Annotated in this window: 52 protein-coding genes (1 of these 52 running past the window's edge); 33 read left to right on the top strand and 19 right to left on the bottom strand. The window is 68.8% G+C overall.

Annotation, left to right across the window (positions count from 1 at the left end):
- Nucleotide 1 precedes the first annotated feature (1 nt).
- From ACXJ3V_RS17455 to panB, 8 genes are all read left to right on the top strand, one after another.
- On the top strand, nucleotides 2-1684 hold the full coding sequence (locus ACXJ3V_RS17455; RefSeq protein ID WP_457101611.1) for a phenylacetate--CoA ligase family protein: 1683 nt from the start codon (nucleotides 2-4) through the stop codon (nucleotides 1682-1684).
- Nucleotides 1684-2463, top strand: a complete 780-nt coding sequence (locus tag ACXJ3V_RS17460) for a hypothetical protein (RefSeq protein ID WP_457101612.1) — start codon at nucleotides 1684-1686, stop codon at nucleotides 2461-2463. The genes ACXJ3V_RS17455 and ACXJ3V_RS17460 overlap by 1 nt, the downstream gene beginning before the upstream one ends.
- Entirely contained in the window at nucleotides 2460-3548 is a 1089-nt protein-coding gene (locus ACXJ3V_RS17465; RefSeq protein WP_457101613.1) for a hypothetical protein, read from the top strand. Before ACXJ3V_RS17460 ends, ACXJ3V_RS17465 begins: the two co-directional genes overlap by 4 nt.
- Entirely contained in the window at nucleotides 3545-4621 is a 1077-nt protein-coding gene (locus ACXJ3V_RS17470) for a hypothetical protein (RefSeq protein ID WP_457101614.1), read from the top strand. Before ACXJ3V_RS17465 ends, ACXJ3V_RS17470 begins: the two co-directional genes overlap by 4 nt.
- Nucleotides 4618-5637: an alpha/beta hydrolase gene (locus tag ACXJ3V_RS17475; RefSeq protein ID WP_457101615.1), complete on the top strand. Its 1020-nt coding sequence runs from the start codon at nucleotides 4618-4620 to the stop codon at nucleotides 5635-5637. The genes ACXJ3V_RS17470 and ACXJ3V_RS17475 overlap by 4 nt, the downstream gene beginning before the upstream one ends.
- Before the next feature lie 113 nt (nucleotides 5638-5750).
- The gene (locus ACXJ3V_RS17480) at nucleotides 5751-6515 is read left to right on the top strand and encodes a DUF2520 domain-containing protein (RefSeq protein WP_457101616.1); all 765 of its coding nucleotides are present in this window, start codon (nucleotides 5751-5753) and stop codon (nucleotides 6513-6515) included.
- On the top strand, nucleotides 6512-7363 hold the full coding sequence (gene panC / locus ACXJ3V_RS17485; RefSeq protein ID WP_457101617.1) for a pantoate--beta-alanine ligase: 852 nt from the start codon (nucleotides 6512-6514) through the stop codon (nucleotides 7361-7363). The genes ACXJ3V_RS17480 and panC overlap by 4 nt, the downstream gene beginning before the upstream one ends.
- Nucleotides 7360-8259, top strand: a complete 900-nt coding sequence (panB, locus tag ACXJ3V_RS17490) for a 3-methyl-2-oxobutanoate hydroxymethyltransferase (protein WP_457101618.1) — start codon at nucleotides 7360-7362, stop codon at nucleotides 8257-8259. The genes panC and panB overlap by 4 nt, the downstream gene beginning before the upstream one ends.
- A 39-nt stretch (nucleotides 8260-8298) precedes the next feature.
- Here the strand turns inward: panB and ACXJ3V_RS17495 are convergent, their stop codons facing one another.
- Entirely contained in the window at nucleotides 8299-9123 is an 825-nt protein-coding gene (locus ACXJ3V_RS17495) for a Cof-type HAD-IIB family hydrolase (RefSeq protein ID WP_457101619.1), read from the bottom strand.
- A gap of 79 nt (nucleotides 9124-9202) precedes the next feature.
- On the bottom strand, nucleotides 9203-10201 hold the full coding sequence (locus tag ACXJ3V_RS17500) for a LacI family DNA-binding transcriptional regulator (RefSeq protein WP_457101620.1): 999 nt from the start codon (nucleotides 10199-10201) through the stop codon (nucleotides 9203-9205).
- A 132-nt stretch (nucleotides 10202-10333) separates the two neighbouring features.
- On the opposite strand from ACXJ3V_RS17500, the gene ACXJ3V_RS17505 reads away from it, so the two are divergent.
- The 4 genes from ACXJ3V_RS17505 (at nucleotide 10334) to ppk2 (ending at nucleotide 18959) form a co-directional block, all read left to right on the top strand.
- Entirely contained in the window at nucleotides 10334-11677 is a 1344-nt protein-coding gene (locus ACXJ3V_RS17505; protein WP_457101621.1) for an MFS transporter, read from the top strand.
- A gap of 29 nt (nucleotides 11678-11706) precedes the next feature.
- On the top strand, nucleotides 11707-16785 hold the full coding sequence (locus ACXJ3V_RS17510; RefSeq protein ID WP_457101622.1) for a family 78 glycoside hydrolase catalytic domain: 5079 nt from the start codon (nucleotides 11707-11709) through the stop codon (nucleotides 16783-16785).
- A 97-nt stretch (nucleotides 16786-16882) separates the two neighbouring features.
- Complete coding sequence (locus tag ACXJ3V_RS17515) at nucleotides 16883-17974, top strand: CorA family divalent cation transporter (protein ID WP_457101623.1); 1092 nt, start codon at nucleotides 16883-16885, stop codon at nucleotides 17972-17974.
- Nucleotides 17975-18053: 79 nt separating this feature from the next.
- Entirely contained in the window at nucleotides 18054-18959 is a 906-nt protein-coding gene (gene ppk2 / locus ACXJ3V_RS17520) for a polyphosphate kinase 2 (protein WP_457101624.1), read from the top strand.
- A gap of 45 nt (nucleotides 18960-19004) precedes the next feature.
- On the opposite strand, the gene ACXJ3V_RS17525 is transcribed toward ppk2, so the two are convergent.
- Nucleotides 19005-19238 (bottom strand): three-helix bundle dimerization domain-containing protein, encoded by a 234-nt coding sequence (locus ACXJ3V_RS17525; protein WP_457101625.1) that lies wholly within the window; start codon nucleotides 19236-19238, stop codon nucleotides 19005-19007.
- A gap of 202 nt (nucleotides 19239-19440) precedes the next feature.
- Here ACXJ3V_RS17525 and ACXJ3V_RS17530 point away from each other — a divergent pair, with 202 nt between their 5' ends.
- The 7 genes from ACXJ3V_RS17530 (at nucleotide 19441) to ACXJ3V_RS17560 (ending at nucleotide 26672) form a co-directional block, all read left to right on the top strand.
- Nucleotides 19441-20367, top strand: a complete 927-nt coding sequence (locus tag ACXJ3V_RS17530; RefSeq protein WP_457101626.1) for a DUF4862 family protein — start codon at nucleotides 19441-19443, stop codon at nucleotides 20365-20367.
- A gap of 11 nt (nucleotides 20368-20378) precedes the next feature.
- Nucleotides 20379-21398, top strand: a complete 1020-nt coding sequence (locus ACXJ3V_RS17535; RefSeq protein ID WP_457101627.1) for a LacI family DNA-binding transcriptional regulator — start codon at nucleotides 20379-20381, stop codon at nucleotides 21396-21398.
- Between the two features lie 228 nt (nucleotides 21399-21626).
- On the top strand, nucleotides 21627-22931 hold the full coding sequence (locus ACXJ3V_RS17540) for an ABC transporter substrate-binding protein (protein WP_457101628.1): 1305 nt from the start codon (nucleotides 21627-21629) through the stop codon (nucleotides 22929-22931).
- Nucleotides 22932-23038: 107 nt separating this feature from the next.
- Entirely contained in the window at nucleotides 23039-23962 is a 924-nt protein-coding gene (locus ACXJ3V_RS17545) for a carbohydrate ABC transporter permease (RefSeq protein WP_457101629.1), read from the top strand.
- On the top strand, nucleotides 23959-24816 hold the full coding sequence (locus tag ACXJ3V_RS17550; protein WP_457101630.1) for a carbohydrate ABC transporter permease: 858 nt from the start codon (nucleotides 23959-23961) through the stop codon (nucleotides 24814-24816). Before ACXJ3V_RS17545 ends, ACXJ3V_RS17550 begins: the two co-directional genes overlap by 4 nt.
- Nucleotides 24813-25745, top strand: coding sequence for a dihydrodipicolinate synthase family protein (locus tag ACXJ3V_RS17555; RefSeq protein ID WP_457101631.1), 933 nt, complete (start codon nucleotides 24813-24815; stop codon nucleotides 25743-25745). Before ACXJ3V_RS17550 ends, ACXJ3V_RS17555 begins: the two co-directional genes overlap by 4 nt.
- An 18-nt stretch (nucleotides 25746-25763) precedes the next feature.
- Nucleotides 25764-26672 carry a dihydrodipicolinate synthase family protein gene (locus ACXJ3V_RS17560; RefSeq protein ID WP_457101632.1) on the top strand — a complete coding sequence of 303 codons (909 nt, stop codon included), beginning with the start codon at nucleotides 25764-25766 and terminating at the stop codon, nucleotides 26670-26672.
- A 40-nt stretch (nucleotides 26673-26712) separates the two neighbouring features.
- Here ACXJ3V_RS17560 and ACXJ3V_RS17565 read toward each other — a convergent pair whose 3' ends face one another.
- Nucleotides 26713-27606: a VOC family protein gene (locus ACXJ3V_RS17565; RefSeq protein ID WP_457101633.1), complete on the bottom strand. Its 894-nt coding sequence runs from the start codon at nucleotides 27604-27606 to the stop codon at nucleotides 26713-26715.
- A 176-nt stretch (nucleotides 27607-27782) separates the two neighbouring features.
- Here ACXJ3V_RS17565 and ACXJ3V_RS17570 point away from each other — a divergent pair, with 176 nt between their 5' ends.
- The 5 genes from ACXJ3V_RS17570 to ACXJ3V_RS17590 are packed head-to-tail and all read left to right on the top strand — an operon-like array spanning nucleotide 27783 to nucleotide 34030.
- Nucleotides 27783-29945, top strand: coding sequence for an alpha-galactosidase (locus tag ACXJ3V_RS17570; protein ID WP_457101634.1), 2163 nt, complete (start codon nucleotides 27783-27785; stop codon nucleotides 29943-29945).
- 23 nt (nucleotides 29946-29968) lie between these two features.
- Nucleotides 29969-31288: an ABC transporter substrate-binding protein gene (locus tag ACXJ3V_RS17575; RefSeq protein ID WP_457101635.1), complete on the top strand. Its 1320-nt coding sequence runs from the start codon at nucleotides 29969-29971 to the stop codon at nucleotides 31286-31288.
- Between the two features lie 41 nt (nucleotides 31289-31329).
- Nucleotides 31330-32142 carry a carbohydrate ABC transporter permease gene (locus tag ACXJ3V_RS17580; RefSeq protein WP_457101636.1) on the top strand — a complete coding sequence of 271 codons (813 nt, stop codon included), beginning with the start codon at nucleotides 31330-31332 and terminating at the stop codon, nucleotides 32140-32142.
- Nucleotides 32139-32990 carry a carbohydrate ABC transporter permease gene (locus tag ACXJ3V_RS17585; protein WP_457101637.1) on the top strand — a complete coding sequence of 284 codons (852 nt, stop codon included), beginning with the start codon at nucleotides 32139-32141 and terminating at the stop codon, nucleotides 32988-32990. Before ACXJ3V_RS17580 ends, ACXJ3V_RS17585 begins: the two co-directional genes overlap by 4 nt.
- Before the next feature lie 32 nt (nucleotides 32991-33022).
- A complete protein-coding gene (locus ACXJ3V_RS17590) occupies nucleotides 33023-34030 on the top strand; it encodes a LacI family DNA-binding transcriptional regulator (protein WP_457101638.1) in 1008 nt (335 codons plus the stop codon).
- 28 nt (nucleotides 34031-34058) lie between these two features.
- On the opposite strand, the gene ACXJ3V_RS17595 is transcribed toward ACXJ3V_RS17590, so the two are convergent.
- Nucleotides 34059-34859: an SDR family NAD(P)-dependent oxidoreductase gene (locus ACXJ3V_RS17595; RefSeq protein ID WP_457101639.1), complete on the bottom strand. Its 801-nt coding sequence runs from the start codon at nucleotides 34857-34859 to the stop codon at nucleotides 34059-34061.
- 98 nt (nucleotides 34860-34957) lie between these two features.
- Here ACXJ3V_RS17595 and ACXJ3V_RS17600 point away from each other — a divergent pair, with 98 nt between their 5' ends.
- Nucleotides 34958-35545: a TetR/AcrR family transcriptional regulator gene (locus ACXJ3V_RS17600; protein ID WP_457101640.1), complete on the top strand. Its 588-nt coding sequence runs from the start codon at nucleotides 34958-34960 to the stop codon at nucleotides 35543-35545.
- Here ACXJ3V_RS17600 and ACXJ3V_RS17605 read toward each other — a convergent pair.
- The 7 genes from ACXJ3V_RS17605 to ACXJ3V_RS17635 are packed head-to-tail and all read right to left on the bottom strand — an operon-like array spanning nucleotide 35504 to nucleotide 41151.
- A complete protein-coding gene (locus ACXJ3V_RS17605) occupies nucleotides 35504-36613 on the bottom strand; it encodes a HoxN/HupN/NixA family nickel/cobalt transporter (RefSeq protein ID WP_457101641.1) in 1110 nt (369 codons plus the stop codon). The genes ACXJ3V_RS17600 and ACXJ3V_RS17605 overlap by 42 nt on opposite strands.
- Nucleotides 36597-37334: an urease accessory protein UreD gene (locus ACXJ3V_RS17610; RefSeq protein ID WP_457101642.1), complete on the bottom strand. Its 738-nt coding sequence runs from the start codon at nucleotides 37332-37334 to the stop codon at nucleotides 36597-36599. Before ACXJ3V_RS17610 ends, ACXJ3V_RS17605 begins: the two co-directional genes overlap by 17 nt.
- Nucleotides 37331-38128, bottom strand: coding sequence for an urease accessory protein UreG (gene ureG, locus ACXJ3V_RS17615; protein WP_457101643.1), 798 nt, complete (start codon nucleotides 38126-38128; stop codon nucleotides 37331-37333). The genes ACXJ3V_RS17610 and ureG overlap by 4 nt, the downstream gene beginning before the upstream one ends.
- Nucleotides 38121-38795, bottom strand: coding sequence for an urease accessory protein UreF (locus tag ACXJ3V_RS17620; protein WP_457101644.1), 675 nt, complete (start codon nucleotides 38793-38795; stop codon nucleotides 38121-38123). The genes ureG and ACXJ3V_RS17620 overlap by 8 nt, the downstream gene beginning before the upstream one ends.
- A 9-nt stretch (nucleotides 38796-38804) precedes the next feature.
- On the bottom strand, nucleotides 38805-40502 hold the full coding sequence (locus tag ACXJ3V_RS17625) for an urease subunit alpha (RefSeq protein WP_457101645.1): 1698 nt from the start codon (nucleotides 40500-40502) through the stop codon (nucleotides 38805-38807).
- Entirely contained in the window at nucleotides 40489-40839 is a 351-nt protein-coding gene (ureB, locus tag ACXJ3V_RS17630) for an urease subunit beta (RefSeq protein ID WP_457101646.1), read from the bottom strand. The genes ACXJ3V_RS17625 and ureB overlap by 14 nt, the downstream gene beginning before the upstream one ends.
- Before the next feature lie 9 nt (nucleotides 40840-40848).
- Entirely contained in the window at nucleotides 40849-41151 is a 303-nt protein-coding gene (locus ACXJ3V_RS17635) for an urease subunit gamma (protein ID WP_457101647.1), read from the bottom strand.
- A 482-nt stretch (nucleotides 41152-41633) separates the two neighbouring features.
- Between ACXJ3V_RS17635 and urtA the strand changes: the two genes are divergently transcribed.
- The 8 genes from urtA to ACXJ3V_RS17675 all read left to right on the top strand — a co-directional run bounded on the left by urtA (nucleotide 41634) and on the right by ACXJ3V_RS17675 (nucleotide 49564).
- Nucleotides 41634-42941, top strand: coding sequence for an urea ABC transporter substrate-binding protein (gene urtA, locus ACXJ3V_RS17640; protein WP_457101648.1), 1308 nt, complete (start codon nucleotides 41634-41636; stop codon nucleotides 42939-42941).
- 98 nt (nucleotides 42942-43039) lie between these two features.
- Complete coding sequence (urtB, locus tag ACXJ3V_RS17645) at nucleotides 43040-43924, top strand: urea ABC transporter permease subunit UrtB (protein ID WP_457101649.1); 885 nt, start codon at nucleotides 43040-43042, stop codon at nucleotides 43922-43924.
- Nucleotides 43921-45024, top strand: a complete 1104-nt coding sequence (gene urtC, locus ACXJ3V_RS17650; protein ID WP_457101650.1) for an urea ABC transporter permease subunit UrtC — start codon at nucleotides 43921-43923, stop codon at nucleotides 45022-45024. The genes urtB and urtC overlap by 4 nt, the downstream gene beginning before the upstream one ends.
- Nucleotides 45021-45854: an urea ABC transporter ATP-binding protein UrtD gene (gene urtD, locus ACXJ3V_RS17655; RefSeq protein WP_457101651.1), complete on the top strand. Its 834-nt coding sequence runs from the start codon at nucleotides 45021-45023 to the stop codon at nucleotides 45852-45854. Before urtC ends, urtD begins: the two co-directional genes overlap by 4 nt.
- Before the next feature lies 1 nt (nucleotide 45855).
- The gene (locus ACXJ3V_RS17660) at nucleotides 45856-46542 is read left to right on the top strand and encodes an ATP-binding cassette domain-containing protein (RefSeq protein ID WP_457101652.1); all 687 of its coding nucleotides are present in this window, start codon (nucleotides 45856-45858) and stop codon (nucleotides 46540-46542) included.
- A 119-nt stretch (nucleotides 46543-46661) separates the two neighbouring features.
- Nucleotides 46662-48368, top strand: a complete 1707-nt coding sequence (locus ACXJ3V_RS17665; RefSeq protein WP_457101653.1) for a purine-cytosine permease family protein — start codon at nucleotides 46662-46664, stop codon at nucleotides 48366-48368.
- The gene (locus ACXJ3V_RS17670) at nucleotides 48368-48934 is read left to right on the top strand and encodes a TetR family transcriptional regulator (protein WP_457101654.1); all 567 of its coding nucleotides are present in this window, start codon (nucleotides 48368-48370) and stop codon (nucleotides 48932-48934) included. The genes ACXJ3V_RS17665 and ACXJ3V_RS17670 overlap by 1 nt, the downstream gene beginning before the upstream one ends.
- Before the next feature lie 36 nt (nucleotides 48935-48970).
- Nucleotides 48971-49564: a TetR/AcrR family transcriptional regulator gene (locus ACXJ3V_RS17675; protein WP_457101655.1), complete on the top strand. Its 594-nt coding sequence runs from the start codon at nucleotides 48971-48973 to the stop codon at nucleotides 49562-49564.
- 10 nt (nucleotides 49565-49574) lie between these two features.
- On the opposite strand, the gene ACXJ3V_RS17680 is transcribed toward ACXJ3V_RS17675, so the two are convergent.
- The 7 genes in view from ACXJ3V_RS17680 to ACXJ3V_RS17710 are tightly spaced (at most 49 nt apart) and all read right to left on the bottom strand, a layout consistent with a single transcriptional unit that may run on beyond the window.
- Entirely contained in the window at nucleotides 49575-50786 is a 1212-nt protein-coding gene (locus ACXJ3V_RS17680; protein WP_457101656.1) for an alpha-L-fucosidase, read from the bottom strand.
- Nucleotides 50787-50835: 49 nt separating this feature from the next.
- Entirely contained in the window at nucleotides 50836-51882 is a 1047-nt protein-coding gene (locus ACXJ3V_RS17685; protein ID WP_457101657.1) for a M24 family metallopeptidase, read from the bottom strand.
- A gap of 33 nt (nucleotides 51883-51915) precedes the next feature.
- Nucleotides 51916-52893 carry a serine hydrolase domain-containing protein gene (locus ACXJ3V_RS17690; RefSeq protein WP_457101658.1) on the bottom strand — a complete coding sequence of 326 codons (978 nt, stop codon included), beginning with the start codon at nucleotides 52891-52893 and terminating at the stop codon, nucleotides 51916-51918.
- A complete protein-coding gene (locus ACXJ3V_RS17695) occupies nucleotides 52893-54677 on the bottom strand; it encodes a glycoside hydrolase family 35 protein (RefSeq protein ID WP_457101659.1) in 1785 nt (594 codons plus the stop codon). Before ACXJ3V_RS17695 ends, ACXJ3V_RS17690 begins: the two co-directional genes overlap by 1 nt.
- Before the next feature lie 28 nt (nucleotides 54678-54705).
- The gene (locus ACXJ3V_RS17700) at nucleotides 54706-56166 is read right to left on the bottom strand and encodes an aldehyde dehydrogenase (NADP(+)) (protein WP_457101660.1); all 1461 of its coding nucleotides are present in this window, start codon (nucleotides 56164-56166) and stop codon (nucleotides 54706-54708) included.
- Entirely contained in the window at nucleotides 56163-57242 is a 1080-nt protein-coding gene (locus ACXJ3V_RS17705) for a mandelate racemase/muconate lactonizing enzyme family protein (protein ID WP_457101661.1), read from the bottom strand. Before ACXJ3V_RS17705 ends, ACXJ3V_RS17700 begins: the two co-directional genes overlap by 4 nt.
- On the bottom strand, nucleotides 57239-57671 hold the 3' portion of the coding sequence (locus ACXJ3V_RS17710) for a 5-dehydro-4-deoxyglucarate dehydratase (protein WP_457101662.1). Its footprint extends 467 nt past the window's final position; the window shows 433 of its 900 coding nt (coding positions 468-900); the start codon falls outside the window, past its right edge — the gene reads right to left on this strand; the stop codon is at nucleotides 57239-57241. Before ACXJ3V_RS17710 ends, ACXJ3V_RS17705 begins: the two co-directional genes overlap by 4 nt.

The following is a 57671-nucleotide window of genomic DNA, read 5'->3' on the forward strand; positions in this document are numbered from 1 at the left end:
GATCGGATCCGGCGCCCCGAGGGATAGTGTGAGCGGCGGGGGCGATGCCGTGACCGATCCAGTGCATCTCGAAGCAGTTCACACCCGAGGGGCCTCGGCCATCGGGCGGCGCACCAGTGCCCTCCAGCAGGCGGTGCTGCGCATCGCGACCGCGATCGTCACCGTCGCCTACCGGCTGTACCGCGTGCATCCGATGGTGTGGCGCTGGACGGCGCGCCACTACCAGCCATGGATGGGGAGTTTCGCACGTCTGAACGCGTGGATGATCTGCCAGCAGGCGTACCTCGACGTGCCCGCTTACCACGACTATCAGAAGGCGAACGGCTTCCGGTTCCGGTGGTGGCGGCTGGACAACTACCGGCCCACCTCGAAGACCGACTACGTGAACGCCTATCCGGAGGCGGAGCGCTGCTGGCATGGCCGCATCGAGACCATCGGCACGGTCGTCGACGAGTCGAGCGGATCCTCCGGCAAGCCCTACAACTGGCTGAGGTCCAAGCGCGAGCTGAACACCGTGCACAAGAACGTGGCCGGCTACGTGACGCAGATCTTCGGCACCCGCAAGCTCTTCGCGATCAACGCCTTCTCGATGGGTGCCTGGGCGACGGGAACGAACACGGGCATCGCGATGTCGAAGGTCGCGATGGTGAAGAACACCGGTCCGGACATCGAGAAGATCGTCGACACCCTGCTCTTCTTCGGGCCTGGCTACGTCTACCTGATCAGCGCGTATCCGCCGTTCCTCAAGCACCTGCGCGACCGGCTCGACGCCGAACCCCGTTTCGACTGGGAGCAGTACACACTGAACGGCTTCGTCGGCGGCGAGGCGCTCACGGAGGGGCTGCGCGACTACCTCGAGGACCGCTTCAACCGCGTGTACGCGGGCTACGGCGCCTCCGATCTCACCATCGGCATGGCCGGCGAGAGCGATCTCACCGTCTGGCTGCGCCGGGCTCTGGCGAACACCCCGGCCCTGCGAGAGGACGTGCTGGGCGCGGCCGAGAACCGCATCCCGATGATCTTCCAGTACAACCCGCTCGAGACGTTCCTCGAGACGACCGAGCACGGCGAGCTGCTGGTCACCCTCAACTCGACCGACATCATGAGCCCGAAGACCCGGTACAACATCGGGGACGAGGCCATGATCATCGACTTCCCGAGCATGCAGGCGCTCGTTGCCCGGCATCCGCGGCTCGCGTTCGGCTATGAGCGCGCGTTCGCGATCCAGCGGACGCGGCTGCCGTTCGTCCTGCTCTTCGGGCGCAAGGACTCGACGATCTCGTACATGGGCGCCAACATCTATCCGCTCGACGTCGAGAACGGGCTCTACCTCGACAATCCGTACGCGAGCGCGATCGAGTCGTTCAAGCTGGGGCTGCTCGAGATCGGCGGGCACGAGCAGCGACCGATCATCCACCTGCAGCTGCGCCAGGGCAGCGCGCTCGACGACGCGGCCCGTGCCGATCTGCGCGTGCGGGCGGCGGAAGGGGTGCTCTCGCACCTCGCTCGGGTCTCGCGCGACATCGCGCAGTCGCTGGCCGAGGATCCGACCACCCGCGACGTGCGCATCGAGGTGCACGACCACGGCACCGGGCCGTTCGTGGGGGGGAACATCAAGATCAAGAACGCCTACACGTTCGATCAGAAGGAAGCTCTCGATCAGGCGGATGTGGAGCGCGCCTGATGCGCTCCACCGACTTCTCGAAGGCGCCGCCGCAGGGTCGGGCTCAGGCGATGCTCGTCATCGACAGCGAGACGGCTGATGCGGGCTGGGCGCGCGCACTGCTTCGCACCGCTCGTCGCGACCCGGCTCGGCTCTGGGACCACCGCTACCGCGTCGCCGGCCACCGGGGCATGCTGATCGGCTTCACGAACCGCGATTCCATGCTCGCCTTCGCCGCCACGGTCACGGATGCGCGCACGCGCGGCTACCGCGCCGAGTCGAGCGGCTACTCGAACGGCGTCTGGCGGGCCGAGGGCCCGACGATGACGCACATCCCGACCTTCACCCCCGTCACCCGTGAGCGTGAGCACGGCGTGACCCCACCAGAAGTCGCAGGCGGGCGCGCCCTCGGCCCTGGCCGGCACGGTCACCGGCCGCGCGGGCCCGTCAACCCACCGCGCAGCCCCATCGAGGGCGGCTCGCTCTTCCTCGGCGCCACGCGTTACCGCGGACCGCGCAGCCTGCTCATGCTCGCGCGCACCTGGTATCCCATGCTCGCGAAGATGCGGCGGATGAAGGGCTACGTCTGGCACGCGGTGTACGGCTCGGGCCTCTGGGCACTGGGCACGATCGCCTTCTTCGACGACCGCGACGCCCTGCTCGCCTTCGCACGGATGCCCGAGCATCGCCACCTGATGCAGTGGATCGTCGAGGGCACGCGCTGGGCGACGGCCGGGTTCATCCGCCTGCTGGTCGCCGAGGACAGTGCGGATGCGGACACCGGCTGGGAGCACCCGTGATCGTCGAGGCGGTCGCCGATCGCCGCGGCTTCCGCGACTTCGTCGAGCTGCCGCTGCGCCTGCACCCACAGGCCCTCGCCGTGCCGCTGCTCGAGTCGAGCCTGCGCGACTGGTGGACCGGCCGCTCCCCGCATCCGCAGCCGATCGAGCTCCTGCTGGTGCGGGATGCGCGGGGCCGGGCGGTCGCCCGCTCCACGGTGCACACGGATCTGCGGCTCGATGCCCGACTGGGGGCGCCTTCGCTGCTCTTCGGCGCCACGGAATTCGCCGACGCCGAGGCCGCGACGACCCTGTTCGCCGCGATCGAGGAGCGCGCGGCGGGGCGGGAGCAACTGGTCGGCCCGGTCTCGCTGCTGCCGAACCAGGCCGGGGGAGTGATCACCAGCGGGTTCGCGGAGCGCGGCTTCGTCGATTCCGCGTGGAACCCCGCGAGCTACCCGGGCATCTACGAGGCGGCCGGGTTCGAGCGGCTGTGGGAGTCGGACACCTGGGTGGTGCCGACGCGGAGCACGCCGGGCGTGAGCGCTGCGGAGTGGGCCGCCGCAGGGCTGCGTCTCGAGTACGGCTCGCGGCGCCGCGTCGATGAATTGATCCCCGAGCTGCTCGCGCTGCTGAATCGCTCCTTCGCCGCACTGCCGTACTACACCGAGATCACGCCCGACGAGATGGCCGCGGCGACCGACGGGCTCGCCTACCTGCTTGACGAGCGCCTCCTGCTGCTGGCCCGCGACGCCGGCTCGGGCGAGGCTGTCGCGTTCGTGCTGGTCGTCCCCGACATCACCCTCTTCCTACAGCGCATCGGCGGGCGGATGCGGCTGCACCGCCGACTGCAGCTGCTGCTGACCCGCGCGCGCTACCGGCGCGAGGCGATCCTGATCATCCAGGGCACCGACCCGGCGCGGCAGGGCCGCGGCATCCTCAGCCTGCTCAGTCGGCAGCTGCAGGCGAATCTCGCCGCGGGCGGCTACCGTCTGCTGCGCAGCACGTATGTGGGCCGCGACAACATCGGCTCGGCCCGGCAGTTCGAACGCTTCGGCGGCACGCCGCTGCACGGCTACACCTTCTACTCCCGGAGGATCGGATGAGCGCCACCGACATCGCCGCCCTGCTGCTGATCGCGAGCCGCTCGCCCTCCGCGCACAACACGCAGCCGTGGGCGCCGAGGATCGTCGGGCCCGACACTGTCGAGGTGTCGGTCGTGCCGGCGCGCACGCTGCCGGCCGGCGATCCGTCGTTCCGCGACCTCGTGCTCGCCCTCGGCGCCTGGTGCGAGAGCCTGGCCGTCGCGGCCGCGGCCGTCGGCTGCTCGATCGACGTGCAGCCGCTCGATGCGCTGAGCCGGCTCGACGAGCTGCCGCTGGACGGACCGGCCGACCCCGAGGATCCGGTGCTGCGCATCCGGGTGCTGGACACGCCGAGTGCCTCGCCCTACACAGTGCAGGACGTGCTCGCGCGTCGCGTCTTCCGCGGAGCGCTCGGGGCCCTGGACTGGACGCCGCCCGCCCTGCCGCCGTGGCTGGGCGTGCGCGAACTCGACGACGGAGCGATGACGCGCCTGGTGCGCCTCGGCGTGGCGTACACCGCCTCGCGGCCGAGCGTCGCAAAGGAGCTGCTGCACTGGCTGCGACTCAGCCCTGAGCATCCGAACTACCATCGCGACGGCATGACCGACCGGATGCTGATGATCCCGAAGCCGCTCGCGGCGCTCGCCACACCGTTCACCCGCCGCTCGTGGCTGCGCGATCCGGCGATCGCGGTCGCCGGGGCGTTCGGGCGCGCGCTGGAGGGGATCGAGCGGTCGGTGCGCCTGCCACCCGTCGAGGCCGGGTCCGCCCCGCGTCACATCGTGCTCGTCGTCGACGCCCGCAAGCTCGGCGGCGACCTGCCGAGCGCGACCGAGGCGATGGACAGCCGGATCGGCGCCCCCGAGCCGACCGTGCTCGAAGCGGGCCGCCAGCTGCAGCGGCTCTGGCTGCACGTGCACACCCTCGGTGGCGTCGTCTCGCCGCACTCCGAGATCATCGACTCGCCGCACGCGCACGGCCGGCTCCGGCGGCGTCTCCGGCTGCGCCGCTCGGAGGTGGCGCTCGCCGTGTTCACCGTCGGGCGGGCGCTGGGTGAGGTGCCGGTCTCACCGCGCCTCACGGATGCGCGATGAGCCGCGAGCTTGCCGCCCGCCCCACCCGCACCACCCGCATCGCGCTCCGCACGCGACTGCTCGGCTGGGTGATGCGGCACTCGCGCTCGATGCACATCAGCACGATGACCGCGCAGGACATCGCTCACAACCAGACCATGAGGCACCTGCCCCGGTTCGTGCAGAGCTGGGTCTTCGGTGCGCGGCATCCGGAGGTCGACACGCGCGACCTCAGCATCGACGGGCCGGGCGGCGCCCTGCGGCTGCGGGTGTATCGGCCGCGCCGTGCATCCGCGCCGCTGCCGGCCGCTGTCTACTTCCACGGGGGCGGCTGGACCCTCTTCGGCGGGCTCGACGCCTGCGACTGGCTGCCCAGCCGTGTCGCGGCTCTCGCCGGCGTCGTCGTCGTCGCCGTCGACTACCGCCTGGCGCCGGAGCATCCGTACCCCGCCGCCGTGGAGGACGCGCTCGCCGCGGTGCGATGGGTCGCTGCGCATCCCGATGACCTCGGCACCGATGCACGGCTGGCCGTCTTCGGCGACAGCGCCGGCGGCAACCTCTCGGCCGTCGTCGCCCTGGCCCTGCGCGACGCCGCACGCACCGAGCCCAGCACACCGCGGCTCCTCGCTCAGGGCCTGGTGTACCCGGTCACCTCGACAACCCTCGACGACGTCGCGATGATCGAGAACGCGCAGAAGCCGGTGCTCTCCCGCGCCGACATGGTCGCGTTCCTCCGGCACTACCTCGGTGGCGACGCCGGCATCGCCGAACGGTCGGCCGATCCGCTCGCCGCTCCGCTGTCAGCGACCACCCTCGTCGGCCTGCCGCCGGCTCTGGTGCAGATCGCCGATCACGACGTGCTGCGCGACCAGGGCATCGCCTACGCCGAGCGGCTGCGCGATCACCGCGTACCCACCTCCCTCGAGCGCTTCCCCTCCGCCCCGCACGGCTGGGTCACCTACCCGCGGCTCTCACGCGCGTCGGGGCCGGCGTCGGAGTCGCTGGCGCGGTTCCTCCGGCAGTGGCTGCGGTCCTGAGGCGCGGGCAGAGCACGGCTGGTCGACGAGCGGCGAGGTGGTCTCGCTTTTCGGACCGAGTGTGGAAATGAGGGATACTCGGAGGCGCCGCAGTGTCTGCGGCCGTGAATCCCATGAGCACCTCTCCACTTCTTCCGCATCGCCTCGTCGCGAGCATCGGCATCGTCGGCCCCGGACGGGTCGGCCGCGCCGCCGCACTCGCACTGCGATCGGCCGGGTATCGCGTGACCGGGCCTACCGGGCGCGGTGAGTCCATCGAACCTGCGACCGCGGTGCTGCTCTGCGTCCCGGATCGCGAGATCGCGGCGGCCGCTCGAGCGGTGCGGAACAAGGCGGATTTCGTCGGGCACACCTCCGGAGCGACACCGGTCGCCCCGGCCGGGGTCGATTTCGGACTGCACCCGCTGCGCGCGTTCGTCGGCACCGAGGGCGCGGATGCGTTCCACGGGATCGGGTGCGCCGTCGCCGGGACGTCGCCCGAGGCGCTCGCCGTCGCCGAGGAGCTCGTCGCGGCCGTCGGCGGCGAGTCGTTTCCACTGGCCGACGCGCAGCGCGCGGGGTACCACGCGACCGCATCGATCGCGTCCAACTTCCTCGTGACCCTCGAGGCTGCCGCCGAGACCATGGCTGAAGCATCGGGGTTCACGGCATCCGATATGCGCCGATATCTGGCGCCGCTGGTGCGCGGCACCGTCGAGAACTGGGCGGCGCACGGTCCACGTGCCGCGCTCACCGGACCGATCGCTCGCAGGGATGAGTTGACGGTCGACGCCCAGCGCGCCGCCGTCGCATCGGCCGCGCCGCAGCTGCTCCCGCTGTTCGACGCGCTGTGTGCGAGAACGTACGCGCTCGCCGCGACGAGGGAGCCCGTAGCATGAGGATCATCCGGAGCATCGCCGAGGTGCGCGCCGCCGTCCGCGACGCACGTGCTGCGGGGGACCGGGTGGGGCTGGTGCCGACGATGGGCGCCTTCCACGAAGGTCATCTCTCACTGATCCGGCAAGCCCGCGCCGACAGCGATCTGGTCGTCGTGTCGCTCTTCGTGAACCCGACGCAGTTCGGCGCGAACGAAGACCTGAGCGCGTATCCGAGGGATGAGGAGAGGGATGCCGCGCTCGCGGACGCGGCGGGCGCCGACATCCTGTTCGTCCCATCGGTCGACGAGATCTATCCGGACGGCTTCGCCACCACGATCCACATCTCGGGCATCACGGAGGTGCACTGCGGTGCGAGCCGCGGGCCGCACCACTTCGACGGGGTCGCGACGGTCGTGGCGAAGCTGTTCCAGATCGTCGCCCCCGACGCTGCCTACTTCGGGCAGAAGGACGCGCAGCAGATCCTTGTCATCCGTCGGCTCGTCCGGGATCTCGACATCCCGGTGCGGATCGTGGCCTGTCCGATCGTGCGGGAGGCCGATGGCCTGGCGATGAGCTCCCGCAATGCCTACCTCGACCCGGCCGCTCGGCGGCGCGCGACCGCGCTGAACCGTGCGCTGGATGCCGCCGAGGCCGCGGTTGCGGTGGGGGAGACGAACGCGGGCGCGGTGCTCGACGCGTCCCGGAAGGTGCTCACCGAGGCCGGGATCGATCCGGAGTACCTGGAGCTCCGATCTCCCGATGACCTGCGCGAGCTGCCCGCGGTCGACCAGCCGGCGCTGCTCGCCGTCGCCGCCAGGGTCGGGGCGGCGCGACTCATCGACAACCGAATCCTGGAGCCGACGCCATGAGCACTCGCCCCGCCGCCGCACCGCACCCGCGCATCACGTTCGCGACGCTCGCCGCGAAGAAGGCGAACGGCGAACCCATCGCGATGATCACGGCGTACGACTACCCCAGTGCGCAGATCGCCGACGCCGCCGGGGTCGACGTCGTGCTCGTCGGCGACTCCGCCGCGATGACCGTACTGGGGCACGAAAGCACCGTGCCCGTCACCGTTGACGAGATGCTCATGCTCACCGCGGCCGTCCGTCGTGGTCTCAGCGCCCCGCTCCTCGTCGGCGACCTCCCGTTCGGGTCCTACGAGGCATCCGACGAACAGGCCGTCGAAACCGCGCAGCGGTTCGTCAAGACCGCCGGATGCGACGCCGTCAAGATCGAACGCGGTGGGACCTCCGTGGACCGCGCCCGCGCGATCATCGCGGCCGGCATCCCGGTGATGGGGCACGTCGGCCTCACCCCGCAGACCGCGGCGACCATCGGCGGCTACCGGTCGCAAGGACGCACGGCAGAGGAGGCCCTCGCGCTCATCGAGAGCGCGCTCGCGCTGCAGGCGGCTGGATGCTTCGCCATCGTCTTCGAAGCCATCCCCACTGCCGTCACCGACGCCGTCATGCCGCGCCTGCACATCCCCGTCATCGGCATCGGCGCCGGCCCCCACACCGACGGCCAGGTGCTCGTCTTCCACGACATCATCGGCCTCTACGACGGACATGCGGCCCGCTTCGTCAAGAAGTACGCCGACGTGCGTGCCGACATCCTCGCCGCTGTCACCGCCTATACGCATGACGTGCGAACCCGCGAGTACCCGCAGCCCGAACACGGCTACGGCATGCGCCCCGAGGAAGCCGCGCGACTGCACGCGCTCCTCGACGCGCGCAACCCGCCACGCGCGATGCGCGCGTAGCCGACTTCGGCTCGACCAGAAAGGACGTGGTCGAGGCGCCTACAGGAGGCCGTGGCGGAGGAACGCGTTGTAGACGCCGTCGGCCGTGACGCTCGTCGTGACCTCGTCGGCGAGAGCCTGCAGTTCCGGGTCCGCGTTGCCCATCGCGATCCCGATGCCGCAGACCTCGAACATCTCGACGTCGTTCCAGCTGTCGCCGATGCCGATCGCCGTGGCGGGATCTGCACCGAGATGATCGAGCAGGTGGAGGATCGCCGATCCCTTGGTCGTGCCGCGCATCCCGACCTCGCCGTTGGATCCGCCGGGCAGCGGCATGCTGCCGGGGACGACGTGGAAGTGCTCGCCCAGGTCGGTCTGCAGCTGAGCCACCATGCCGGGGGATTCGCTCATGAAGACGGCCTTCGCGATCTGCGTCCGATCCGCCTGGGAGAGGTCGTGGACGTTCGGAACGATCAACGGGTCGGTCCCGCTCCGCAGGCGGTGCACCAGTTCTACGAACATTTCGCGGACGCGCCGGCCGCCGTAGACGCGGGCATCCGATTGGAGGAAGTAGTGGATGCCGTGCTCGTTGAAGTAGTCGGTGAGCAGTGTGACAGCCTCCACCGGCATCGTGCGGGCCAGCACGGTCTCGTCTCCGCTGGTCGCAAACGCGCCGCCGTTCGTGATCGCCCCGTCGAAGCCGATGGCCCGCACCTCGGGGTGGATGTCACCAGCCGAGCGTCCCGTGCAGAGGTAGACCAGGTGCCCCGCTCTCCGTGCGGATGTGATCGCCTCGACGGTGGAGGCAGCGACGGAGGTGCCGTGATCGAGGATCGTCCCGTCGACGTCGAGGAAGACGATACGACGAGCGGGCGCAACTGTCACGGTTCCATTCTCCCAGTGCCGAGGGGTGTCGTCTCCACGCCTCGATCGTCGACGGTGGCGCCTGACGACGCCCACCGCGTCAGGTCGTTTCGCGGACGACCAGATGCGCGTCGGTCTCCGGTCCCGCGAGAGGCGCGGGCGCGCCGGTGGCGGCACTGAGCGCGAGCTCGGCGAGGTAGCGACCGAGTCCGGCGGTGTCGATCCGGACGCTGGAGAGTGCGGGCACGAACAGCCGGGCGAGGGGGGTGTCGTCGTGGCCGATCACGGCGAGATCTTCGGGGACGCGGATGCCGGCTCGCAGGGCCGCGCCGACGACCATGGCCGCGATGTCGTCGTTATAGGCGACGACTGCCTCCACCTCGGCAGCCACCCACTGCTCGACGCGGCCGCCCGCCGTCTCCTCGGTCACGGCGTCATCAGCGATGAATGCCTCTGCTGAGGCATCCTTCAGCGCGGCATCCGCTCGAGCTCTGCGCTGCGTGACGAGATCGGACACCCGAGGGTCGGCGGAGCGTGCGAAGGCGAGGCGCGTGTGCCCGCGGGAGAGCAGGTGCTCCACCTGCAGACGGGGTCCTTCCGCGAATCCGAGCCGGTCGCGTGCGCTGAGCTCGTCCGCCGGCTGCGGAGGGATGATGTGCTCGACGCCGCTGGCCCGAATGGACTCGAGCTGCTCCGCAGTGAAGGTGGTCATCCCCATCACGACGTCAGGTCGGAGGGTTTCCCACAACGGCTGCGCCTGACCGCCGGGGTGCGGCGTCATCGTGACGAGCGCGTAGCCGGCTTCGTCGAGGGCGAGGGATGCCTCGTCCAAGTGCGTGCGCATCGCGTAGTCGAGCGGCCAGTCGGGGAGGACGAGGAGGATGATCCGGCTCCGTCCGCTGGCGAGCGCTCGCGCGGCCGTGTTGGCGCGGTAGCCGAGGCGCTTCGCCTCGTCGAGCACCCGAGCGCGCGTGGCCTGGGAGATGGTCTGACCAGGCGTGTCGTTGAGCACGAATCCGACCGTGGCGCGGGAGATGCCGAGCGAACGAGCCACATCCGCGGCCGTGACCCGCCTGGCGGATGGTGCCGTCGACGTCATCCGAGCCTCCTGACTGTCTTGGCGATTGAACTTGCGCGCGCTAGTGACTGTATCGTATCCTCGGATCACTAGCACGCGCTAGCCATCGCGACCAGTCCCCCCGGACCATTCCCTCTCGACAATGGAGTCCCCATGAGCACCCCGATCGACGACGCAGACATCGTGACCCCCGTACCCGGCTCGATGCCGCTGCCCACGGTCAACGCGACGGCGGTGGCCGAGACAGCCGCTCTGCCGCCCGAGGATCTGCCGAAGGTCAGCGCCCGCTACATCTGGTTCATGGTGCTGGCGCAGTTCGGCGTCTTCATGGCCTTCATCACCCCGATCGCAATCTCGCTGGCGATTCGCGTGGCCGAGATCGCGCCGGAGCACCAGGAGTACCTCGGGTACATCACCGGCTCCGGTGCCCTGTTCGTGATGCTCACCGCACCGTTCATGGGCATCTGGAGCGACCGCACCCGCACCCGCCTGGGCCGCCGCCGCCCGTTCATGATCGGCGGAATGATCGTCGGGGTCGTCTCGCTCGCCGTGATGGCGATGGCTCCCTCGATCCTGCTGCTCGGGTTCGGCTGGATCCTCGCGCAGTGGGGCTGGGGAACCGTGCTCGGCAACCTGCAGAACTCCACCGCCGATCGCCTGCCGGAATCCCAGCGCGGCAAGGTCGCCGGACTCACCGGCTTCGCCACCCAGGTCGCCCCGGTCATCGGTGTCATCGCGACGATCGGGGTCACTGGCAACGCGCTCCTGCTCTTCCTCATCCCGGGGCTCGTAGGCGTGGTGCTCGTCACCCTGTTCGTCACCCTGGTGCACGAAGACGACAGTCGGATGCTGCCGCGCGAGCACATCGGACTCTCCGGGGTGCTGCGCAAATACGTCTACAACCCCAAGACGTACCCCGACTTCTCGTGGAACTGGGCCGGCCGATTCCTCTTCTACTTCGGGCTCACGCTCAACACCACGTTCACCTCGTACTTCTTCGCCGAGCGACTCGGCGTCTCGATCACCGAGGTTTCCGGTGTCATCGGCACCCTCGGTGCCATCGGCGTGCTCGCCGTCACGGCAGGCGCCCTCGGTGGCGGATTCCTCTCAGATCGATTCCGCCGTCGCAAGATCTTCGTTCTGATGGGCGGTGCGATCATGGCGGCCGGCATGGTCGTGATGGCGCTGTCAGGCTCGCTGCCTGTGCTGTTCGCGGGGTCGCTGATCGTGTCGCTCGGCATCGGGCTGTTCTCGGCTGTCGACATGGCACTCCTGCTCGACGTGCTGCCCGAGAAGACGACGGATGCCGGACGGTTCATGGGCATCACCGGGTTCGCGACCTCCATTCCGCAGGCCGCCGCACCGTTCATCGCCTCCTGGATCCTGCTGATCGGCGTCACCGGGGCGGCCAAGAACTACACGCTCCTCTTCCTCGTGGCCGCAGCCCTCGTGCTGGTCGGCGGCCTCGTCATCCTGCGCATCCGCTCCGTGCGCTGACCCACCCGACCCACTCCCTGAGGATCTCCATGACCGTCTCCGTCAGCCCCGTCCGCTTCGAGCACCACCGCGATGCGGTCGGCATCGGAGAGTCCGCCCCCCGCCTGAGCTGGATCGTCGAGTCCGCCCCGGCGGGCTGGCGGGCGGCGAGTTACGAGCTCGAACGGATCGGCGGCGATGTCGTCACGGTCGACAGCGCGGACTCGGTGCTCGTGGCTTGGCCGTTCGCCGCCCTTGGTTCGCGCGAGCGGGCTGAGGTGCGGGTGCGGGTCACCGGCACCGACGGGACCTCGTCGGAGTGGAGCGAGTGGGCGGCCGTCGAGACCGGTCTGCTCGAGGCATCCGATTGGGAAGCTCTGCTGGTCGGGCCGGTCGACGACTCGATCGCGTCGCCTCTCGTGCGCGGCACCTTCGAGATTCGGGATGCCGCGATCCGTCGTGCGCGGATCTATGCGACGGCGCACGGGGTCTATGAGCTGGAACTCAACGGAGTCCGGGTCGGGGACCAGGAGCTCGGGCCCGGATGGACGGCGTACGAGTCGCGACTGCGTTACCAGACCTACGACGTCACCGACCTGGTCGGGCCGGGCGCGAACGGTGTCGGCGCCTGGCTCGGCGACGGCTGGTGGCGCGGCCACCTCGGCTGGGACGGACGCAAGGACCTGTACGGCAGCCGGCTCGGCGTGCTGGTGCAGCTCGAGATCGAGTACGCGGACGGCGAGCGTCAGGTCGTGGCGTCCGGTCCCGACTGGGCTGCGGCCGATGGTCCCGTCCGCTCGTCGGACCTCTATAACGGGGAGGACTTCGACGCTCGGCTGCTCGACCCGAGCTGGTCCACGGCCGCGGCCGACCTAGGGGGTTGGGAGCCTGTCGCGGTGCGCGAGCTCGATGTCACGACCCTCGTCGCGCCGGACGGTCCGCCGGTGCGGTGCGTCGAGTCGCTCGCCGTCCGCGAGGTCATCACCTCGCCATCCGGGAAGACGATCCTCGATTTCGGACAGAACCTCGTCGGACGGCTGCGCATTTGCGTCACGGGCAGCGCCGGCGATGTCATCACCCTGCGGCACGCGGAGGTGCTCGAGCACGGCGAACTGGCGACCGGCCCGCTGCGCGCAGCGAAGGCGACCGACACCTACACGCTCGCGGGGGACGGCGAAGAGACGTGGGCGCCGCGGTTCACGTTCCACGGCTTCCGGTACGCGGAGATCACCGGCTGGCCCGGCGACCTCGATCCCACCGCCGTGACCGCGGAGGTGCTGCACTCCGACATGGAGCGCACCGGCTGGTTCGCGACATCCGACCCGCTCGTCGACCGGCTGCACCAGAACGTGGTCTGGGGCATGCGCGGCAACTTCGTCGACGTGCCCACCGACTGCCCGCAGCGCGATGAGCGCCTTGGCTGGACGGGCGACCTCCAGGTCTTCGCGCCCACCGCCGAGTACCTCTTCGACTCGGCCGGGTTCTTGACCTCGTGGCTCAAGGACCTCGCCGCCGAACAGCAGCGCCACGGCGGAACCACCATGGTCGTGCCTGCGATCACCACCGGCTACCAGGGGCCGATGGCCGGGTGGGCGGATGCCGCGACCGTCGTGCCGTGGACGCTCTACCGCGCCTACGGTGACCTGGAAGTGCTCCGCACGCAGTTCGGGAGTATGGCCGCGTGGGTCGACGAGGTCGCCGCGGCTGCGGGGGAGGATCGCGTGTGGAGCGCCGGGTTCCAGTTCGGCGACTGGCTCGACCCGACCGCGCCGGCAGGACGACCCGAGGCCGCGCAGACGTATTCCGAGATCGTCGCGACCGCGTATTTCGCACGTTCGGCGCGGATCGTTGCGGACGCCGCCGCCGTGCTCGGCCGGCATGAGGCGGCGGCGCGATACGGCGGACTCGCCGACGAAGTCTCCTCGGCGTTCCACCGCGAGTACGTGTCGCGCTCGGGCCGGGTGCTTTCCGATTCGGCGACCGCGTATGCGCTCGCACTGCAGTTCGACCTCATCGCCGACCCCGCCGAGCGCACCCGCGCGGCGGACCGGCTCGCCGAGATCGTCCGTGGGAACGGCTACAAGATCTCCACCGGGTTCATCGGCACGCCGCTGATCTGCGACGCGCTCAGCGCGAACGGCCACGCCGATGCTGCGTACCGCCTGCTGCTGCAGACCGAGAACCCGTCGTGGCTCTACTCGGTGAAGATGGGCGCGACCACGATCTGGGAACGCTGGGACTCGCTCCTGCCCGACGGCACCGTCAATCCGAGCGGGATGACTTCGTTCAACCACTACGCCTTCGGCGCGGTCGCCGACTGGATGCATCGCGTCGTCGCCGGGCTCGCGCCTGCGGAGCCCGGCTACCGGCGCCTGCGGATCGCCCCGCAGCCGCCGCGCCGCGGTCTGGCCGAGGCATCCGCTCGGCTGCGGACTCCGTACGGCGACGCGTCGAGCGCGTGGACGCTCGAGGGCGGCGAGCTGCGGCTCACGGTGGAGATCCCGGTGGGTGCGACCGCCGAGGTCGTGCTCCCGTCCGGGGCCGGCCATGAGATCGGGCACGGCACCCACACGTTCGCGGAGCCGTTCGAGGTCGACGCGATCGAGCGCGCCGTGGTCACGGTGGACACCCCCCTGGGCGACCTGATCGACGACGCCGAGGCGATGGCCGTGCTGATCGGCGTCATCACGAAGTACGTGCCCGAGGCGGCTGACCAGATGTCGGCCGGGCTCCGCGGCCAGGACGCGGTCACGCCCCGGCAGATCTCCGGGATGCTGCCGCACGCCGAGCAGGTGCTCAGGGATCTGGAGCGCGGATTCGCGGCAGTGTCGGCAGGCGAAGAGGTCCCGCTCGAGGTCATCACAGCCCCGGAACCGACCGCCGAGGACGACGCGGAGCTCGCCGCGCGGGCTGCCCTGCTCACCGGGCGCGACTTCTGGTCGACTCGCGAGGGTGACGGCATCCGCTCTCTCGTCCTGACCGACGGCCCGCACGGCGTACGCCGACAGGACGGCTCCGCCGACAACCTGGGACTCAACGACAGCCTGCCTGCCACCTGCTTCCCGACGGGTGCCGCCCTGGGATCCAGCTGGGATCGGGACCTGATCCGCGAGGTCGGCGTCGCGCTCGGCGAGGAGGCCCGCGCGCTCGAGGTCGACGTCCTCCTCGGCCCGGCGATCAACATCAAACGATCGCCGCTCGGCGGCCGCACCTTCGAGTACCTCTCCGAGGACCCGCGGCTCACGGGTGAACTCGCGGCCGCCTACGTGCAGGGCGTGCAGAGCACGGGCGTCGGTACGTCCCTCAAGCACTTCGCCGTGAACAGCCAGGAGACCGACCGGATGCGCGTCGACGCTCAGGTCGACGCCCGCGCGCTCCGCGAGATCTACCTGCCCGCCTTCGAGAAGGTGGTCAAGGATGCCGCGCCCACGTCAGTGATGTCCGCCTACAACGCCATCAACGGCACCTTCTCGTCCGAGAACCACTGGCTGCTCACCGAACTGCTGCGCGACGACTGGGGCTTCGAGGGACTCGTCGTCTCGGACTGGGGAGCCATCAAGGACCGCGTCGAGGCTCTCAAAGCCGGGCTGGATCTCGAAATGCCCGGCACCGGTGACGAGGGAACCGCGGCGATCGTCGAGGCCGTCCGCTCGGGGCGAATCGATGCCGCCCTCGTCGAGCGCAGCGCAGCGCGGCTGGCCACGCTCGCAGAGCGGACCGCTCAGCCCGCAGAGGCCTCGCGGACCTTTGATGCTGACGCACACCACGCCCTCGCGCGGCGTGCGGCTACGGCATCCGTCGTCCTGCTCCGCAACGAACACGACACCCTTCCGGTTCGGGCTGGACAGAAGATCGCTGTGCTCGGAGAACTCGCCGAACACCCGCAGTACCAGGGCGGCGGCAGCTCTCACGTCAACGCGACGCGGGTCGACATCCCGCTCGACCAGCTGCGCGTCGCGCTCGGCGAGGAGAACGTGACCTACGCGCCGGGCTACTCGAAGAAGCAGGCCGGCGACACTGAATCGCTGCGCAGCGACGCACGCACCGCGGCCGAAGCGGCCGACATCGCGGTCGTCTTCGTGGGGCTGTATGAACAGGACCAGTCCGAAGGATTCGACCGAGAGCACCTCGAGCTCCCCGCAGCCCATGTCGCCCTGATCCAGGCAGTGGCCGGCGTCGCGAAGCGGACCGTGGTCGTCCTCTCCAATGGCGGAGTCGTCTCGCTCGAACCGTGGCACGACAGTGTCGATGCGATCGTCGAGGGCTGGGCGCTCGGCCAGGCGGTCGGCGGCGCGTTCGCCGACGTCCTCACCGGGGCTGTCAGCCCATCCGGTCGACTCGCGGAGTCGATCCCGCTCGCGCTGTCGGACACCCCGGCGTACCTGAACTTCCCCGGCGAGAACGAGGTCGTCCGCTACGGCGAGGGCGTCTTCGTCGGCTACCGGTACTATTCCTCCACCGGACGAGCCGTCCGGTACCACTTCGGCCACGGACTCGGCTACACCAGCTTCGACTACGACGGACTCGACGTTCGGCCCACCGGTGCCGACACCGCACTCGCCCGGGTGACGGTGCGCAATGTCGGGGTAGTGGCGGGGGCGGAGATCGTCCAGTTCTACGTGGCGCCGGCACCTTCGGCCGTGCGGCGGCCCGTGCGTGAACTGGCCGGGTTCGCCAAGGTGCACCTCGAGCCGGGCGAGCAGGCGACGGTGGAGGTGGCCCTGGATCGGCGGGTGTTCGCATTCTGGGATGTCACCGGTGACAGATGGTGGGTGCAGCCGGGGGTGTACGAGGTGCAGCTCGGCCGGTCCGCCGACGCCATCATCGACGCGCGCGAGGTGCTGCTGGAGGGCGATGTCGATCGACCCCAGCCGCTCAGCCTCGACGCCACCGTGGGCGACTGGTTCGGCCATCCGGTCGTGGGTCCGGCGCTCATGCAGGCGATGATGTCCGGCGCGTCCGCCGAGCAGCTGGCCGCGGCCGAAGAGAACGCGAACATGCTCAAGATGGTCGAGTCGATGCCGATGGGGCAGTTCGCCCGGTTCCCCGGTGTGGAGATCCCGGATGCCGCGCTCGACCAGCTCATCGCGATGAGCGTCGCCGCGGCATCCGTTGACGCTCCCGTGTGAACCGCAGCCTCCGCTGAGGGCGGCCGAAGCGGGCGTGGGTATCGGCACCTTGTCAACCCCCAGAGGAAACGCTCGCAGCAGAGTGAGCATGGCTGTCATGACCATCGAGAAGAACGCGACATCCGCGCCGGTACGTGAGCGTTCGGCGAAGCGGCTGACGAGCGCTGAACAGGGTGCTGCGCGTCCGTCGAAGGGATCGCCCGGCTCTCAGACCGTGCTCCTGGTGCACGACGGGGTGAAGGCGCTGGAGGACATTGGCCTCGCCGACCTTCCGGACGCGATCAGGAAGGCCACGAGGCAGAAGGGCTTCGTGTGGGTTCAGTTGGTCAATCCTGACGAGGCCCTCGTCACCCGGGCCCGGGAGACGCTCGGCATCCACCCGGTCGCCGCGGCGGATGTCGTCTCGGGCCGTCAGCAGCCGAAGGTGCAGCAGTTCGCCGATCATCTCTTCGTACTGCTGTGGCAGCTCATCGTCGATCGAGACGCGGGCGACATCGCCCTCGGTCAGACGTTCCTGTACATGGGCGACGGATGGCTGCTGACCGTTCAGCGCGTCGACGAGAAGCAGCCCACCGACTTGACGGCGCTGGTCGAGGAATCGCCCACGGAGCTGCGCGACAGCCCGATGGCGGCGGCGTACGTGATCATGGCGGCGATCGTCGACGGCTACGCGAAGGCGGCCGCAGACGTGGAGACCGCTCTCGAAGAACTCGAGGAGCAGGTCTTCAGCGAGTCCACGACCGAGGACCACAAGCGCATCTACCGAGTGCGGAAGGACATCGGTCGCATCGATCGCGCAGTGTCGAGCATCGCCGCCGCCCTCCGCGAGAGCACCGACCACCTGGACGCGATGACGGTCGGACACGAGCATGTGGTCCCGTATCTGCACGACCTGCTGGACGACGCGGCCGGCACAGCCGCCCTGATCAACGATCAGAGCCGCGCCCTGGATGCGATCCTCTCCAGCCACGAGAGCAATGTCGCCGCTCGTCAGAACAAGGACATGCGCACCATCTCGGCGTTCGCTGCTCTGCTCGCACTGCCGACGCTGATCGCCGGGCTGTACGGGATGAACTTCAAGAACATCCCGCTCGTCCAATGGCAGTATGGCTGGGTCGCGATCGCCGCCGTGCTCATCGCCGTCGACATCACCATCTACATCATGTTCAAACGGCGCCGTTGGCTTTAGCGAGGATCCTCGCGTCTACCCTGGGTGAGGACATTCGCTCGGAGTCGGGAGCGGCCGGCGTGAGGCAGGAGCACGGGACATGAACGATCGACCCATCGAGGGACTCCGCGACTACATCGAGCATCTGCGTCAGCTGGGTTATTCGGTCCGCGACGGTCATACTCCCGACCCTGATCTGATCGACCCGCAGGGCAACGCCGTCTACACCTGGCAGGAGGGGTATCCCTATCCGGAGCTGATGGAGCGCGACGCGTACGAGCTGGAGAAGTACCGGCTGCAGGTCGAGCTGCTCAAGTTCCAGTACTGGCTGGAAGACAACGGCCAGCGCGCGATCATCCTGTTCGAGGGGAGGGATGCCGCGGGCAAGGGCGGCACGATCAAACGGTTCACCGAGTACCTGAATCCTCGGACGGCCCGGACGGTCGCGCTGACCATGCCGACCGAGCGGGAGCGGGGGCAGTGGTACTTCCAGCGCTACGTGCAGCACCTTCCCACTGCGGGGGAGATCGTGATGTTCGACAGGTCCTGGTACAACCGGGCCGGAGTCGAGCGGGTGATGGGGTATTGCACCGACGCGGAGTATGAGGACTTCATGGTGCAGGCGCCGAGCTTCGAGAAGATGCTCGTCGATTCCGGCATCCATGTCACCAAGTTCTGGTTCTCGGTGTCGAGAACAGAGCAGCGCACCCGGTTCGCGATCCGGCAGCTCGACCCGGTGCGGCGGTGGAAGCTGTCGCCCAACGACCTCGCATCGCTTGACCGGTGGGAGGACTACACGGCCGCGAAGGAGGAGATGTTCCACCGCACCGACAAGAAGCACGCGCCGTGGACGATCATCCGCTCGAACGACAAGAAGCGTGCCCGGCTCAACGCGATGCGGTTCTTCCTCGGCCAGTTCGACTACGAGGGACGAAACGACGACGTCATCGGGGATGTCGATCCGCTGCTGGTGATGCGCGGCAAGCAGGAGACCGCAGACGAGTAGCAGGCACCCGCTGCGCCGCGAGCAAGCGCGATCGGCCCGCCGACCTCAGTCCGATTCGGTGGGTGTCGGCTCGGGGGCGTTGCCCTCCTCCCGCAGCTGCGCCTTGACGTCGTGCTCGACGATGATGGGCACGAAGTCGCGCACCGGCGCATCATCCAGCGACTCCTGCACCTCGGTGACTCGCGCTTCGATGTCCTCCGGCGGCACGGATGGGAATCGCGATGTCAGCCGGTCCACCACATGGTGGATCGCGGCATCCTCGTTCTCGGACTTCTCCATGGGTGTGACGCTACGGCCGCATTCCGGGCGTCTCAACGGGTTGACTCGCCCGCGGATCTCCGTCATCCTGCACCCACTTGCGCGATGACGGCGTTCACGGGATGTGCCGGAGGGCAGATCCCGGACGGCGCTAGGTTAGCGGTAAACTAGCGGAACACGCGAAGCGTTCGAGAGCGGCAGACGCTCCTGGTTGGGAGTGGAAATGGCCCTCATGCTCGGCACTTACGCCCTGGCGTGGGGGCGATCGGAGGCGGAACACGCCGAGGTCGTCAGGGCTGCGTCCGAGCACGGCTGGATCGACGGTCTGGAGGTGCCATGGACGGGATCCCTGGCCGCCGATCTCCCCGAGGTTCTGACCGCGACAAGGCCGGATTGGCGCATCGCCATCACATCCCTCCCCGGCACGATGGCGCAGGTCGCCGGCCAGCCGGCATTCGGGCTGGCTTCCTCCGACCCCGACGGCAGGCGAGCGGCGATGACGGATGCCGCGAACCTGCGGTCTGCGGTCGCAGCGCTCAATGACGCACTGGGCAGAGCCGCCGTCGCGGCGATCGAAGTGCACAGCGCACCCAGGACGCAGGATGTGCCCTCAGGGTGCAGCGCCCTCGCACGATCCCTCGAGGCGATCGCCGACTGGGACTGGGATGGCGCGCAGCTGCTCCTCGAGCACGTGGACGCGAAGGTCGCTGGTCTCGCTCCTGCCAAGGGATTCCTGACGCTCCAAGACGAGCTCGAGGTCATCACCGAGAATTCACTGCCGATCGGCATCCTCATCAACTGGGGCAGATCGGCCATCGAGCTCCGGGATGCCGCACAGGTCATCGACCATGTAGCGCTGGCGCGTGAGTCCGGCGTGCTGAAAGGGCTGATCTTCTCGGGAGCGAGCGCCGTGGCGACGGATCATGGTGAGGCGTGGGCAGATCAGCACCTGCCCGCCAGCCGACATGAGCCGAACTCGCTGCTGACGGCGGAACTGATGGATGACGCGCTGCGCGTTGCCGGCCCCCTCGACTTCACCGGTGTCAAGATGGCGTGGCGCGGGTCTCTGCAGGACGGGACCGAGATGCTCCTCGACACGGCGCGCACGGTGTCCGCCATCACAGACCGCTACCGGCATACGACCCCTTAGGGAGGGCTCACATGGGTCGTGCTCCAGATGTGAACAAGCCGACGACGATATACGACGTCGCGCGAGTGGCCGGTGTGTCGCACCAGACGGTGTCGCGAGTCCTCCGGGGTCTGCAGGGCATGAGCGCCGAAACCCGGGAGCGGGTTCAGCGAGTCGCGGAGGAACTCCACTACCGTCCGAGCGTCGTCGCTCGCGAACTCGCCTCGTCGAGGCCCAGCCGAATCGGGGTGGTCGGCTATGAGACGTTCGAGTCGAGCACGAGCAAGGTCCTCAAGGGCGTCAACGACGTCGCCACCGCGGCGGGCTACGTGCTCGACATCGTGACCGTCGACCCCCTCGGCGACGTCGACGAGATCACCCGGCGCCTGGACGCCATCAACGGCAGCGACGCGGCAGGACTGCTGGCGACGTCACCGACAGCGAACGTGCGGCAGGCGCTCGAGCACAGCGTCTTCCGCATGCCGGTCTTCCTCGATGTGAACGGCGATGTCGACCACACGCCCGGGCCGCGCTTCGGCACGAGCATCTCGGCTCAGCTCGTGATGGATCATCTGCGTGCACTGGGTCACCGCCGCATCGCCCATGTGGCCGGCCCCGCCGGATGGGACAGCGCCTCGAACCGGGAGTCCGTCTATCGGGCGTCGTTCGCCGGAGGCGACATCGACGAGGCGTGGGTAGTGCGTGGCGACTGGTCGGCGAAGTCCGGCTACGAGGCCGCGCAGCTGCTTCCGTTCGGAACCGGAATCACCGCGATCTTCGTTGCGAATGATCGGATGGCGCTCGGTGTGCTGCGCGCCCTGACGGAGCGCGGAATCCGGGTGCCGCAGAACATCAGCGTGGCAGGAATCGACGACATTCCAGAAGCCGCATACTTCGGACCGCCGCTCACCTCGGTGCACATCGACTTCGCCGAGGGCGGTCGGGTCGCGGCGCGCAGTCTCATCCGCCTGATCGAGAATCCGGGCACGCCGCTTCCGGAATACCCCGTGAGCACCCTGATCGCCCGGAGCTCCACCGCGCCCATCGCTTAGCGGACCCGCCGTGAGGTCATGCTTGCGCAATCCCAGGGCATGCATTACGTTACCGCTAAACCCAGTTGCTTTACCGGTAACGTACGGGCATTTGACGAGGTTGTCACGGATGCCCGCGCTACGGAGGATCGCTCGCGGTCTTCGCCGGCGGGTCGCTGGCAGTCCCGTTCCACGCCCACCATCGCGCCGACGCGGCCGGTGGCCTGTCATGACAAGGAAGTAGTGCAGATGAGCAGACGAATCTCACGGGTCGCAGCGATCCTGGCGGTGGGAGCCCTCGCCGGCTCCGCTCTCGCAGGGTGCTCGGCCCCCGCCCCCGAGGAGGAGGAGGCCGCCGGCCCGGTGATCCTTCGGTACTGGTCTTGGGCGCCGAACATCGCGAAGATCGTCGAGGTCTGGAACGCGCAGAACCCCGACATCCAGGTCGAGGTCAACACGTCGACCGGGTCCAACGACATCGTGGCCAAGCTCTCGGCAGCGAAAGAAGCCGGGACGCTCCCCGACCTCTCGAACACCTCATACGAGAACCTTCCGAACCTCGTCGTCAACGGCATTGCCGACGACATCACCGATGCTTTCGGCGACTACGAGGACCAGATCGCACCCGCCGCGTGGAACCTGACCACGTTCGACGGCAAGAACTACGCCGTGCCGCAGGGCACCGGGCCGCAGTTCCTCTTCTATCGGACGGACCTCTTCGAGGCCGCCGGCGTCGAGGCCCCGACCACGTGGGACGAATACGCCGACGCGGCGCGGGCGATCCACGCCGCCGACCCCACCAAGTACCTCGCGACCTTCCCGGCCAACGACGCGCAGCTCTTCGGGGCACTCAGCCAGCAGGCCGGTGCGGAGTGGTGGAGCCAGTCCGACGACACGTGGACCGTCGACATCGACGGTGAAGCGAGCTCGAAGGTGGCTGACTACTGGAACGGACTCGTCGACGAAGGCGTGGTCGCCACCTTCAAGACCTTCACGCCGGAGTGGGCGGCCGCCCTCGCGGACGGCACGATCGCGAGCTGGCTCAGTGCCGTGTGGGCGCCCCCGCTCATCAACCAGAACGCTCCCGACACCGCGGGCCTGTGGGCAGCCGTCCGCATCCCGCAGTGGGAGCCGAACGACCCCCAGTCCGGAGTGGTCGGCGGGTCGGGAACGGTGGTCACCACCGGAACGAAGTACCCCGAGCAGGCACGTGAATTCGCGATCTGGCTGAACAACTCTCCCGATGCGCTGAACGCCTACATCGAGAATGCGAGCATCTGGCCCGCCAACCTCAAGGGCCGGGAACTTCCCGCACTCGCCGCAGCGACTCCGGTCGCGCTGAAGGATCCCTCCGGATACTACGAGCTCGCCGCCGAGATCGACGACGAGACCGTCGAGGTGACCTTCGGACCGGACGTCGCCTTGGCCTACAGCGCGTTCAACGATGCCTTCAGCGAAGCCGTCTCTACGGGCACGCCGTTCACCGATGCGCTGACAAAGGTGCAGGCGGCCGTCGTCGACGACATGACGAAGCTCGGCTACAAGGTCGAATAGCCCCGCTGGGACCCGGCGCCTGCGTCGGGTCCCAGCCCTTCCCGAAGGCAGTCATGACTTCCATCACTCCACGGCGCCAAGAGTCCCGGCCCGTCACGGAGGCAGCTGTGAGTTCGGTCGCTCCCCGGCGGACTGGATCGCTCCAGCCGCGGCGCGCTCCCTGGCTCTTCGTCGCGCCGGCCGTGCTGCTCGCGCTCGGTCTGCTGGTCGCCCCCCTGCTGTACACGCTCTGGCTGAGCTTCCAGGGCCGGCGGATCAGCGGCTCCGGCCTGGGCGTCGCCACCGAGGTCTTCGTCGGCTTCGACAACTACGTCCGGACGCTCACGAACGGCGACCTCTTCCAGAGCTTCGGCCGGATGATCATCTACGCCCTCATCGCCGTGCCGGTGACGATGATCCTCGCGCTCGTCTTCGCTCTGCTGCTCGACAATCTCTCCACCAGGTTCGGCCGAACCTCCCGCATCAGCATCTTCGTCCCGTACGCGGTCCCCGGCGTCATCGCGGCGCTCATGTGGGGATTCATGTACCTGCCTGGCGTGAGCCCCATCCTGGCGGTGTTCTCCGCGCTGGGCTTGCCTGAGCCCGACCTCATGGGCCCGGTCTCGATCTACTTCGCCATCGCGAACATCACGGTGTGGGGTTCGGTCGGCTTCAACATGGTCATCCTCTACACATCGCTGCGGGGACTTCCGCAGGAGCTGTATGACGCGGCCCGGATCGACGGCTGCTCGGAGTGGCAGCTCGCCATGAAGATCAAACTTCCGCTGATCGTGCCTGGGCTCGTCCTCACGGGTCTGTTCACGGTCATCGGGGCGCTGCAGGTGTTCAGCGAACCAAACACCCTCATGACGCTGACGACGTCGATCGGATCCGACTGGGTGCCGATGATGCTCGTCTACCGCGACGCGTTCGTCACCAACGACCTGTACGGCGCTTCCGCGACCGCGATCATCATCACCGCGGTGACCCTCGTCGCCTCCCTCGGGCTGCTCAAGATCCTGCAGGGGCGAGCCTTTGGAGAAGACTCATGAGCGAAATGGTCGGGCGTCCCACGAAGGCTGCGTTCCTGCCGACGGCGACACTGCTGGTCGGGGCCATCTACTGCCTCATCCCGGTCTTCTGGCTGATCTCGGCGTCCACGAAGACCGCAGGCGAACTCGCCAGCACCTTCACCCTGTGGCCCAGCTTCAACGGCGGCTTCCAGGAGAACCTCGTCAACCTCTTCCAGTTCAACGACGGCGAGTTCTTCCGCTGGACCGGGAACAGCATCATCTATTCCGTAGGCGGTGCCGTGCTCTGCACGATCGTCTCGGCGGCCGCAGGTTACGGACTGGCCAAGTACTCATTCCGCGGCAAGAACATCGTGTTCAATCTGCTGCTCATCGGCGTGCTCATCCCGGGCGTCATCCTGGCGATCCCGCAATATCTGCTGCTCTCGCAGATCGGCATCGCCGGCACCTACTGGTCGGTGCTCCTGCCGAGCATCATCAGCCCGTTCTCCATCTATCTCGCGCGCATCTATGCCTCGGCGGTCATCCCGATGGAGATGATCGAGGCAGGGCGGCTCGACGGTGCGAGCGAGTGGCGGATCTTCCGCTCGGTGGGGCTGCCGCCGATGGTGCCTGGGCTCATCACGATCTTCCTGCTGCAGTTCGTCGCGATCTGGAACAACTTCCTGCTGCCGTACATCATGCTGAGCCGCCAGGAGACGTTCCCGCTGACCGTCGGATTCCAGTCGATGATGAACCAGGGGACCGACCAGCCCAACGTCTACAACCTCGTGATCATGGGATGCCTCCTGGCGATCATCCCCTTGATCCTGCTGTTCCTCTTCCTGCAGCGCTACTGGAAGCTCGACCTCGTCAGCGGAGCGCTGAAGGGATGAGCGACTCGACACTTCCCACCGGCGCCTGGCCGGTGATGCTGACGCCCTTCAACGAGAACCGCTCCATCGACTGGCAAGCGCTGGATGCGTACACCGACTGGCTCATCGAACTGGGTTCCGCCGGCCTGTTCGCGGTCGCGCTGTCCAGCGAGATGTACGACCTCAGCCACGACGAGCGGCTCGAACTGTCGGCGCGGGTCGTCGCACGCGCGGCCGGGCGAGTGCCGGTGGTCGCATCGTCGGCTGCTTCCGGTTCGGCCGACCAGCAGGCGGAAGCAGCAGGCGAGGTCGCGCAGACCGGCGTTTCGGCTGTCGTGCTCATCTCCTCGCTGGTCGCGCGGAACGACCAGCCCGAGTCCGTGTGGCTCGGCAACATCGACGCGATCCTGAGCGCGAATCCGGGTGACGACTTCGGCATCTACGAATGCCCGCTGCCCTACAAGCGGCTTCCGTCGATCGATGCGATCCGGCACTTGGCGCAGAGCGGCAGGTTCTCGTTCTACAAGGACACCAGCCACTCGCTCGATGTCATGACCGCCCGCCTCGACGCGATGCGCGGCACGCGACTCCGGCTCTACAACGCGGCGATCGGATCGCTCACCCCCTCCCTCCGGGCGGGCGCCTCCGGTCTCTCCGGATATGCCGCGAACCTCTACCCCGACCTCGTCAGCTGGCTCTGCGTCAACCTCGACGATCCGCGTGCGATCGCTGTCCAGCGACTGCTGACCGTGGTGGAGCATTCGGTGAACCTCCGGTACCCGGCATCCGCCAAGTACCTGCTCGACCGCAGCTCGCGTCTCGAGTTCCGCGCCATCAGTCGCTGGAAGCCCGAGGCGATCGGCGACCACGAAGGACTTCCCCTGCAACATCTCGCGGACTACGTGCGCGATCTCGATCTGCCCGAGGCTGCACTTTCCCGTGGGCGCTGACCAATGAATGGATCCTCCATGTCCGACCTCCCCGACGGAGCCTGGCCTGTCATGCTCACCCCGTTCTCGGCCGACCTGAGCGTCGACTGGGACGTGCTCGACCGCTACACCGACTGGCTCATCGCGCATGAGGCGGCCGGACTGTTCCCGGTCGCGCTGTCGGGGGAGATGTACGAAATGCCAGAGGCGGAGCGCCTGGAGGTGGCACGTCGGGTCGTCGACCGGGCCGCCGGCCGGGTGCCGGTGCTCGCCTCGATCGCCGAGGCGGGGACGGATGCCGAGGTCGCGGCCGCGGCTGCGCGGCTTGCAGCGACCGGCGTCGACGCCGTCGTGCTCATCGCCGCCCTCCTGCTGCCCGAAGGCGCCGACGAGAGCACGCTCCGTTCGACCGTGAGCACGGTGCTGGAGTCGAACCCCGGCATCCGGTTCGGCATCTACGAGTGCCCGCTGCCGTATCACCGCATCCTGTCGCTCGACGCGGTCCAGTGGCTCGCCGACACCGGCAGGTTCGTCTTCTTCAAGGAGACGAGCCACGACGTCGCCCTCATGGCTGAGCGCGTCGCAGCGGCAAGTGGCACGCCGATGAAGGTCTACAACGCGGGCATCGAGACCCTCGTGGAATCACTCGAGGTAGGTGTCTCCGGCCTCTCGGGATGGGTCGTCAACATCTACCCCGAGTACGTCGCACGGCTCTGCGCAGCTGCCACCGGCATCCCTCGCGAAGAAGCCCTTGCCTTTCAGGATGTCCTCGACAGCGTCGAACGCGGGATGGGGGCGACCTATCCGAGCTCGGCGAAGTACCTGCTCGAGAGGCGTGCGCAGATCGGGTTCGAGGAGGCCAGCCGGTGGCGCCCTGGTCCCCTAGATCATCCCGCGCTCGATCAGCTGGCCGGTCTCATCGACGCGCTGCCGCTCGTGAACGCCTAGTCGTCAGCCGCGAGGGCGATGCTGCCGGCGAGCATCGTGTTCACGTGAGCAGCTCGTCCGTCGTCGTGCCGGCCACACCCACGGTGACCTGCGTGCCCCACGGGTCGTTGACGCGGATCGCGCGGCCATCGTCGGTGAATGCCACCTTCAGCGGCTGGAGTCGTGAGATGAGAGCGTCGAGGTCTTCGCGAGCCGGCACGGACACCGCCACGTCGCCGAGGCCGAGGCTGGCCGCACGGGGCCCGGCGCCGGCGGAGTGCCAGACGTTCATCGCGATGTGGTGGTGGTAGCCGCCGGCCGAGGCGAACAGTGCGCCCGGGTAGCCGGTCGCGGTGGACTCGAATCCCAAGGCGTCGACGTAGAAGGCTCGGGCGACCTGGACGTCTCCGACCTGCAGGTGGATGTGCCCGACCCTGCCGGCCAGACCAGGCGCGGCATCGAGGATCTCCTGCGTGAGGTGACGCCGGAGGTAGTCGTTCGGGTCGAGGTAGTTCGTCGCCATCTGGATCTCGCCGTCGACGAAGCTCCATTGACTGCGAGGGCGGTCGGTGTACAGCTCGATGCCGTTGCCTTCCGGGTCGGTGAAGTAGAAGGCCTCGCTGACCAGGTGGTCGCTCGAGCCGACGAACTGACTCCGGTCATGCTGGGCGGCGCGGTAGACGGTCGCGGCCAGGCTGCCCGGATCGTCGAAGAGGAAGGCCGTGTGGTACAGCCCGGCCTGCCGGGGGTCGACCCCCGGCAGGCCGGGGGTGTGGATCAGGCGCACCATCGGGGTGGTTCCCCGGCCGAGGACCCGATGCACCTCCCGCCCGCGCGTCCGCTCTTCGAGCGGCGCGAGCGCGAGGGCCCCGGCGTAGTAGGACGACATGYCCTCGAGGTCACCGACCCGCAGGGTCACGGCATCCATCGCGGTATCGGGGTTGATCGGGTCCATGGTCCGCTCCAGTCCGGTGACGTAAAGGTCAGCGTGCGACGGCGAAGCCGCCGGTCCAGCTGATCTTCTCACCGGCGGCGAGGGCGGGCCGCCTGATAACGGTTTCATAACGCGTTTGATAGCGGTTTCAGAATTGTGTATCGTCCCTCCTGAAACCGCTATCAATGGAGACGCGAATGACGCTGCAGCCCGTATCGACGGAGACCGCCGAGGCGATGTCCGTCCGTTGGGGCGGTCCGCAGCTGCAGATCGTGCTCGGCTGGGGCCCAGGCGCGCCCGTTCGAATCTCGGCCGTCGTCGTCGAGCTCCGCGAACTCGCGGTCTATGCGCTGCCCTTGGTCGAACTGCTGACCGCCACGGACGGGCACCTTCCCGCCTCCGACCGGCTCGCCCACACGTCCGCAGGCGAGGAGCTGCGTTACCTCGATCACCGCGTATGGGACGCCGACGGCTGGACATGCCTCGAGATCGTCCAGGCGTCGGACTCGCTGGAAGTCGCCGTGCGGCTCGAGATGCCGAAGGGTGCTGCGGCGGTGCGCTCTCGGGTGACGGTGACGAATCGAGGTGCGCACCGGATCGTGCTGCGGTCGGTGCCGTCGTGGACCGCGGGATTCACCCTCCCCGACGCGGACGGGCACCCGCTCGACGGGTGGAGCCGGATGACCGGCCGCAGCGACTGGCTGGGCGAGGGGCGGTGGGAGCGGACGTCGCTTCGCGGCGCGGATTTCCCGGCGCTCGCTGAGCATCTCACCGGACATGATCCGCGCGGGTCGCTCACCGCGACATCGGATGGCACGTGGTCGACCGGGCGGGACCTTCCGACAGCGGCACTTGTGAACGAAACGCTCGGGCTTGCGATCGCCTGGCAGGTGGAGCACAACGGCGCCTGGCGGTGGGAGATCGGACAGGACACCGCGGGTGCGTACTACTCGCTCTCCGGGCCGACCGACGCCGACCACGCGTGGACTCAGCCGCTGGAGCCGGGGGAGACCTTCGAGACGGTGCCCGCAACGGTTGTCTATGCGTCGAACTGGGATGCCGCGGTCAGCGCCTTGACTGACTATCGACGCCGTGCGCGTCGCGCGCATGCCGACAACACCGCGATGCCGGTCGTGTTCAACGACTACATGAACACGCTCAACGGCGACCCCACCACTGAGCGACTGCTGCCCCTGATCGCGGCGGCCGCGGATGCCGGTGCCGAGGTGTTCTGCATCGACGCCGGCTGGTACGACGACAGCGGGCACTGGTGGGACAGCGTAGGCGAGTGGACTCCCTCCACCACCCGGTTCCCGGGCGGCCTGGCGGAAGTGATCGACGCGATCCGCGCCCACGGCATGGTTCCCGGGCTCTGGCTCGAGCCTGAGGTCATCGGGGTGCGCAGCGCCATGGCCGCGCGGCTTCCGGCCGAGGCGTTCTTTCAGCGGCATGGCGTGCGCATCGTCGAGCATCGCCGCTACCACCTCGACCTGCGGCATCCCGCTGCCATCGCTCATCTCGACGCCGTCGTCGATCGACTGGTCGCCGAGTTCGGCATCGGGTTCTTCAAAATGGACTACAACATCAACCCAGGGCCGGGCACCGACGTCGATGCGCCCAGTGTCGGGGCGGGGCTGCTCGCCCACAATCGCGCACACCTCGCGTGGCTCGACGGCGTCCTGGAGCGGCACCCGGATCTCATCATCGAGAACTGCGCCTCGGGTGCGATGCGGATGGACTTCGCGATGCTGTCGCGGCTGGCCATGCAGTCGACGTCAGACCAGCAGGACTTCACGAAGTACCCGCCGATCGCCGCCTCCGCACCGCTGTCGATGTTGCCCGAGCAGGCGGCCAGCTGGGCATACCCGCAGCCGGAGATGCCGGCGGAGGAGGTCGCATTCTGCCTTGTCACGGGGCTCCTCGGCCGGTTCTACGTCTCGGGCCACCTCAGCAACATGGACGATTCGCGTCGGGCTCTCGTCGCCGAGGCCGTCGTCGCGGCCAAACGGCTGCGACCGTTCCTCGTCACCTCTCACCCGCACTGGCCGCTCGGTCTTCCGGAGTGGACAGCGGACTGGGTCGCCCTCGGCCTGCGCGACGAAACCGCCGACCTCGTGTCGGTGTGGCGGCGCGGTCCCTCGGGCGCCGTCGCTCTGGCCTTCCCGCACCTGATCGGTCGTGAGATCACTGTCACGACCGAGTTCCCCGCACACCTTCCCGCCTGGCAGACCGAATGGGATGCCGCGAAGGGAACCCTGACCRTGCACGCGGACGATGCACCCATCGCCGCGCGTACCCTCCGCCTCGCCACCAGCCCCATCGGCCCGGCGTGGGCGGCCCCAACCCAGCAATCAGAATGAACACACCAAGAAGGAGCAACTCAATGAAGAAAGCACTTGTGGGGCTCGCCATCGCCGGCGTGACCGCTCTCGCGCTCAGCGGCTGCAGCGACCCCAGCGCGGGAAGTGGCGGCGACAGCGCAGCGCCCGCGGACTGGCCCGCCCAGGACGCGAGCCTGAAGGGCACGACTCTGACGATCTGGGCCGCGCAGAACTCGAACAAGATCCCCGACAGCGTCGTGGCCGGGTTCGAGAAGCTGACCGGGGCGACCGTCGACGTCGTCACCATCCCCGACCCGTACGAGCAGAGCGTGCAGACGAAGGTCGCCTCGGGCGACAAGCCCGACCTCGCGTTCTGGCAGCCCACCGCCTCGATGCTGACGGCACTGAACGCGTCGACCAACCTGCAGTCGCTGGATGGCGCGCCGTTCATCGACAGCTACCAGTCCGGTCTGCGTGACATCACCGGCATTCTCGATGACACCCGCTACGCCGCACTCATCACGACCCCCGCGGTGGAGGGCGTCTACTACAACAAGGAGGTCTTCGAGGCGGCCGGGATCACCGATCTGCCCGCGAACTGGGACGAGTTCGTCCAGGTCGCACGCGACCTCAAGGCCGCAGGCGTCACCCCGTTCTTCGACTTCGGCGGCGGAACGCCCTGGGCGACCCAGTGGTGGGTGCAGGTCCAGCTCGCGGATGCCGCGAAGGACGGCTTGTGGGATCGGGTCAACGCGAACGAGGAGAAGTTCACCGACCCCACGATCCAGGGTGCGATCGACACCTACGACAGCCTCATCAAGGAGGGTCTGTTCAATGAGAACCTGAAGACGGCGACGTTCGAAGACCAGGGCGCGGCCATTCTCGCCGGCGACGCGGCGATGGCGGTTCAGGTCAACTCGTTCTTCGGCCAGCTGCAGTCGCTTGCCGACACCGCCGAACTGGACGAGAAGATCGGCTTCTTCCCGATCTCACCGAGCGGCAACGTCGGCACGTTCATCCCGGATCAGTCCAACGCCCTCGTCGCCTTCAAGACGGGCGACGCCACGCGTGAGGCCGGGGCGCGGCAGCTGCTGAGCTACTGGCTCGGCGACGGCTACGCGGACTTCGTCACGGCACTGTCGACGCCCTCCCTCCAGGACGGTGTCGAGACACCCGGCGACGTGCCGCAGGCGCTCCTCGACGTCAGCGCGTCGCTGGGCGACTCGGTCGGCTCGATGCAGGCCCTCGCGGTCGCGAACCCGGACCTCTACCTGAACCTCGGTGACCTGATCCAGGGCACGAAGACGACTGTCGAGGTCGCGCAGACCACGCAGGACCAGTTCGCCCAGCTCGCCAAGGCCATCGGAGCGGCCGGCTTCTGATCCAGCAGGGGTGCCGGCAGACCTCTGCCGTCGCTGTCCTCGTGGTGTTCTTCTTCGTCCCCACGATCTTCAACTTCATCTACGCGTTCACGAACTGGTCGAGCTTCAAGTCGCAGATCGACTTCGTCGGCGCCGACAACTTCATCGAGCTCTTCTCGAACGGCACCCTGCTCAACCGGCTCTGGATCACCCTCATCTACGCCACCCTGGTCGCGGTGTTCCAGAACGTTTTCGGGCTGGCACTGGCTCTCCTGCTGGAACGTGACACCACCCTCAACCGGGCGCTTCGGGTGGCGTTCTTCATCCCCGTCCTCATGTCCGCACTCGCCGTCGGCTACGTCTTCCAGGCGCTGCTCAAGCCGGAGGGTGCAGTCAACGGCATCATCGGCTTCTTCCTCGGGCACCCGGTCGACATCGCGTGGCTCGGAAGCACCACCTGGACGATCGTCGTGGTGGCGCTCATCCACGCCTGGAAGTGGATGGGGCTGTCGATGCTCATCTACCTTGCTGGGCTGAAGACGATCAACCAGGACCTTCTCGAGGCCGCACGTCTCGACGGCGCCGACTGGTGGACCACGTTCCGGCTGATCCGCTTCCCGCTGCTCGCGCCCGCCGTGACGTTCAACGTCGCCACCGCGCTGCTCGGGTCGATGAACGGCTTCGACATCGTCCAGGCGACCACGGCCGGCGGTCCGGGCGGCACCACCGAACTCGTGAACATCTTCATCTTCCGCACCTTCGGACAGGGCCTGTTCGCCCAGGCCACGACGATGAGTCTGGTGCTCTTCCTCGGGGTCGCGCTGCTCGCCTTCCCCGTCATCCGCATGCTCCGCAAGAGGGAGGACGTGCTGTGAGCCCTTCAGCCACCGCCACCAGAAATCGAGTCCACCCCACCCGCATCCTGCAGCCGATCGTGGCGGTGCTCGCCGCTCTGCTGCTGCTCGGCATCCCGTTCTGGGTCATCCTCGTCACCGCGGCGAAGGACCAGGCCGGAGCGCTCAACCCGAACCTGCAGCTGCCCGACCAGTGGCACCTGTTCGAGAACTTCGCCACAGTCTTCACCGACGGAAAGATGCTCGCGGCATTCGGCGGCAGTGTGCTGGTCATGGTGCCCGCGGTGATCGGCGTGCTCGTCTTCGGATCGATGGCCGCGTGGATCCTCGGGCGTCGCTCCTCGAAGCCGCTCGCGTTCGTCTATGCGCTCGCGATCAGCGGCATCGTGCTGCCCCCCGCGGTCGTGACGATCGTGCTGCTGCTGCGGCAGCTCGGGCTGGCCGGCACCGCGGTCGGGATGATCGGCGTGTACATGGGCTTGTACATGGCCACGGTGATCTTCTTCGTCACCGGGTTCATCCGCACGATCCCCATCGAACTCGAAGAGGCCGCACGGGTCGATGGAGCGTCTCCCGTCCGGGTGTTCATCACGATCATCCTGCCGCTGCTCATGCCCGTGCTCGCCACGGCGACCATCCTGATCTGCCTCTACATCTGGAATGACGTCTTCTACGCGCTGTTCGTCGTCGGCGGCAGACTCGACACGCTGCCCTTGAACCTCTTCCAGGTGGCAAGCTCAGGGCTCTACCTTCAGAATTGGCACCTGATCTTCGCCTACATCATCCTGATGAGCCTGCCGCTGCTGATCATCTTCATGGTCGCCCAGCGGAAGATCATCTCGGGGATCACCAGCGGGGCCGTCAAGTGACCGTGACCTCCGACCGCACCCCGAGATCGAGAATGAACCCGACACCGAAGCCAGCGACCATCGCAGACGTCGCCGCGCGCGCCGGTGTATCGGTTCCCACGGTCTCTCGCGTGCTCACCGGAGCGGCGCGGGTGACCCCCGAGAAGCGGGAGCGCGTCGATCAGGCGATCGCGGAGTTGAACTTCCGCCCCAGTGCGGCCGCCCGAGTGCTCGCCTCCCGCAAGGCGCAGGTCATCGCCGTGATCGCCGGAGACACCTCCCGCTACGGCTACGCCGAGACGATCCGCGGCATCGAGGAATCCGCTCGGGCCGACGGATACACGGTCATGATCACCGTGGTGGAGAGCGCCGACGACGACGAGATCGACCGTGCGATCGCCGCCACCCTCTCTCAGCCTTTGGCCGGCGTCGTGGTGCTGAAGTTCGACCCGCCCGGCGTCGCCGCGCTGCAGCGCGTTCCCGACGACCTTCCGCTGGTCGTCCTGTCGGGCGTCCGCGACACGAGCCTGCCCCAAGCGGTGCTCGACGAGTCGCATGCCGCCGAGGAGCTCACCGACTACCTGCTGGGGCTCGGGCACAAGACGGTTCACCACGTGCGCATCCCCCCGTCCCGCAAGGAGGACGGCCGCACCGCGGGCTGGCGCCGCGCGCTGCGCCGAGCGGGTGCGATGATCCCCGAGCCGCTCGACGCCACCTGGGAGCCCAAGAGCGGACAGGCTCTCGGAACGGCACTCGCCGATGACCTCGACGTGACTGCGATCTTCTGCGGCAACGACGAGATCGCGATGGGCGTCATCAGCGGGCTCACCCGCGCCGGCCGGCGCGTCCCCGAAGACGTCTCCGTCGTCGGATTCGACGACCACCCCCTCGCCGAACTGTGGACCCCGCCGATCACCACGGTCGACCAGGACTTCGCCGGCATGGGGCGACGCGGCGTCGAACTCCTGCTCGCCGAGATCAACGGTCAGGCCGGCAAGCGCTTCTCCTCCGAGCGCCCGCGGCTGGTCGTGCGAGAGAGCGCCGGGCCGCCTCGGGCGTGACCGAGCTCGTACCGCGGGCCGCCGGCAGCTACTGCTTCATGCCGTAGGTCGCACCGATGTTGCGGAGGCCGCCATCGCAGAAGAAGTCGGCGCCGGTCGCGTTGCTGGAGTCGTCGCTGGCGAGGAAGAGCGCCATCTGGGCCACCTCCTCGGGCTTTCCGAATCGGCCGAGCACCGACATCCCGGCCATTGCGGCATCGAGGGTCTCGGCGGGGATGCCGCGCTTGATCATCTCCTCGCGCTGGTGGTCGGCCATCGGCGTGGTCGTGGCTCCGGGATTGAGGGTGTTGACGCGGATGCCGTGGACACCGAGTTCGTTCGCGGCGATCTTGGTGAGCATCACGACGGCGGCCTTCGAAGCAGAGTAGGCGGCCGAGCTGACGGGGATGAATGCTCCCGTCGAGGCGGTGTTGATGATCGAGCCTCCGCCGGCCTCGATCATGTGCGGCACCACGTGCTTCATCATCAGCCAGGGGCCCTTGGTGTTGACCGCGAAGACCTTGTCGAAGATCTCCTCATCGACGTCGATGGTCTTGGCCTTGTTCTCGAGGTCGACGCCGGCGTTGTTGAACAGCACGTTAGGCGCACCGAGTTCGGCGACCGTGCGAGCGACGATGCGCTTCACATCGTCGGTCTTGGTGATGTCCGCGCCGATCGCGATCGCCTCTCCACCGGCGGCGCGGATCGCGTCGACGGTTGTCTGCGCGCGCTCTTCGGTGATGTCGACGACGGCCACCTTGGCGCCCTCGCGGGCGAAGAGCAGAGCGCCGGCAGCGCCCATGCCGCCCGCCGCGCCGGTGATGATGGCGATCTTGCTGTCAAGCCTCATTGCTGGGTCCTTCTGATGTGGAGAGTCTCGGAGAGACAGTGCGAATTACGAGACATAAGTGTCTCATAAGTACCCTGACCTCTTGCTAGCCTCAACTCATGTCAGGCACCACAACGGGGCGTCCACGCAGTGAGAAGTCACGAACCGCGATTCTCGAGGCGACGATCGAGCTGCTCCTGGAGGGTGGGTACTCCCGCCTGACGCTCGAGGGCATCGCCTCCCGGGCCGGCGTCGGACGGCAGACGCTCTACCGCTGGTGGGCCTCGAAGGACGAGATCGTCGCCGAGAGCATCACCGATGGACGGATGCTGCCCGCCGAGCTGCCGATCCCCGACACCGGGGACATCGAGGCTGATCTGACCCAGTGGCTGACCGAATTCGCTCAGGGTCTTGATGAGGAGCACGCCGCGGCGCGCGCCCGACTGCTCACCGCAGCAACGGCCGAGAGTGCGCTCGTCGCTCAAGCCTTCAATCAAAAGGTCGCCGGGCCCTACCGGCAAGAACTTGCGCAGCGATTGCAGCAAGCGGTCGATTCGGGTGAGCTGAGGCCCGATGCGCCCGTGCACGTCGTTGCGGACGCCCTGATGGGGGCGACCCTCTACTCCGTCTTTCTCCGCTCGCCCGCGTCGGAGCCGACCGCCCTGCTAGCGGGCGTACTCCTCGACGGCATCCGTCAGGCCCACTGAGGCGGAACCGGCAACGTCGGATGGCGGCGGTGCCGTCGACGATGCCGCCGGCGAGTGAATCCGGGTCGCGAACAGCAGCACTGCCCAGGTGACCAGGAGCAGGCCGGTGAGCACGAAGCCGAGGTCGTCGATCCCGATCGATGCCAGCCAGGGCAGCGGGCCTCCGAGGCCGAGACCATCGACGAGCACGTCGGCGAGCTGCACGATCGCGATCAGCACTGCGGCGACGACGGAGAGCCCGGTCATGGCGATCGCGTACACCTCGCCGAGGCGGCGGCGACCGGGCCGCCAGGCATAGGCGCGATGGATCACTGCGCCTTGGGTGGTGTCGAAAGCGCTCATCCCGGCGGCGAACAGCACGGGCAGGGTGAGCGCCGCCCACCAAGGCACGGCCCCAAGGGTCGCGGCACCCGCGAGTGTGAGCAGCCCGATCTCGGTGGCCGTGTCGAACCCGAGCCCGAACAGCAGCCCCACGAGGTACATCCGTGACGGCCGGTCCACCGACTTCTCCAGGGGCCCGAGCAGCCGGAGCACGGGCCCTGCCGCATGCCCATGGCCGCGGCGCAGGGACCCGATGTTGATCGCCGCGATGAGGAGCAGGAAGACGCCCGAGACAGTCGGGCCGATCACCCCGGTCCAGGTGCGAAGGGCCGAAGAGTCGTCGGCGAGCGACGAACTGATCGCGGTGATGCCGAAGGTCAGCAGGATACAGAGCACGACGACGATCGTCGAGTGCCCGAGAGAGAACCAGAAGCCGACCGTGCTGGCGGGTCTGCCGCGCTCGGTGAGGCGTCGGGCCGTGTTGTCGATCGCTGCGATGTGGTCGGCGTCGAACGCGTGGCGCACTCCCAGCGCGTAAGCGGTGAGCCCGACGCCGAGCGTCGCGAGCGTGACGCCGCCCCCGCTGTCGACACCGCCGTGAGCACCGCCGAGCGGGACGCCAGCAGGGATCACAACCAGGAGGAGAACTCCCCAGCCGAGCACGTGCAGCAGCACGATCAGCGAGATGACGCCGATCGTGCTTCGCTGAACGCGTCTGGGGATTCGCACGTCAGCGAGCGCCGACACGGTCTTCCTCCAGCGGCTCGAGCGCGGGAAGGCGCTGCTCCGCACGGGCGACCCACGCATCCCACACCGGATCGAGGGGCGAGCCGTGCGTGTGATCGGAGAGGTGGCGGGCCATCGATCCGGGTTGATCGAACTCCAGGTCTTCCCGGCGCGTGGGCGGGCGGAACCCGACCGCGATCACGGCATCCACCACCCGACTGCCCCCGAGCACCCCCGGCTCGGGTGCGCCGCCGTCGGCGTCCAGCTGCTCGAGCAGGATCGGTCCGCCACTGTCGGCGACCGAGAGCGCCGAGAGCAGCCGACCGCCCCGCTCGCCGTACCTGCCGAGCACGAGCGTCTCGCGGATCACCGCTCGCGCGTCGGATCCCAGAGTGAGCGAGCTCCGGCGTTCAACGTTCGCTCCGTCGGTGACGACGAACGGCAGGCCGTGCCACAGCAGCGTCCCACCGGCTCCGATCCGAGCCTCCAGGACCCACGACGAGCGCGCGCCACGGTAGGCGACCGTGCCCCCGACATCCTCGATCTCCAGGGTGCACCCTGGACCGACCTCGATCTCGACGTGCACGTGGTCACCGCCGAGCAGCACCATTCCGGCCGCGGTCACCGCGATGTGCGCACGTACGGCATCGCGCGAGATCAGGCGCGGTGCGAGGGCGCCGACCGCGAGCTCGACGTGCGCGCGCGGCTCGCCGGCGGTGACCTTGATGCGTGTGGAGCTCACTCGTTCGCGTTCATCCCCGCGACAGCGTGCGTGCGGGAGTGCTCGTGCTCGGCATCCGACGCGTGCGCGTCTTCGGCGTGCGAGTGGATGAATCCGCCCTCAGGGTGCTCCTCATCGGCGTGGAAGTGCGGGGCCATCGGCCCGGGGTCCTGCGCGATGTGGGTGCCGGCCCGGTGGCTCGCGAGGATCGTGAGCACCCAGGCGCGCAGCGCCGACACCGAGCCGGCATCGTGCTTCGACAGCGCCAGCACGGCGCGTCCCTCTCGTGCCGCTTCGGCATCGGCCACCATCAGCGCCACGTCTACGCCGACATAGGGAGCGAGATCGGTCTTGTTGACCACGAGGAGGTCGGCGCGCCCGATGCCGGGGCCGCCCTTCCGCGCGACATCGCCGCCGCCCGCGACATCCAGGACGAAGATCTGAGCGTCGACCAGAGCGGGCGAGAACGTCGCCGTCAGGTTGTCGCCGCCCGACTCGATGAGCACCACATCGAGCGGCGCGAAGTCCCGCTCGAGGTCTTCGGCGGCGAGGAGATTGGTGGTGATGTCATCGCGAATCGCGGTGTGCGGGCAGGCGCCGGTCTCCACCGCGCGGATGCGCTCAGGGTCGAGCACGCCCGCGGAGCGCAGGAACCGGGCATCCTCATCGGTGTAGATGTCGTTCGTGATGACGCCGAGGCGCAGTTCGGTGCCAAGGGCCCGGCACACCGTCGCGATGAGCGACGATTTTCCGGTGCCGACGGGACCGGCGACGCCGAGGCGAAGAGCACGGGCGGAGGGCAGGGATTCAGGCACGGAAGAGTCTCCTATTCGATACGGCGTGGGCTTCGGTCCAGCCCTCGGCTTGGGGGGCGCTCGCCGCAGGGATCGCATCCGGTGAGTCGAGCGCCGCGAGCAGCGGGATGAAGGGATCGACCGCGGCGCACGCGTCGATCACAAGTCGCACGCCGTCGACGGGGTCGCCGGGTTCGAGCTTGAGCAGAGCGGCGACGCCGCCCGCCATGTCGTCGTACACCGCCACGCGCACGAGCGTCTCCGCGTCCAGACCCGCGTGGGCCGCGACCGCACCGAGCACGATCGGCCGGGGAGGCATCGACGCACCCGCCTCGGTCAGTGCGGCGATCGCCGGAGACTGCGGCCAGAGCCGCTGCGCGAGTCGCAGGAGTCCGCGGCCGAGCTCCCTCGAGGCGGTGCGAGCAGCAAGACTCGGGGTGCGCGCCGCCCACGCCTGTTCGATCGGCGCGTAAGACCCTCCGATCAGGCCGGCCCGGCGCGCCACGACCGCCGTCGCCGCATCGACGAGCGTCGTCGTCCGCGCCCGGGCCTGCAGGAAGGCGCGGACGTCGTGTCGCGCCAGCCCGCCCTGGATGGCCGGCTCGACGCCTGCGGAGAACGCATGCCCGCCCGAGGGAAGGCGCGCGTCGGCGAGCAGCATGGCAACGGTGTGTGCGGCGGAGTCCATGGAGCGGTCTCAGAACATGTTGTACAGCTGGGCAAGGGGGAGGGATGCCGCGGGCGCAGGCTGCACGTCTTCGCCATCGATCGCGATCTCGAACGTGTCTGGGCGAATCCGGATCGAAGGCAGTGTGTCGTTGTTCTTCATGTCGGCCTTGCCGATGTGGCGCGTGGGCTGAACGGCAGCGAGGCGGCGGCGCAGGCCGAGCGTCTCGACGAGCCCGGCATCGAGCGCGGCGGGCGAGACGTATGTCACCGACAGGTCCGCCCCGATCGTGTCGCCGAACGACGGTCGCATCATCACAGGCTGCGGCGTCGGGATCGACGCGTTCGGGTCGCCGAGTGCGGCCCACGCGATCGCACCGCCTTTGACGACGACCGCGGGCCGGACGCCGAAGAACTTCGGGTCCCACACGACGAGGTCCGCCAGTCGGCCGACCTCGATCGACCCCACGTCATAGGCGATCCCGTGGGCGATCGCGGGGTTGATCGTGTATTTCGCGACATAGCGGCGCGCGCGCTCGTTGTCTGCCGGCATCCCCCCGTCCAAGGGACCCCGGCGGAGCTTCATGACGTGCGCGACCTGCCAGGTGCGCGTGATCACTTCACCGATCCGGCCCATCGCCTGCGCGTCGGAGGAGGTCACCGACAGGGCTCCGATGTCGTGGAGGATGTCTTCCGCGGCGATCGTGGAGGCGCGGATGCGGGACTCCGCGAAAGCGAGGTCCTCGGGCACCGCGGGGTTGAGGTGATGGCAGACCATCAGCATGTCGAGGTGCTCGGCGACGGTGTTGACGGTGTGCGGGAGCGTCGGGTTCGTCGAACCGGGGATCACGTTCGCAAGCCCCGCGATCGAGAGGATGTCGGGAGCGTGCCCGCCGCCGGCGCCCTCGACGTGGAAGGCGTGGATCGACCTGCCGCCGATGGCCGCGATCGTCGACTCGACGAAACCGGCCTCGTTCAGTGAGTCGGAGTGCAGCGCGACCTGCAGGCCCCAGTCGTCTGCGGCGCGCAAAGATGCGTCGATCGCGGCAGGGGATGAGCCCCAGTCCTCGTGCACCTTGTAGCCGGCAGCGCCGGCGAGCGCCTGCTCCTTGAACGCAGCCGCCGACACCGTGTTGCCTTTGCCGAGCAGGAGGATGTTGACCGGCAGGGGGTCGAGAGAGCGGTGCATGGCGCGCAGATGCCACGCCCCCGGAGTGACCGTCGTGGCCTTCGATCCTTCGGAAGGCCCGGTGCCGCCGCCCACGATCGTCGTGATCCCGGTGGCGAGCGCCTCGTGGATCTGCGAAGGGGAGAGCAGGTGCACGTGCGAGTCGATGGCGCCCGCCGTCACGATGCGCCCTTCCCCGGAGATGACGTCAGTCGACGGCCCGATGATCATGTCGATGCCGTCGCTGATGTCCGGGTTGCCCGCGTGACCGATTCCGACGATGCGACCGTCACGGATGCCGATATCGGCGCGGATGATCCCCCACCAGTCCAGGATGATCGCGTTCGTGATCACGGTGTCGAGGGCGCCATCGGCCCGCGAGGTCGTCGCCTGCGCCATCGATTCGCGGATGGACTTGCCGCCGCCGAAGACCGCCTCCTCGCCGCCGACGGTGAGGTCGCGCTCGATCTGGATCCACAGGTCGGTGTCGCCGAGGCGCACCTCGTCGCCGACGGTCGGGCCGTAGATGGCCGCATAGCGCGACCGGTCAAGCCAGACCATCGAGCAGCTCCTGTCCGTCGGTCTTGATCTGGATGCCGGGAACCCGGCGCCCGCCGCGCAGTGCCACGGCGTCGAGCTCGCGCGATGCGCCTGGTTCGAATCGCTGCGATGTGCCGGAGGGGATGTCGAGGCGGAACCCGTGTGCGAGCGCCCGGTCGAACTCGAGCGCAGCGTTGACGTCAGGGAGATGGATGTGCGAGCCGATCTGGATCGGCCGGTCGCCGGTGTTCAGGAAGACGAGCCGGATGCGCTCCGAGGCGCCTCGGTCGGCGTTCAACTCGATGCGACCCGGTTGAATCCGGAACGCGCCCGGGCCCTGAGACGATGCGGATGCCACGGCGACTCCTCAGTCGATCGGGTGGTGGACGGTGACGAGCTTTCGGCCGTCGGGAAAGGTCGCCTCGACCTGCACATCGGCGATCATCTCGGGAACCCCCGGCATCACCTGATCACGCGTGAGGACGGTGCGGCCCTCCTGCATGAGCTCTGCGACGCCACGGCCTTCCCGTGCTCGCTCGATGACCCAGCAGGACAGCAGCGCGACGGTCTCGGGGTGATTGAGCAGGATGCCGCGCTCGAGCCGGTCTCGCGCGACCATCGCGGCGACCGACAGCAGGAGCTTCTCGGTCTCGGCGGGAGTGAAGTGCATTCTTTTGCCTCCGGCGGGTGATGTCAGAAGTGTGCCATATCGAGCACATTCACCAGACGGGCTCAGATGCCCAGGTCGCGGCCTCCGTCCGTGAATTCGCGGAATTACAGGGCTCCTGGCCCGCGGTCCGGATCACGGTTAACAGAATCGGAACAATCGAGAAATGTCAGAGTAATGACGCGGCCCCATGCTGACAACTACCGCAGCAGTCGGCGACCTCCATCCGCCGATCCAAACCGGCCCGCGAAGCCCGGCTCCATCAGGCACCGAGCACTAACGAGCATCTGACGCACGCAACACCGGCCCACCCCTGCACCACGCCCTGATTCACCGATCAGCTCGTTCCGCCACACCCTCGGCACGCCGTCCTCCGGCGCGCCCCGGATCCGTGCCGGTCCGTCGGCGTCATTCGGCGCGCCTGCAGGACGCACCTCCCATCCCGAGAACGCACCACCCTGCACCACACAGAAACGGAGATCCACATGACAACGACACGGACTCGAAGGGTGCGCGGCCTGCTGGCCGTTCCCGCCCTCGCGGCGGCCGCCGCCCTCGTGCTCGCAGGCTGCGGCGCGCGGGCCGGCGACACGGTGGAACCGGCCGGACTCGACAGCGGAGGGTCCGCGAGCTGCATCGACACCTCCGGCGACACGATCAAGCTCGGCTTCCTCAACTCGCTCACCGGCGGCATGGCGATCTCTGAGAAGACCGTCTCCAACGTGCTGCACATGGCCGCGGACGAGATCAACGCAGACGGCGGCATCCTCGGCAAGCAGATCGAGTACGTCCAGGAGGACGGCGCCACCGACTGGCCGACCTTCGCAGAGAAGACCGAGAAGCTGCTCACCCAGGACTGCGTCGCCGCGATCTTCGGCGGATGGACCTCGTCGTCCCGCAAGGCCGTCAAGCCGGTCGTAGAGGAGAACAACGGTCTGTTCTTCTACCCGGTGCAGTACGAGGGGCTCGAGGCGTCGCCGAACATCTACTACACCGGTGCGACCACGAACCAGCAGATCATCCCGGCGATGGACTACCTCGCCGCCCAGGGCGTGAAGACGCTCTTCCTGGCGGGCTCCGACTACGTGTTCCCGCGTACCGCGAACGCGATCATCAAGCTCTACGCGGCCGAACTCGGCATCGAGATCGTCGGCGAGGAGTACGTGCCCCTCGACAAGGATGACTGGACCACCCAGGTGGCGAAGATCGTCGAGGCCGACCCGGACTTCGTCTTCAACACGATCAACGGCTCGTCGAACGTCGGCTTCATCAAGGCCTACTACGACGCCGGCCTCACCCCGGAGACGACCCCGATCATCTCGGTGTCGATCGCCGAGGAGGAGGCGCCGGCCATGGGTCACGAAGTCACCGGCAACTACGCCTCGTGGAACTACTTCCAGTCGCTTGACACCCCGAACAACCCCGGATTCATCGAGCGCTGGAAGGCGTACCCCGGCAGCAGTGGGGTGACCTCCGACCCGATGGAGGCCGCGTACATCTCGCTGTACCTGTACAAGGCTCTGGTCGAGGCGGCCGGTTCGTTCGAAGTCGACGATGTGAATGCCGCAGCCGCGGCGGGCGGCATCACCGTCGACGCGCCGGAGGGTGTCGTCACGCTGGACGGCGAGAACCACCACATCTCCAAGCCGGGCAACATCGGCAGGATCAACGCCGACAACCAGTTCGACATCGTCTGGTCGTCCGACGGCTTCATCGATCCCGACCCGTTCCTCGAGGGGTACGACTGGTTCCCGGCCGACGTCCGCGAAGCCCTGGTAGCCGCAGCGGGCTGATCGACCACTGAGTGTGGGGTCCGTGCCCACCGGCACGGGCCCCACGCCCTGGAACCACCATCACCAGAACTCATCACCCCGAGAGAGAGCGACAGCACGTGGATGCACTCATACCGCCGCTTCTGAACGGCACCGCGCTGGGCGCGCTGCTGCTGCTCGCAGCGCTCGGGCTCACCCTCACCTTCGGTCAGATGGGGGTGATCAACATGGCGCACGGCGAGTTCATCATGGCCGGCGCCTTCATCGCCTACCTGACCCAGCTGGCGGTGAGCTCCAGCAACATCTCGATCCTGTTGGCCCTGCCGCTCGCGTTCCTGGGCGCGGGCCTGCTCGGCCTCCTCCTCGAGATCGGCATCATCCAGTGGATGTACCGCCGGCCCCTCGACACCCTCCTCGTCACGGTCGGGGTGAGCTTGATCCTGCAGCAGATCGCGCTGCAGATCTTCCCCGCCCAGGGCGTTCCCGTGGAGAGCCCGGACTGGCTCGACGGGCAGATCGACGTCCTCGGCTACGCGTGGCCGCTCCGCCAGGTGTTCACCATCCTGCTCGCCGCCCTCTGCCTCGCCGCCCTCGCCGCATGGCTCAAGTACTCACCGTTCGGACGCCGGATCAGGGCGACGGTCCAGAACCGCGATCTCGCCGAGACCAGCGGCATCCGCACCCGCAACGTCGACCGCATGACCTTCTTCGTCGGATCCGGCCTCGCCGGGGTGGCGGGTGTCGCTGCATCGCTGATCGGCGGCACGAACTCTCAGATGGGCACGCAGTACATCATCCCGGCCTTCCTGGTCGTGGTCGCCGGCGGCGTCGGCCAGATCAAGGGCACCGTCATCGCCGCGTGGGCCCTGGGCATCGCCCTGTCGCTTTTCGCCGACTGGACGACCGGAAGCATGGCAGTGGTACTGGCCTTCGTGCTCGTCGTCGTCTTCCTGCAGTTCCGCCCACAGGGCCTGTTCACGGTCCGCACCCGGGGGTTGACATGACGAAACTGAAACCGTGGCTTCCCCTCATCGGGATCGGGGTGTTCGCCGTGCTGCTGCTGGTCGTCGCCCCTGCCGTGCTCTCCATGCACTGGATCAACAACCTCGGGAAGTACTGCTGCTGGGCGATCGCGGCGGTCGGGATCGGCCTGGCCTGGGGCCGGGGCGGAATGCTCGTCCTGGGTCAGGGGGTGTTCTTCGGACTCGGCGCCTATGCCATGGCGATGCACCTCACGCTGGAGACCGCAGGCCCCGACAGCCTCCCGGTCTTCATGATCCTGTACGACCCGTCGGCGTCGCTTCCGGCGTTCTGGGAGCCGTTCCGCAGCGAGGTGTTCACGCTGCTGGCCATCGTGCTGCTCCCGGTGATCGTGGCGTCCGTGCTCGGCTACGCCCTGTTCAAACGGCGGATCAAGGGGGCGTACTTCGCGATCCTGTCCCAGGCGCTCGCCGTGGCGCTGGCCGTGCTGATCTCCTCGACCATCCGCGAGACCGGAGGGGACACCGGGCTCAGCGACTTCAAGTACTTCTTCGGGTTCGTCCTCAACGACGACACCAACAAGCTGATGGTCTTCATGATCGCCGCCTCGCTGCTCATCGTGTGCCTCCTGGTGGTGTGGCAGCTCAATCGCAGCCGCTTCGGCGAACTGCTGATCGCCACGCGGGATGCCGAGGAGCGCGTGCGGTTCCTCGGGTACGACCCCGCCAACATCAAATTGGTCGCCTACGTGGTCGCCGCTCTCATGGCCAGCGTCGCCGGCGCCATGTTCGTGCCGATCGTCGGCATCATCACGCCGGCGGAGATCGGGGCCTCCGCCTCGATCCTGATGATCGCCGGTGTCGCGCTCGGTGGCCGCGCCTCGCTCTTCGGGCCGGCGCTCGGGGCGATGGCGATCGGCTGGGGGCAGTCGAGCCTCGGTTCCAGCTGGCCCGATGGCTGGATCTACATCCTTGGCCTGGTCTTCATCCTCGTGACCCTCTTCCTCCCGATGGGGTTGTCATCGCTCTTCGCCAGGGCGAAGGGTCTCCTCTGGCGACCACGGGCAGCGCCCACTCCGGCCACGCTCGCGTCGGAACCCGAGCTCGATGAGGTGAAGAAATGACCGCCGCCGAGGCCCCGTCCCTGGTCGTCACCGATCTGCAGGTCTCCTTCGATGGATTCGTCGCGGTCGGCGGAGTCTCCTTCGATGCCCACCCCGGCGAGGTCCGCTTCCTCATCGGCCCCAACGGCGCCGGCAAGACGACGTGCATCGACGCGATCACCGGGTTGTCCAAGGGCTCCGGGTCGGCGAAGGTCGGCGATCAGGAGCTGCTGGGCAAGACCGCGCACAAGATCGTGCAGCTCGGAGTGGGCCGCACCTTCCAGACCGCGAGCGTGTTCGAGCAGCTCTCGGTGCTGCAGAACCTCGACATCGCGGCCGGGCTGCACCGCTCCTCGTTCTCGCTGCTGCGGGCGCGCCGAGGCGTCGACCCGGCGATCGAGGTGGCGCTGGAGGAGACCGGACTCAGCGACGAGCGCGAGACACCGGCGGGGATCCTGTCGCACGGCCAGAAGCAGTGGCTGGAGATCGGGATGATGCTCGTGCAGGAGCCCCGCGTGCTGATGCTCGACGAGCCCGTCGCCGGCATGAGCCAGGACGAGCGCACCGCGACGGGCGAACTGCTGCAGCGCATCGCCAAGCGCCGCGCCGTCCTCGTCGTCGAGCACGACATGGACTTCATGCGGCGCTTCGCGACGCGGGTCACGGTGCTGCACCAGGGCAAGGTGATCTCGGAGGGCTCCGTGGCGCACGTGCAGGCCGACCCCAGGGTGCAGGAGGTCTACCTCGGCACGGCCGGGGCCCCGACCACCGCCGCGATGGCGGTCGTGGCGGAGCCGGCGAACGAGGCGACCGCGACAGCGGACAGCGCTGCGCACGGAGAGGAGGCCTGACATGCTCGAACTGAACGATATCCAGGCAGGCTACGGTCGCACGCTCGTGCTGCACGGCGTGACGCTGCCCCGCTCCGACGGGGTGGTCGCCGTGCTCGGCCACAACGGCGCCGGAAAGTCGACGCTGCTGCGCGTCGCGATCGGACTCATCAAGCCGCGCAGCGGCCAGGTGATCTTCGACGGTGCGGACGTCACCTCGCTCCCGCCCAACAAGCGCGTCGCCCGCGGCATGGGATACGTGCCGCAGGGGCAGCAGTCGTTCCCGCAGCTGTCGACGATGGAGAACCTGCAGCTCGTCGCCGACGGCCGCAAGCGCGGCAAGGCGCTCATCGAGCAGCAGCTCTCGCGCTTCCCCGCTCTGGAGAAGTTCGCCACCCGCAAGGCCGGCCTGCTCTCCGGCGGCCAGCGCCAGCAGCTCGCGATCGCCCGGGCGCTCATCACCGAGCCGAAGCTGCTCATCCTCGACGAGCCGACCGAGGGCATTCAGCCGACGATCGTCGCAGAGATCGAGCAGACCGTGATGCAGCTCGCGAGCGAGGGTCTGTCCGTACTGCTGGTCGAGCAGCACATCGGCTTCGCGCTGGAGGCCGCAGACAAGTACCTCGTGCTCGCGAGCGGCTTCGTGTCCAGCACCGGTGGCGGCGGAGCGGCCGCGGCCGCTGGTGTGCGCGCGGCGATGGCGATCTAGGCGGGCGAGTCGGCGGATTCGGAGGGAGCAGAAGCGGGACCGGCGATCGAACGCTGTCTGCGCGCAACGCGTCTGAAACACAGTGCGGCAACAATGAGCCCCTACGCGGGGGGTGCAACGTGGCCAGGGCAGACAACGCGCGGGCAGCCGCCGAGGACAGCCTCGAAGACTATGCCTTCCGCTACGTGCCCCGAAGCTTTCGGCGCTGGAGCGCCGGTGCCATCGGCGTCACCGCGCTCGGCTCCATCGCCTTCCTCGCGGACTTCTCCATCGGCGCGAGCATCGGCCTCGAGCACGGCACCAACAACGCCGTGCTCGGCATCCTGCTCGCCTCTGTCGTCATCTTCCTCGTCGGCGCCCCGATCGCCTACTACGCGGCGCGCTACAACCTCGACCTGGATCTGATCGCCCGCGGCTCCGGATTCGGCTACTACGGCTCCTCCATCACGACGGTGATCTTCGCGATCTTCACCTGCATCTTCTTCGCGCTCGAGGGCGCGATCATGGCGCAGGGCCTGCACGTCGCGTTGGGCATCCCGCTGTCGGTGGGCTACCTCATCTCCACGGTGGTGGTGATTCCGATCGTGATCTACGGCATGCGCGCCCTGGAGCGACTGCAGTTCTGGACCACGCCGCTCTGGCTCGCGCTGGCTCTGCTTCCCCTGCTCTGGGTGGTCGTGTCCGATCCCAATGCCGTGCGGGCGTTCGTCGCGTTCACGGGCGAATCGGACGGCGAAGTCAGCTTCCAGGCGATCGTCGCGAGCGCGGCGGTCTGCTTCGCGCTCACGCCGCAGCTGGCGGAGCAGATCGACGTGATCCGCGCGATGCCGCCCCGCACCCGCGCGAACCGCCGTTCGTGGTGGGCGTCGCTGCTGTTCGCCGGCCCCGGGTGGATCCTGTTCAGCGGCATCAAGCAGGTGATCGGGGTGTTCCTCGCGGTGTATCTGCTCACCCGCGTCGACCCCGAGCTCGGTGCGCTGGCCGCCGAGCCGGTGCGCCAGTTCATCGGCCTCTACGAATCGATCATGCCGCAGTGGCTCGCGATCGGTCTGGCGCTCGTGCTGGTCGTTGTCGCGCAGATCAAGATCAACGTGACCAACGCGTACTCGGGGTCGCTGGCGTGGTCCAACGTCTACACGCGCCTCACCAAGACCTACCCCGGCCGCGCCGTGTTCATCTTCTTCAATCTCGCGATCGCGCTCGCGTTGATGTGGATGGATGTCTTCAGCCTGATCAGCTTCGTGCTCAGCCTGTACGCGAACGTGGTGATGGCCTGGCTGGTCACGATCGCGGCCGACATCGTGATCAACAAGCACCTCCTGCACATCTCCCCGATGTACCCCGAATTCCGTCGCGGCATGCTGCACGACTGGAACCCGGTCGGCCTCGTCTCGGTCGGCCTGGCCTCGCTTCTTTCGCTGGCCGCCTTCAGCGGTCTGTTCGGGCAGGAGGTGCGACCGTTCTCCGTGCTGATCGCCATCGGCGTGGCGATGATCACGACTCCGCTCATGGCCGTGGCCACGCGGGGCAGGTACTACCTCCGGCGGCAGACGGACGGGATCGCCTCCCCGATCCTGGATGCCGACGGCAATCCTTCCGGGGAGCGGCTGCGCTGCCATGTCACTGGCTACACGTTCGAGCGTCCGGATATGCTGGCGTCAGCCGAGCGCGGGGCTCATGGGGAGACGCAGTATGTGTCCTCTCTTGCGCTCACGCTGGACGACTCGGATCGGTACCTCTTGCCTGCCGAACCGCGGTCGCGACGAGTCCGCTCGTCCGCACGACCATTCGAAGCGAGCAGGAAGCAGCAGGAAAGGGGCGGGTGATGGCGGAGGTCGTCGATACTCCGACCGCGATCCTGGCCCACGCCGCTGCGGCGCTGCGTGAGATTCCGTTCGACGACATCTCGTATCGCTCGCTCGGCGACGCCGTCGGGGTGTCCGAGCGAACGGTCTACCGCCACTTTCCGACGCGATCCCACCTCCTCGAAGGCGTTGCTGGGTGGATCGAGTCGACCGAGTTCCCCTTGCCGGCCTTCGTCACCATCGCGCAGTTCCAAGAGGCGTCGCGCTCTCGGTTCCGGGCCTTCGACGCGTCGCCGGCCTTCGCCTTCGTGTGTGCGCGCGCGGCATCGATCTCACCGACCGGAGAATCGGAAGCGACGTTCTTCACGCGGGCCCTGGTGACGATGCTCGCGACGAATCATCCCGCGGTGAACGAACGCGACCTGCGCAGGGTGGCGGCCACGCTCCGCTACTTCGCGTCGGCGCAGTTCTGGGCGCGAATGCGGACGGGATTCGAGATGAGCGCGCCGGCGATCTCGGATGTCTTCGACCGCACCGTCGTCCAGGCCATGGGCGACCTGTTCGACAGGTCGCGGGCAGCGAAGTGAGCCGCTGCCCGCAACAGGCATCCGCGTGAGGGCCGCGTGACAGTGGCGGCGGGTTCCGGCCCCGATGCCCGCTCGGCGGGCGATGTCAATCGCACCCAGGAGGCGATCCTCGCCGCCTACGCCGAATTGATCGAGGAACTCGGCACGGACGACGTGCCTTTTCGGCTGATCGCCCGGCGCGCGGGAGTCGGTGAGCGGACGATCTTCCGCAACTTTGCGACACGCGTCGATCTGCTGCTCGCCACAGCCGCCTGGATCGAGCGCAGGATCTTCCCGCGCCGGGACTCGGCGAGCATCTTCGACATGCCCATCACGATCCGCGCAGCGATGGAGTCCTACGACCAACGGCCGGAACTGGCGCACGTCGTCGCCGAGACCACGATGCGAGGGATCAGCGGCGCTGCCCCCAGCCCGCGGCGGGAGCTGCTCGAGGAGATGATCGACGTGGAGGTCCCTTCGCTGGGCGACGCTGAGCGAACGGCGATCGTCTCGGCTCTTGCTCACCTCGATTCGGCGGCGACGTGGGTCACGTTCCGTCGCGAGTTCGGCATGACCCGCAGCGACATCGCGGATGCCGCCGCGTGGGCCGCCGAGGCCGTGCTCGACCCGATTCGCTCCCGCGTCGGCTGAGTGATGGTGGTCAGTCCGGGAGACCGACCACACGCACAGCTGCGTTCTCGGTGAAGGCCGCCGCCAGCGCGTCGGGTCGGTCGGTCACGACGACGAGTCGGCCGTCGCTGACCCAGCTCCGCACCCACGCGTCACTCGCGGGAAGGGTGGCGAGTTCTTCCGCTGTCGCGGGTCGCCGGTTGTGAGTGAGCGGCTTGAGCCGCGACATCCACGGCGCGAAGTCTTCGAGGGTGCGGCGCTGGAGTGCGGGGATCTCGCCGGATGCCTCGGGCCCGACGTTGAGCAGCAGGCGTCCGCCACGCGAGACGATGTCGGCGTAGAGCTTCGCCAGGTCGCGGGCGGTCAGCGTCAGTTCGGCATCTTCGAGCTGGTTGTACCCGAAGGAGAAGCCCAGGCCCCGGTTGTTCTCCCAGCCGATGCCGGCCTCATTGTCGGTGCCCGCCGAGTACTCACTGGTGCGATAGTCCCCGACATCCATCCCCCATCGGTCGTTCACGATGCCCTCGGGCACGATCTCGCGGTAGCAGCGCAGGAGCTCCACGAGCGAACCGTCAGCCTTGCCGGCATCGGGCCAGTTGATGTCGTTCCAGATCACCGAGGGCCGGTAGCGGTCGATGAGATCTCGCACGTGGGCAGTGGCGTATTCCGCGTAGTCGGCATCCACCGGCCGGTACTCATTCAGCTGCTCCTCGGCCTCCACCGGGGGGAAGTCGGCGAAGGCCCAGTCGAGACCGCCGGAGTAGTAGACGCCGAATCTGAGGCCTTCGGCGCGAACCGCCTCGGCGAGGGGGCCGATGAGGTCTCGCCGTGGTCCTCGCGCGACGGTCGTCAGATCGCCGGAACCCGGCGCGTCCCACAGTGCGATGCCGTCGTGATGCTTGGTCACGGGGATCACGTAATCTGCCCCCACGGAGCGGAAGAGCCTCGCCCATTCCACCGGGTCGTACCGGTCCGCAGTCCACGCATCGAGGAACTCCTCGTACGGGGCCCCTCCGTACTCGGAGAGGTGGTGCGCGGCCGCCGGCGATCCCTCGATGCGGATGGTGTTCGCGTACCACTCGGCATACGGATTGTGAGCGAACCACTCCTCGGGAGGGACGAGGCCCAGTGCGCCGGTGGGCTCTGCCCACGCCGGGACGGAGTACGCACCCCAGTGGATGAAGATCCCGAAGCTCGCCTCCTGCGCCCACGCGGGCAGCGAGCTGTCGTGAGTGTGCGTCATTGCTTCTCCTCCTCAGTGCTTGTGGGATTCGGCGCCAGGTGCCGCCGGTTCAGCGCATCAGCGGGAGCGGCCGTGCCAGCCCGTCGACCACAAGGGTCGGCCAGCGCGGATCGTGCGTGAGCACCTCGACCCCGGCGCTCGATACCAGCACCGTGTCTTCGACCTTCACCCCGGGCGCCGAGGGGTTCCACGCGAAGGCATGGTTCTCCTGCACCAGATCGCGGGTCTCGGGTGTCGCCCGCGGATCGCGACCGGCATAGCCGGTCGGTCCGCCCTGGTGGTGCCGGCGCCACTCGTCGGCGTCGAAGCCGGCGGCGGCATAGGCCGCGGTTCCGGCGGTGAACGCCTCGTCCAGTCGCGTGCCGGGCCGCGTCGCTGCGAGATAGCCCGACTCGACCTGGAGGATGCGCTCTTCATCGGGATGCCGCATCCCCTCATCCTCGATCCACCGGGTGGCGTTGGCGATGAGTCCGTGGCGCCGTCCGCACACGACGAGCATCGCGCGGGCTCCGAGTGGTGTGGCCGTCGGGAGCGGGTGGCGGTGGGGGAGGCGGGCCTCGCCGGCGACGAGGATCACGAGGGGATCGATGCCCCGCGCGCGCAGCAGGCCAGCGAGGGTCGCACTGACCTCGACCTCGGTCGAGTCTGCGCGCGCACCGCGCGCGGCATCCGTCAGCACTTCGGCGACCTCGCGGCAGAGGGCACGGTAGCGCTCGGTCTCGGCGGGCAGCAGGCTCGCGCGGGCGGCGCGGAGCCCGGCTGCCAGGTCGATCTCGGCAGAGGCAGGTCGGGCCGCGGCTGCCGCAACCGGCTCGAACCACGGCACGCGCACCACTCGATCGGCGTCTTCGGGGAGGAGCTCCTCGGCGATGAGCCGGTCCGCCTCGTTGGCGGAGACGTAAAGCTCATCGCCGTCGAGCGCGGCGCGCACCGCGAGCACCGGCGGGCCGGCGAGCGAGACGTGGGTGCGGATCCCCTCGAGGTACCACGACACCGCCTCGTGCGAGGTGAGCAGCACCGCGTCGTTGCCGGTCTCGCTCAGCAGCCGCGTGAGGCGCTCGCGCTTGAGCCGGCGATCGTGCGTGGACCCAGGCATCCGCTCTCCTTCGTCAGTGCGGGTTCGGACGGCTCAGAGAGAGCCGATGATCGCGTTGTCGAGCCGATCGGGGTCGAGCTCGGTCGGCGCGGCGTTGGTCAGGAACACGTAGGCGACCCCCGCGGACGGGTGGATCCAGAACTCCGCCCCCGACCATCCGCCGTGCCCATAGACGTCCCGATCGATGAGGCCGGGCGCGCGGGAGCGCAGATTCCAGGTGAAGCCCCAGTCCTGGCCGCGGTCGGCCGGGTACGGCTCGAGGCGCGGAATGTCGCCGGTCAGCGGTCGCAGAGTCATCGCGAGGGTCGCAGGTCTGATGATGCCCTCGCCGCCCCGCAGGAGGGCGGAGCCGATCGCGAGGAGGTCCTGCGCGCGCCCGATGAGGCCCGCGCCCGGGTTGCGCTGACGCGCGAACTGCTCGACGTCGACGCCACCCTCCGCTGCGCGGACGATCGGAGGCGGATCGGATGCCTCATCCAGCGTGAGTCCGCCGGCGCCGAGCGGCGCGGCCCACGCCGAGAGCTCGGCATCCCACTCCCGCCCCGTCGCATGTGCGATGAGTGCGGCGATCCCCTCGAACCCCAGGGTGGAGTAGCGCGAGGCCGTGTCCACCGGGAAGTCGCGCCCGGCGCCCAGCAGCTCCTCGCGCAGCGGGGTCGGGGTGTCGAGGGGCGGCTCGGAGATGCCGGAGGTGTGACTCACGAGGTGCCGCAGGCGCACGACGTCGTCGCGATTCGCGCCGAACGAAGGCAGCGCGTCGGTGAGCGGCGTCTCGGGAGTGAGCAGCCCGCGTTCGATGGCGCGTGCGGCGGTCAGCCCGACCAGCGGCTTGGTGACCGAGAACAGCCGGTAGTGGTCGTCGACCCGCGCGGTGCGCCCGTCGGTCGCGCCGAACGCGTCGAGGGCGACGGTGCCGGCGGCGGTGGCGATGCCGAGCACCGCGGTGGGGATGCGACCCTCATCGACGTGGCGCCGGGCCCAGTCGAAGGCGGCGGAGAACTGCTCGGCCATCACTCGACCTCGTGTCCCAGATCGGGCCGCGCGAGGAAGCGGGCCGTGGCGTCGGTGACCGCCTCGAGTTCGACGATCGTGACGGTGTTCTCGCCTTCCTTGGTCACCGGTGCAGGCACGAACAGGGTGCGCTGCGGGCCGCGGCGCCAGTACCGGCCGAGGAAGAACCCGTTGACCCACGCGTAGCCCTTGCCCCAGCCGCGGGTGTCGAGGAACAGATCGGCGGGCGCGTCGAGGGCGAACGACGCACGAAGACCGACCGGCCCGGTCGCCCGACCGGCGACCACCGCGTCGGCGGAGGTCGCGGCATCCGTCACCGCGGCGCCCAGGGCGGCGACGTCGAATGTGCGCACCCGCCAGGGCGCGGGGATCGTCGCGCCGTCGATGCGCGGTGCGCCGATGAGCCCCTTGGGTTCGCCGATCTTCTCGTCGTAGTTGACCCGGCCGGTCTCCTCGACGAGCAGACGGAGGCTGCGGCCGGCGGGGATCGTCAGCGCGTTGTCGCGGAGGGTGCGCTGCAGGGTGCCGGCGGGCCGGTCGTCGACCTGCACCCACGCGTAGTCGCGCACTTCGTCGAGTTCCAGCACGGTCGGCCGGCTCGCCGCGGCGGTGCCGTCGAGCGACGCTGTGTACTCGACGAGCACGACGTCGGGGCCGAGTTCGTCCATCGTGGGCGGCGCGGCGAACGTGCCGCGGTCGGTCGCCGCGAGGTCGAGCGGCCTGTCGACACCGACGAGCGCGACCTCGAACGCCGGGGCGTCGACGGGCTCGGGGAGAGGCTCATCGGGCACGGGCGCGTGCTTGGCGATGACCTCGCGGAAGGCCCGGAACTTCTCGGTCAGGTCGCCGGACTCGCTGATCGGGGAGTCGTAGTCGTACGAGGTGACCATCGGCAGGTAGCGGCCGGAGTCGTTCGCGCCGGCAGTGAGCCCGAAGTTCGTGCCGCCGTGCACCATGTAGATGTTGACGGATGCCCCGGCACGCAGCAGCGCGTCGAGGTCGGCGGCGCTGTCGGCGAAGCCGGTGGTGTGGTGCTTCTCGCCCCAGTGGTCGAACCAGCCGCACCAGAACTCCATGCACATGAGCGGGCCGGTGGGCTGGTGCTCGCGCAGCGTGGCCAGGCGCTCCGGGATGCGGGAGCCGAACGAGCCCGTCTTGTGCAGACCCTCGTGGGCACCGTTCTCGAGCATGTGCGGGATGGGCTGGTCGACCTGCGTGAGCGGGACGGTGATGCCGGCTTCGCGGGTGAGCCGGATGAGCTCGGCGAGATAGGCCTTGTCGGAGCCGTACGCGCCGTACTCGTTCTCGATCTGCACGAGGATGACCGAGCCGCCCTGATCGATCTGCCGCGGCACGATGATCTCGTTGACGCGCTCGAGGTAGCCGGTGACCGCTTCCAGGTAGCGCGGGTCGGAGCTGCGGAGCTTCATCGACGGGTCGGCGGTGAGCCAGGTGGGCAGCCCGCCGTTGTGCCACTCCGCGCAGACATACGGGCCGGGGCGCACGATCGCGTGCAGCCCCTCCTCGGCGATCAGGTCGAGGAAGCGGCCGAGGTCGACCGCACCGGTCTCTGACCACTGGCCGCGCACCGGCTCGTGCGCGTTCCACGCGACGTACGTCTCGATCGCGTTCAGGCCCATCAGGCGGGCTTTGCGGATGCGGTCGCGCCACTGCTCGGGGTGCACTCGCGGGTAGTGCATCGCCCCCGAGATGATCCGGTGCGGCGCCCCGTCGAGGAGGAAGTCGGTCTCGCCGATATGGAAGCGGGAGGTGGGGTCGGTCATGTCGTCCTCAGATGGCGGGGGCGGTGGGTCAAGGGACGAGGAGCACGCCGTTGCGGCGGTGCGGAAGCGTGGCGAGCACGTCGTCGCGCAGCACCTCGGGCAGCAGGTGCTGCGGAGCTGACTGGTAGGCGACCGGCCGCAGGAAGCGCCGGATCGCGGTCGCTCCGACCGAGGTGTGCAGCGAGGTGGTCGCCGGCCACGGGCCGCCGTGCTGCTGCGACCACGTCACAGCCACCCCGGTTGGCCAGCCCGCGAAGAGCACCCGCCCGGCACGCGCCTGCAGCAGGGCGAGCGTCTCGGCGACGTCGTCTCCCGGCTCGGAGTGCAGGGTGGCGGTGAGGCTCCCTGGGACGGCGCGCAGCGCGGCGTGCAGCTCCGCCTCGGAGCCGTACCGCACGAGCAGGGTGACCGGTCCGAAGCATTCTTCGAGCAGCGTCTCGGGCCGCGCGGCGACGGCCGCGGCATCCGTCGCCAGCACGATCGGCTGAGCGGCGTCGCCCGCCGCGACGCCTCGGGCGACGACCTCGACGGAGGCGTCGTCCACCAGCGCGTCGATGCCCGAAGGGAAGGCCGCGGTGATGCGGTCGGTGAGCAGCGCCCCGCCGGTGGTGCCGGGCACGAGCGCGGCGACGAGCGCCTCGAACCCTGCGCTGCTCGGCACGAAGACGACGCCGGGCTTGGTGCAGAACTGCCCGACTCCCATGGTGAAGGAGCCGGTGAGACCCTGCGCGAGCTCTTCGCCACGGGACGCGACGGCCGTGGGGGTGATGACGACGGGGTTCACGCTGCCGAGCTCGCCGTAGAAGGGGATCGGGTCGGGGCGTCCGGTCGCGAGGTCGAAGAGCGCGCGACCTCCCGACAGCGACCCGGTGAAGCCTGCGGCCCGGATGATCGGATGCTGCACGAGGGCGTTTCCGGCCTCTCGGCCCTCCACGAGTCCGAGTGAGCCGGCGGGCGCGCCCGCTGCCTCGAGCGCGGCCGCCACGATGGCCGCCGTGCGGCGGGAGAGCTCCGGATGCCCGGAGTGCGCCTTCACGATCACCGGGCTGCCGGCCGCGAGGGCCGAGGCGGTGTCGCCGCCCGCGACCGAGAACGCGAACGGGAAGTTGGATGCGGAGAACACGGCCACGGGACCGACCGAGACCAGCAGGCGGCGCAGCTCGGGGCGGGGCGGGGTGGCGGCCGGGTCCGCGTCGTCGACGGTGAGCTCGAGATAGGAACCCTCCTCGACCACCGTGGCGAACAGGCGCAGCTGTCCGGATGTGCGGCCGACCTCTCCGCGCAGCCTGGTCTCGCCCAGACGGGTCTCGCGATCGGCGATCGGTACGAGCTCGTCGGCGGCCGCATCGAGCGCATCGGCCGCGGCGCGCAGCCAGGTGGCTCGGTCGGCGGMGCTCGAGCGTGCCCACACCGGGGCCGCGGCAGCGGCCCGGGCGACGATGGCCTCGAGCTCGTCCGGGGTGGTCGCTGAGCCTGTCGAAGCGGTCATGAGGGGTCCTTTCGGGTGAAGCGCAGGCCGAGTCCGAGATGCGGCACCTCGGTCAGGTGGCCGTCGGCGATCGTGACGGGGCTCGGATCGGTGAGGGCGCCGAGAGCGCCGAAGCCGGCATCCTCGACATCCTCGGCCATCGGGTCGCCCCCCGCGAGGGTCAGGGCGAGCTGGCCGGAGAGCTCGGGGAGGAGGTGCGGGTGCAGCGGCACATTGTGCTGGGCGGCGAGCGCGGCGATCCGGCGGAATGGGGTGATGCCGCCGACACGCACGATGTTGGGCTGCACGATCTGGGCGGCACCCGCCTCGAGGTACTCGGCGAAGCGGTGCACGGTGTGCAGGTTCTCGCCGACGGCGATCGGCACGTCGATGCGCCGCGCCAGCTCGGCGTGGCCGGTGAGGTCGTCCGCCCGCAGCGGCTCTTCGATCCAGGCGGGGCCGAACGCGGAGAGGGCGTCCACCGAGCGCGTCGCACGGTCGAGGTCCCACCGCTGGTTGGCGTCGATCATGAGGCTGCCGTCGGGGCCGAGCAGCTCGCGCACAGCGGCGACGCGATCGACGTCTTCGGCGAGTTCGGGCTTGCCCACCTTGATCTTGACCGCGTCGAACCCGGCATCGATCCAGCGGGCGACCTGGGCGAGCAGATCGTCGAGTGGGTAGTGCAGGTTGACGCCGCTGCCGTACGCGCGCACCGAGGTGCGTTCGCGGCCGAGCAGGTCGACGATCGAGAGGTCGCGGGCGCGGGCCGCGGCATCCCACAGCGCAAGATCAAGACCGGCGAGCGCGATCGTGGTGAGTCCGCCACCGCCCGCCTCGTGCAGGTGCCGCCACAGCGGATCCCACACGGCTTCGGGGTCGGCGTCGCKGCCGAGCGCCGCCGGGGCGATGTCGTGCTGCAGCAGCGCGAGCGCAGCCTCGGCACCGATCTGCGGCGTCCACGAGAAGCCCCACCCTTCGACGCCGTCGGAGCGCACGACGTGCGTCGCGATCACGCCGACCGAGGTGACATCGCTGGCCCACGGCCGGGTGAGCGGCACCCGCAGCAGCCGCGCGCCGAACGCCGAGATGGTGCTCACAGCAGCGCGCGCCCCGCCTCGAGGATCGCCGCGAGCCGCTCCTCCTGATCGGGCGTCGGGTCGACGAGCGGCGCTCGCACGCCGCCGACGGGCAGCCCGCCGAGGCGCAGCCCCGCCTTGATGAGCGAGACCCCGAACCCGGGCGTCTCGTCGCGCAGCGCGACGAGCGGGGCATAGAAGCCGTCGAGCAGCGCGTTGCGGCGCCCCTCGTCGCCGTCGATGTAGGCCCGGTAGTACGCGTTCGCAACCTCGGGGATCATCGCGAATGCGGCGGAGGAGTACAGCGGGATGCCGATGCCGCGGTAGGCGCCCTGGGTGAGCTCCGCCGTCAGGAGGCCGTTGAAGAAAGCGAAGTCGGTGCGGCCGGTCTGGGCGACGGCCCGCACGATCAGCTGCGCGGTGCCGATGTCGCCGACGCCGTCCTTGAAG

It is taken from the genome of Microbacterium sp. P5_E9 (assembly GCF_054049175.1).

Bases quoted from the DNA above. Each gene is read 5' to 3' on its own strand.
- ACXJ3V_RS17505 (WP_457101621.1), top strand. From the start codon at position 10,334: ATGAGCACCCCGATCGACGACGCAGACATCGTGACCCCCGTACCCGGC.
- ACXJ3V_RS17695 (WP_457101659.1), bottom strand. From the start codon at position 54,677: ATGACCGACCCCACCTCCCGCTTCCATATCGGCGAGACCGACTTCCTC.
- ACXJ3V_RS17600 (WP_457101640.1), top strand. From the start codon at position 34,958: ATGTCAGGCACCACAACGGGGCGTCCACGCAGTGAGAAGTCACGAACC.
- ACXJ3V_RS17680 (WP_457101656.1), bottom strand. From the start codon at position 50,786: ATGACGCACACTCACGACAGCTCGCTGCCCGCGTGGGCGCAGGAGGCG.
- ACXJ3V_RS17575 (WP_457101635.1), top strand. From the start codon at position 29,969: ATGAAGAAAGCACTTGTGGGGCTCGCCATCGCCGGCGTGACCGCTCTC.
- ACXJ3V_RS17620 (WP_457101644.1), bottom strand. From the start codon at position 38,795: ATGGACTCCGCCGCACACACCGTTGCCATGCTGCTCGCCGACGCGCGC.
- ACXJ3V_RS17530 (WP_457101626.1), top strand. From the start codon at position 19,441: ATGGCCCTCATGCTCGGCACTTACGCCCTGGCGTGGGGGCGATCGGAG.
- ACXJ3V_RS17470 (WP_457101614.1), top strand. From the start codon at position 3,545: ATGAGCGCCACCGACATCGCCGCCCTGCTGCTGATCGCGAGCCGCTCG.
- ACXJ3V_RS17690 (WP_457101658.1), bottom strand. From the start codon at position 52,893: ATGGCCGAGCAGTTCTCCGCCGCCTTCGACTGGGCCCGGCGCCACGTC.
- ACXJ3V_RS17460 (WP_457101612.1), top strand. From the start codon at position 1,684: ATGCGCTCCACCGACTTCTCGAAGGCGCCGCCGCAGGGTCGGGCTCAG.
- urtD (WP_457101651.1), top strand. From the start codon at position 45,021: ATGACCGCCGCCGAGGCCCCGTCCCTGGTCGTCACCGATCTGCAGGTC.
- ACXJ3V_RS17625 (WP_457101645.1), bottom strand. From the start codon at position 40,502: ATGGTCTGGCTTGACCGGTCGCGCTATGCGGCCATCTACGGCCCGACC.
- ACXJ3V_RS17555 (WP_457101631.1), top strand. From the start codon at position 24,813: ATGAGCGACTCGACACTTCCCACCGGCGCCTGGCCGGTGATGCTGACG.
- ppk2 (WP_457101624.1), top strand. From the start codon at position 18,054: ATGAACGATCGACCCATCGAGGGACTCCGCGACTACATCGAGCATCTG.
- ACXJ3V_RS17590 (WP_457101638.1), top strand. From the start codon at position 33,023: ATGAACCCGACACCGAAGCCAGCGACCATCGCAGACGTCGCCGCGCGC.
- ACXJ3V_RS17515 (WP_457101623.1), top strand. From the start codon at position 16,883: ATGACCATCGAGAAGAACGCGACATCCGCGCCGGTACGTGAGCGTTCG.
- ACXJ3V_RS17475 (WP_457101615.1), top strand. From the start codon at position 4,618: ATGAGCCGCGAGCTTGCCGCCCGCCCCACCCGCACCACCCGCATCGCG.
- ACXJ3V_RS17550 (WP_457101630.1), top strand. From the start codon at position 23,959: ATGAGCGAAATGGTCGGGCGTCCCACGAAGGCTGCGTTCCTGCCGACG.
- ACXJ3V_RS17540 (WP_457101628.1), top strand. From the start codon at position 21,627: ATGAGCAGACGAATCTCACGGGTCGCAGCGATCCTGGCGGTGGGAGCC.
- ACXJ3V_RS17560 (WP_457101632.1), top strand. From the start codon at position 25,764: ATGTCCGACCTCCCCGACGGAGCCTGGCCTGTCATGCTCACCCCGTTC.
- ACXJ3V_RS17685 (WP_457101657.1), bottom strand. From the start codon at position 51,882: ATGCCTGGGTCCACGCACGATCGCCGGCTCAAGCGCGAGCGCCTCACG.
- urtC (WP_457101650.1), top strand. From the start codon at position 43,921: ATGACGAAACTGAAACCGTGGCTTCCCCTCATCGGGATCGGGGTGTTC.
- ACXJ3V_RS17500 (WP_457101620.1), bottom strand. From the start codon at position 10,201: ATGACGTCGACGGCACCATCCGCCAGGCGGGTCACGGCCGCGGATGTG.
- ACXJ3V_RS17525 (WP_457101625.1), bottom strand. From the start codon at position 19,238: ATGGAGAAGTCCGAGAACGAGGATGCCGCGATCCACCATGTGGTGGAC.
- ACXJ3V_RS17635 (WP_457101647.1), bottom strand. From the start codon at position 41,151: ATGCACTTCACTCCCGCCGAGACCGAGAAGCTCCTGCTGTCGGTCGCC.
- ACXJ3V_RS17510 (WP_457101622.1), top strand. From the start codon at position 11,707: ATGACCGTCTCCGTCAGCCCCGTCCGCTTCGAGCACCACCGCGATGCG.
- panB (WP_457101618.1), top strand. From the start codon at position 7,360: ATGAGCACTCGCCCCGCCGCCGCACCGCACCCGCGCATCACGTTCGCG.
- urtA (WP_457101648.1), top strand. From the start codon at position 41,634: ATGACAACGACACGGACTCGAAGGGTGCGCGGCCTGCTGGCCGTTCCC.
- ACXJ3V_RS17595 (WP_457101639.1), bottom strand. From the start codon at position 34,859: ATGAGGCTTGACAGCAAGATCGCCATCATCACCGGCGCGGCGGGCGGC.
- ACXJ3V_RS17535 (WP_457101627.1), top strand. From the start codon at position 20,379: ATGGGTCGTGCTCCAGATGTGAACAAGCCGACGACGATATACGACGTC.
- panC (WP_457101617.1), top strand. From the start codon at position 6,512: ATGAGGATCATCCGGAGCATCGCCGAGGTGCGCGCCGCCGTCCGCGAC.
- ACXJ3V_RS17480 (WP_457101616.1), top strand. From the start codon at position 5,751: ATGAGCACCTCTCCACTTCTTCCGCATCGCCTCGTCGCGAGCATCGGC.
- ACXJ3V_RS17670 (WP_457101654.1), top strand. From the start codon at position 48,368: ATGGCGGAGGTCGTCGATACTCCGACCGCGATCCTGGCCCACGCCGCT.
- ACXJ3V_RS17660 (WP_457101652.1), top strand. From the start codon at position 45,856: ATGCTCGAACTGAACGATATCCAGGCAGGCTACGGTCGCACGCTCGTG.